This is a genomic window from Allobosea sp. GW821-FHT12C12 (assembly GCF_058807355.1).
Genome location: NZ_JBXAQP010000005.1, coordinates 162,507 through 216,967, shown reverse-complemented (window position 1 = coordinate 216,967; position 54,461 = coordinate 162,507). Strand labels below are relative to the sequence as shown.

Annotated in this window: 57 protein-coding genes (2 of these 57 cut by a window edge); 23 read left to right on the top strand and 34 right to left on the bottom strand. The window is 68.0% G+C overall.

Going from position 1 to position 54,461, the window contains the following annotated elements; genetic code table 11:
* From AC1RRW_RS09570 to AC1RRW_RS09555, 4 genes are all read right to left on the bottom strand, one after another.
* On the bottom strand, positions 1–292 hold the 5' end (the start) of the coding sequence (locus AC1RRW_RS09570) for a beta-ketoacyl-ACP synthase III (protein ID WP_492900486.1). It extends 686 nt beyond the left edge of the window; the window shows 292 of its 978 coding nt (coding positions 1–292); the start codon lies at positions 290–292; the stop codon falls past the left edge of the window.
* Between the two features lie 12 nt (positions 293–304).
* Positions 305–1,360, bottom strand: coding sequence for a phosphate acyltransferase PlsX (plsX, locus tag AC1RRW_RS09565; protein WP_492900484.1), 1,056 nt, complete (start codon positions 1,358–1,360; stop codon positions 305–307).
* Positions 1,361–1,468: 108 nt separating this feature from the next.
* On the bottom strand, positions 1,469–2,032 hold the full coding sequence (locus tag AC1RRW_RS09560; RefSeq protein WP_492900483.1) for a YceD family protein: 564 nt from the start codon (positions 2,030–2,032) through the stop codon (positions 1,469–1,471).
* Positions 2,022–2,567: a ubiquinol-cytochrome C chaperone family protein gene (locus AC1RRW_RS09555; RefSeq protein ID WP_492900633.1), complete on the bottom strand. Its 546-nt coding sequence runs from the start codon at positions 2,565–2,567 to the stop codon at positions 2,022–2,024. The genes AC1RRW_RS09560 and AC1RRW_RS09555 overlap by 11 nt, the downstream gene beginning before the upstream one ends.
* A 129-nt stretch (positions 2,568–2,696) precedes the next feature.
* Here AC1RRW_RS09555 and AC1RRW_RS09550 point away from each other — a divergent pair, with 129 nt between their 5' ends.
* Positions 2,697–3,191, top strand: coding sequence for an outer membrane protein assembly factor BamE (locus AC1RRW_RS09550; protein ID WP_492900482.1), 495 nt, complete (start codon positions 2,697–2,699; stop codon positions 3,189–3,191).
* Positions 3,192–3,546: 355 nt separating this feature from the next.
* Here AC1RRW_RS09550 and AC1RRW_RS09545 read toward each other — a convergent pair whose 3' ends face one another.
* The 17 genes from AC1RRW_RS09545 to AC1RRW_RS09465 form a co-directional block, all read right to left on the bottom strand.
* Entirely contained in the window at positions 3,547–5,703 is a 2,157-nt protein-coding gene (locus tag AC1RRW_RS09545; RefSeq protein ID WP_492900481.1) for a sodium-translocating pyrophosphatase, read from the bottom strand.
* A 190-nt stretch (positions 5,704–5,893) separates the two neighbouring features.
* Positions 5,894–6,202, bottom strand: a complete 309-nt coding sequence (locus AC1RRW_RS09540) for a hypothetical protein (RefSeq protein WP_492900480.1) — start codon at positions 6,200–6,202, stop codon at positions 5,894–5,896.
* Between the two features lie 24 nt (positions 6,203–6,226).
* The gene (allE, locus tag AC1RRW_RS09535) at positions 6,227–7,024 is read right to left on the bottom strand and encodes a (S)-ureidoglycine aminohydrolase (protein WP_492900478.1); all 798 of its coding nucleotides are present in this window, start codon (positions 7,022–7,024) and stop codon (positions 6,227–6,229) included.
* Positions 7,025–7,060: 36 nt separating this feature from the next.
* On the bottom strand, positions 7,061–8,164 hold the full coding sequence (locus AC1RRW_RS09530) for an MFS transporter (protein ID WP_492900477.1): 1,104 nt from the start codon (positions 8,162–8,164) through the stop codon (positions 7,061–7,063).
* Positions 8,165–8,281: 117 nt separating this feature from the next.
* Entirely contained in the window at positions 8,282–9,280 is a 999-nt protein-coding gene (gene thiL, locus AC1RRW_RS09525; protein WP_492900476.1) for a thiamine-phosphate kinase, read from the bottom strand.
* A 7-nt stretch (positions 9,281–9,287) separates the two neighbouring features.
* The gene (gene nusB, locus AC1RRW_RS09520; protein ID WP_492900632.1) at positions 9,288–9,740 is read right to left on the bottom strand and encodes a transcription antitermination factor NusB; all 453 of its coding nucleotides are present in this window, start codon (positions 9,738–9,740) and stop codon (positions 9,288–9,290) included.
* 26 nt (positions 9,741–9,766) lie between these two features.
* Positions 9,767–10,276, bottom strand: coding sequence for a 6,7-dimethyl-8-ribityllumazine synthase (ribH, locus tag AC1RRW_RS09515; protein ID WP_492900475.1), 510 nt, complete (start codon positions 10,274–10,276; stop codon positions 9,767–9,769).
* 33 nt (positions 10,277–10,309) lie between these two features.
* Positions 10,310–10,957 (bottom strand): riboflavin synthase, encoded by a 648-nt coding sequence (locus AC1RRW_RS09510; RefSeq protein WP_492900474.1) that lies wholly within the window; start codon positions 10,955–10,957, stop codon positions 10,310–10,312.
* The gene (ribD, locus tag AC1RRW_RS09505) at positions 10,957–12,090 is read right to left on the bottom strand and encodes a bifunctional diaminohydroxyphosphoribosylaminopyrimidine deaminase/5-amino-6-(5-phosphoribosylamino)uracil reductase RibD (RefSeq protein ID WP_492900473.1); all 1,134 of its coding nucleotides are present in this window, start codon (positions 12,088–12,090) and stop codon (positions 10,957–10,959) included. Before ribD ends, AC1RRW_RS09510 begins: the two co-directional genes overlap by 1 nt.
* Positions 12,083–12,577: a transcriptional regulator NrdR gene (gene nrdR, locus AC1RRW_RS09500; protein ID WP_492900472.1), complete on the bottom strand. Its 495-nt coding sequence runs from the start codon at positions 12,575–12,577 to the stop codon at positions 12,083–12,085. Before nrdR ends, ribD begins: the two co-directional genes overlap by 8 nt.
* 10 nt (positions 12,578–12,587) lie before the next feature.
* A complete protein-coding gene (locus AC1RRW_RS09495; protein WP_492900471.1) occupies positions 12,588–13,058 on the bottom strand; it encodes a PIN domain-containing protein in 471 nt (156 codons plus the stop codon).
* Positions 13,058–13,300: a hypothetical protein gene (locus AC1RRW_RS09490; RefSeq protein ID WP_492900470.1), complete on the bottom strand. Its 243-nt coding sequence runs from the start codon at positions 13,298–13,300 to the stop codon at positions 13,058–13,060. Before AC1RRW_RS09490 ends, AC1RRW_RS09495 begins: the two co-directional genes overlap by 1 nt.
* A 73-nt stretch (positions 13,301–13,373) precedes the next feature.
* Entirely contained in the window at positions 13,374–14,672 is a 1,299-nt protein-coding gene (gene glyA, locus AC1RRW_RS09485; protein ID WP_492900469.1) for a serine hydroxymethyltransferase, read from the bottom strand.
* A gap of 210 nt (positions 14,673–14,882) precedes the next feature.
* On the bottom strand, positions 14,883–16,124 hold the full coding sequence (locus AC1RRW_RS09480; protein WP_492900468.1) for a L,D-transpeptidase family protein: 1,242 nt from the start codon (positions 16,122–16,124) through the stop codon (positions 14,883–14,885).
* A gap of 315 nt (positions 16,125–16,439) precedes the next feature.
* Complete coding sequence (gene ldtR, locus AC1RRW_RS09475; protein ID WP_492900467.1) at positions 16,440–16,952, bottom strand: transcriptional regulator LdtR; 513 nt, start codon at positions 16,950–16,952, stop codon at positions 16,440–16,442.
* A 207-nt stretch (positions 16,953–17,159) separates the two neighbouring features.
* The gene (locus AC1RRW_RS09470) at positions 17,160–17,615 is read right to left on the bottom strand and encodes a DUF6163 family protein (protein ID WP_492900466.1); all 456 of its coding nucleotides are present in this window, start codon (positions 17,613–17,615) and stop codon (positions 17,160–17,162) included.
* A 3-nt stretch (positions 17,616–17,618) separates the two neighbouring features.
* Positions 17,619–18,776 (bottom strand): enoyl-CoA hydratase/isomerase family protein, encoded by a 1,158-nt coding sequence (locus AC1RRW_RS09465; protein ID WP_492900464.1) that lies wholly within the window; start codon positions 18,774–18,776, stop codon positions 17,619–17,621.
* Between the two features lie 155 nt (positions 18,777–18,931).
* Between AC1RRW_RS09465 and hemB the strand changes: the two genes are divergently transcribed.
* From hemB to AC1RRW_RS09440, 5 genes are all read left to right on the top strand, one after another.
* A complete protein-coding gene (hemB, locus tag AC1RRW_RS09460) occupies positions 18,932–20,005 on the top strand; it encodes a porphobilinogen synthase (RefSeq protein ID WP_492900463.1) in 1,074 nt (357 codons plus the stop codon).
* A 107-nt stretch (positions 20,006–20,112) separates the two neighbouring features.
* The gene (locus tag AC1RRW_RS09455; RefSeq protein WP_492900462.1) at positions 20,113–21,600 is read left to right on the top strand and encodes an N-acetylmuramidase domain-containing protein; all 1,488 of its coding nucleotides are present in this window, start codon (positions 20,113–20,115) and stop codon (positions 21,598–21,600) included.
* A gap of 113 nt (positions 21,601–21,713) precedes the next feature.
* Positions 21,714–23,045 carry a branched-chain amino acid ABC transporter permease gene (locus AC1RRW_RS09450; RefSeq protein WP_492900460.1) on the top strand — a complete coding sequence of 444 codons (1,332 nt, stop codon included), beginning with the start codon at positions 21,714–21,716 and terminating at the stop codon, positions 23,043–23,045.
* 36 nt (positions 23,046–23,081) lie between these two features.
* The gene (locus tag AC1RRW_RS09445) at positions 23,082–24,326 is read left to right on the top strand and encodes a threonine ammonia-lyase (RefSeq protein ID WP_492900458.1); all 1,245 of its coding nucleotides are present in this window, start codon (positions 23,082–23,084) and stop codon (positions 24,324–24,326) included.
* Between the two features lie 58 nt (positions 24,327–24,384).
* Positions 24,385–24,855, top strand: a complete 471-nt coding sequence (locus tag AC1RRW_RS09440) for an RDD family protein (RefSeq protein WP_492900456.1) — start codon at positions 24,385–24,387, stop codon at positions 24,853–24,855.
* Positions 24,856–24,865: 10 nt separating this feature from the next.
* Here the strand turns inward: AC1RRW_RS09440 and AC1RRW_RS09435 are convergent, their stop codons facing one another.
* The gene (locus AC1RRW_RS09435; protein WP_492900455.1) at positions 24,866–25,102 is read right to left on the bottom strand and encodes a ribbon-helix-helix protein, CopG family; all 237 of its coding nucleotides are present in this window, start codon (positions 25,100–25,102) and stop codon (positions 24,866–24,868) included.
* The gene (locus tag AC1RRW_RS09430) at positions 25,099–25,515 is read right to left on the bottom strand and encodes a PIN domain-containing protein (protein WP_492900454.1); all 417 of its coding nucleotides are present in this window, start codon (positions 25,513–25,515) and stop codon (positions 25,099–25,101) included. Before AC1RRW_RS09430 ends, AC1RRW_RS09435 begins: the two co-directional genes overlap by 4 nt.
* Positions 25,516–25,636: 121 nt before the next feature.
* Here AC1RRW_RS09430 and AC1RRW_RS09425 point away from each other — a divergent pair, with 121 nt between their 5' ends.
* From AC1RRW_RS09425 to AC1RRW_RS09400, 6 genes are all read left to right on the top strand, one after another.
* Positions 25,637–26,383 carry an arginyltransferase gene (locus AC1RRW_RS09425; protein WP_492900453.1) on the top strand — a complete coding sequence of 249 codons (747 nt, stop codon included), beginning with the start codon at positions 25,637–25,639 and terminating at the stop codon, positions 26,381–26,383.
* A gap of 135 nt (positions 26,384–26,518) precedes the next feature.
* On the top strand, positions 26,519–27,166 hold the full coding sequence (locus AC1RRW_RS09420; RefSeq protein WP_492900452.1) for an RraA family protein: 648 nt from the start codon (positions 26,519–26,521) through the stop codon (positions 27,164–27,166).
* Positions 27,166–27,480: a UxaA family hydrolase gene (locus AC1RRW_RS09415; protein ID WP_492900451.1), complete on the top strand. Its 315-nt coding sequence runs from the start codon at positions 27,166–27,168 to the stop codon at positions 27,478–27,480. Before AC1RRW_RS09420 ends, AC1RRW_RS09415 begins: the two co-directional genes overlap by 1 nt.
* A complete protein-coding gene (locus tag AC1RRW_RS09410; RefSeq protein WP_492900450.1) occupies positions 27,477–28,670 on the top strand; it encodes a UxaA family hydrolase in 1,194 nt (397 codons plus the stop codon). The genes AC1RRW_RS09415 and AC1RRW_RS09410 overlap by 4 nt, the downstream gene beginning before the upstream one ends.
* Positions 28,671–28,850: 180 nt before the next feature.
* Positions 28,851–29,864: a DUF2336 domain-containing protein gene (locus tag AC1RRW_RS09405; protein WP_492900449.1), complete on the top strand. Its 1,014-nt coding sequence runs from the start codon at positions 28,851–28,853 to the stop codon at positions 29,862–29,864.
* Positions 29,865–29,953: 89 nt separating this feature from the next.
* Complete coding sequence (locus AC1RRW_RS09400; RefSeq protein WP_492900448.1) at positions 29,954–30,559, top strand: outer membrane protein; 606 nt, start codon at positions 29,954–29,956, stop codon at positions 30,557–30,559.
* 216 nt (positions 30,560–30,775) lie between these two features.
* Here AC1RRW_RS09400 and parC read toward each other — a convergent pair whose 3' ends face one another.
* The 5 genes from parC to AC1RRW_RS09375 form a co-directional block, all read right to left on the bottom strand.
* Positions 30,776–33,022 (bottom strand): DNA topoisomerase IV subunit A, encoded by a 2,247-nt coding sequence (gene parC, locus AC1RRW_RS09395; RefSeq protein ID WP_492900447.1) that lies wholly within the window; start codon positions 33,020–33,022, stop codon positions 30,776–30,778.
* A 224-nt stretch (positions 33,023–33,246) separates the two neighbouring features.
* Positions 33,247–33,975, bottom strand: a complete 729-nt coding sequence (recO, locus tag AC1RRW_RS09390; protein ID WP_492900446.1) for a DNA repair protein RecO — start codon at positions 33,973–33,975, stop codon at positions 33,247–33,249.
* A 5-nt stretch (positions 33,976–33,980) separates the two neighbouring features.
* Positions 33,981–36,197, bottom strand: coding sequence for a RelA/SpoT family protein (locus AC1RRW_RS09385; protein ID WP_492900631.1), 2,217 nt, complete (start codon positions 36,195–36,197; stop codon positions 33,981–33,983).
* 185 nt (positions 36,198–36,382) lie between these two features.
* Complete coding sequence (gene rpoZ / locus AC1RRW_RS09380; protein WP_492900444.1) at positions 36,383–36,766, bottom strand: DNA-directed RNA polymerase subunit omega; 384 nt, start codon at positions 36,764–36,766, stop codon at positions 36,383–36,385.
* Between the two features lie 131 nt (positions 36,767–36,897).
* On the bottom strand, positions 36,898–38,598 hold the full coding sequence (locus tag AC1RRW_RS09375; RefSeq protein WP_492900443.1) for an ATP-binding protein: 1,701 nt from the start codon (positions 38,596–38,598) through the stop codon (positions 36,898–36,900).
* A gap of 254 nt (positions 38,599–38,852) precedes the next feature.
* On the opposite strand from AC1RRW_RS09375, the gene AC1RRW_RS09370 reads away from it, so the two are divergent.
* The 5 genes from AC1RRW_RS09370 to era all read left to right on the top strand — a co-directional run bounded on the left by AC1RRW_RS09370 (position 38,853) and on the right by era (position 42,544).
* Positions 38,853–39,599, top strand: a complete 747-nt coding sequence (locus tag AC1RRW_RS09370) for a pyridoxine 5'-phosphate synthase (protein ID WP_492900442.1) — start codon at positions 38,853–38,855, stop codon at positions 39,597–39,599.
* 9 nt (positions 39,600–39,608) lie between these two features.
* Positions 39,609–40,013: a holo-ACP synthase gene (acpS, locus tag AC1RRW_RS09365; RefSeq protein WP_492900441.1), complete on the top strand. Its 405-nt coding sequence runs from the start codon at positions 39,609–39,611 to the stop codon at positions 40,011–40,013.
* 131 nt (positions 40,014–40,144) lie between these two features.
* On the top strand, positions 40,145–40,912 hold the full coding sequence (gene lepB / locus AC1RRW_RS09360; RefSeq protein WP_492900440.1) for a signal peptidase I: 768 nt from the start codon (positions 40,145–40,147) through the stop codon (positions 40,910–40,912).
* The gene (rnc, locus tag AC1RRW_RS09355; protein WP_492900439.1) at positions 40,909–41,640 is read left to right on the top strand and encodes a ribonuclease III; all 732 of its coding nucleotides are present in this window, start codon (positions 40,909–40,911) and stop codon (positions 41,638–41,640) included. Before lepB ends, rnc begins: the two co-directional genes overlap by 4 nt.
* Positions 41,633–42,544 (top strand): GTPase Era, encoded by a 912-nt coding sequence (gene era / locus AC1RRW_RS09350; protein ID WP_492900438.1) that lies wholly within the window; start codon positions 41,633–41,635, stop codon positions 42,542–42,544. The genes rnc and era overlap by 8 nt, the downstream gene beginning before the upstream one ends.
* Before the next feature lie 6 nt (positions 42,545–42,550).
* On the opposite strand, the gene AC1RRW_RS09345 is transcribed toward era, so the two are convergent.
* On the bottom strand, positions 42,551–42,847 hold the full coding sequence (locus tag AC1RRW_RS09345) for a type 2 periplasmic-binding domain-containing protein (protein ID WP_492900437.1): 297 nt from the start codon (positions 42,845–42,847) through the stop codon (positions 42,551–42,553).
* A gap of 205 nt (positions 42,848–43,052) precedes the next feature.
* On the opposite strand from AC1RRW_RS09345, the gene AC1RRW_RS09340 reads away from it, so the two are divergent.
* The 4 genes from AC1RRW_RS09340 to AC1RRW_RS09325 all read left to right on the top strand — a co-directional run bounded on the left by AC1RRW_RS09340 (position 43,053) and on the right by AC1RRW_RS09325 (position 46,881).
* Entirely contained in the window at positions 43,053–44,603 is a 1,551-nt protein-coding gene (locus AC1RRW_RS09340) for an acyltransferase family protein (protein WP_492900436.1), read from the top strand.
* 101 nt (positions 44,604–44,704) lie between these two features.
* Positions 44,705–45,289 carry an orotate phosphoribosyltransferase gene (pyrE, locus tag AC1RRW_RS09335; RefSeq protein WP_492900435.1) on the top strand — a complete coding sequence of 195 codons (585 nt, stop codon included), beginning with the start codon at positions 44,705–44,707 and terminating at the stop codon, positions 45,287–45,289.
* Positions 45,290–45,439: 150 nt separating this feature from the next.
* The gene (locus AC1RRW_RS09330) at positions 45,440–46,072 is read left to right on the top strand and encodes a LabA-like NYN domain-containing protein (protein ID WP_492900433.1); all 633 of its coding nucleotides are present in this window, start codon (positions 45,440–45,442) and stop codon (positions 46,070–46,072) included.
* Positions 46,073–46,155: 83 nt separating this feature from the next.
* Positions 46,156–46,881 (top strand): superoxide dismutase, encoded by a 726-nt coding sequence (locus AC1RRW_RS09325; protein WP_492900432.1) that lies wholly within the window; start codon positions 46,156–46,158, stop codon positions 46,879–46,881.
* A gap of 41 nt (positions 46,882–46,922) precedes the next feature.
* Here AC1RRW_RS09325 and smpB read toward each other — a convergent pair whose 3' ends face one another.
* From smpB to dapA, 3 genes are read right to left on the bottom strand one after another with little or no spacing between them, the layout of a single operon-like run.
* Positions 46,923–47,396 carry an SsrA-binding protein SmpB gene (smpB, locus tag AC1RRW_RS09320; RefSeq protein WP_492900431.1) on the bottom strand — a complete coding sequence of 158 codons (474 nt, stop codon included), beginning with the start codon at positions 47,394–47,396 and terminating at the stop codon, positions 46,923–46,925.
* On the bottom strand, positions 47,393–48,040 hold the full coding sequence (locus AC1RRW_RS09315; RefSeq protein WP_492900430.1) for an FMN-binding negative transcriptional regulator: 648 nt from the start codon (positions 48,038–48,040) through the stop codon (positions 47,393–47,395). The genes smpB and AC1RRW_RS09315 overlap by 4 nt, the downstream gene beginning before the upstream one ends.
* A gap of 50 nt (positions 48,041–48,090) precedes the next feature.
* Positions 48,091–48,984: a 4-hydroxy-tetrahydrodipicolinate synthase gene (gene dapA / locus AC1RRW_RS09310; protein ID WP_492900429.1), complete on the bottom strand. Its 894-nt coding sequence runs from the start codon at positions 48,982–48,984 to the stop codon at positions 48,091–48,093.
* Between the two features lie 163 nt (positions 48,985–49,147).
* On the opposite strand from dapA, the gene AC1RRW_RS09305 reads away from it, so the two are divergent.
* Positions 49,148–51,214 carry a lytic transglycosylase domain-containing protein gene (locus tag AC1RRW_RS09305; protein ID WP_492900428.1) on the top strand — a complete coding sequence of 689 codons (2,067 nt, stop codon included), beginning with the start codon at positions 49,148–49,150 and terminating at the stop codon, positions 51,212–51,214.
* A gap of 28 nt (positions 51,215–51,242) precedes the next feature.
* Positions 51,243–52,136, top strand: a complete 894-nt coding sequence (locus AC1RRW_RS09300; protein ID WP_492900427.1) for an alpha/beta fold hydrolase — start codon at positions 51,243–51,245, stop codon at positions 52,134–52,136.
* 24 nt (positions 52,137–52,160) lie between these two features.
* Here AC1RRW_RS09300 and AC1RRW_RS09295 read toward each other — a convergent pair whose 3' ends face one another.
* Together AC1RRW_RS09295 and AC1RRW_RS09290 are read right to left on the bottom strand one after the other, a co-directional pair.
* Positions 52,161–53,330 (bottom strand): helix-hairpin-helix domain-containing protein, encoded by a 1,170-nt coding sequence (locus AC1RRW_RS09295; protein WP_492900426.1) that lies wholly within the window; start codon positions 53,328–53,330, stop codon positions 52,161–52,163.
* A 10-nt stretch (positions 53,331–53,340) separates the two neighbouring features.
* Positions 53,341–54,461: the 3' portion of an OmpA family protein gene (locus AC1RRW_RS09290; RefSeq protein ID WP_492900425.1), read on the bottom strand. 1,234 nt of this gene lie beyond the right edge of the window; 1,121 of the gene's 2,355 nt are visible here — the last part of the coding sequence; the start codon falls outside the window, past its right edge — the gene reads right to left on this strand; its stop codon occupies positions 53,341–53,343.

Here is a 54,461-nt window from a genome sequence, read left to right as displayed (position 1 = left end):
GGATCTGCGTCGCGGTGGCGGGAAAGGTGTGGTCGGGCGTCGCGGTCGCGACGATGATCAGGTCGATCCCGGAGGCGTCGAGGCCGGCATCGGCCAGGGCCGCCTGCGCCGCTTTCAGCCCGAGCACCGAAGTCGGCTCGTCGGCGGCCGCGACATGGCGCTGGCGGATGCCGGTGCGCTGGACGATCCACTCGTCGGTCGTGTCGACGCGCTGCGCCAGTTCGGCGTTGGTGACGATCCGCTGCGGCAGATAGGATCCGCAGCCGCGGACAACGGAGCGCAATGTCGACACGTCGGGCCTTCCTTACTGCGCGGCGGACGCAGGCTTCGCCTGCGCCTCCGGATGCGCAATGGTCGCCATCTCGCGCAACTTCGCCATCAGATCGTCGCGGGCCATCTCGTAGCCGAGCTCGGTCGCGCTGGCGAAGCCGGTCGCGTCGGCGCCGCCATGGCTCTTGATGACGATGCCCTCGAGGCCGAGGAAGACGCCGCCATTGACCTTGCGCGGGTCCATCTTGTCCTTCAGCGCCGCGAAGGCGCCGCGCGCGAAGACGTAGCCGATCCTGGCCATCAGCGAACGGTCCATCGCCGCCTTGAGATAGGAACTGATCTGGCGAGCGGTACCCTCGGCCGTCTTGAGCGCGATGTTGCCGGTGAAGCCCTCTGTCACGACGACGTCCACCGTGCCCTTGCCGAGATCGTCGCCCTCGACGAAGCCGCGATACTCCATGTGCGGCAGGTCGCTCTCGCGCAGAATGCGGCCGGCTTCCTTGACCGCCTCGACGCCCTTGATCTCCTCGACGCCGACATTGAGCAGCCCGACCGTCGGCCGGTCGAGATCGAAGACGACGCGGGCCATGGCCGCGCCCATGATGGCGAGATCGACGAGATGACGGGCGTCCGCGCCGATCGTCGCGCCGACATCGAGCACGACGCTCTCGCCGCGCACCGTCGGCCAGAGCGCCGCGATCGCCGGGCGGTCGACCTGCGGCATCGACTTCAGGCAGAACTTCGACATCGCCATCAGCGCGCCGGTGTTGCCGGCCGAGACCGTGACGTCGGCCTCGCCGGTCTTGGTCGCGTCGATGGCGCGCCACATCGAGGACTTGTAGCGGCCATAGCGCAAGGCCTGGCTCGGCTTGTCGTCCATCTTCACCGAGACCTCGGTGTGGTGGAACGTCGACGCGGCGTTGAGCTTGGGATGCGCGTCGAGCAGCGGCAGGCACTGCGCCTCGTCGCCGAAGATCACGAAGCGGGCGTCCGGCCGCCGTTCGAGCGTCAGCGCGGCGCCGGGGATCACCACGGACGGGCCGTGGTCTCCGCCCATCGCATCGAGCGCGATTGTAACCGGTCGTGTCATGAGGTGCTGGTCAGTCCCGGTGGCGGCCGGCAGAAGCGGGCGCGATGCGGCCGGGACAATAGCGACTTGCACCGCAGCCGCAAGCGCCGGAGAGCGCGATCGCGCCTCTCATTCGTCCCGCTTCAACCTGGCGAGCGCGGCGAAGGGCGATTGCAGCAGCACGTCCGGCTCCGGAGCCTCGAAGGCGGCGCCGGGCTTGCGCGGATAGGGATCGAGCGACAAAGCGAGGAATTCGAGCATCACGACGCCGAGATCGATGACGCCGTCGACGATCGGCTCGGGCGGATCGTCCTCGTTGAGATCGACCTCGATATCGATCTTGCCGTCGTCGCCCCTGGAATCGACCGGCGCGGCCAAGGCCGTCAGTTCCGCCTCGGGCAGGAAATCGAGCCTGACCGGAACCGACAGCTTCACGGCGAAAGGTTCGAGCGTGACGATGCAGGTCTGGCGCAGCGCCGCCTCGAGGGCGCCTTCGAGGCGCACGCGCTCGCCGTCGCGGGTCAGGGTGAAGCGGCCCTCCAACGCCTCCAGCGAGGCGATATCGAGCGCGGCGGCGACCCGCGCCAGAGCGGCCGCCCCGACCGGGACGGCGATCGTCGCGCCGCGCCGACGGATGGTCTCGACGCGGACCGGATGGCTGAAGGGCAGCGCGCCGGAAGGATCAGCGCTCATCGGCAGCCGCTCCGGCGGAGACGGACGGGAACGGCGCGGGCTCGGCCAGCAGCGCATCGAGATCGAGCCCGGCCAGAGCCGCCGCGCTGCGCCTGACATAGGCGGCGAGCAGCACGGCGCCCTCGCCCGCGCCGAGATTGCGGGCCAAAGCCGCGATCAGGGCATCGCGATCGCCGGCCGCCATCGCCGTCTCATAGGCCTTGACGCGGCCATAGAAGCTCTGGGCGATCTTCTTCATGCGCTTGGGGACGGCGACATCGCTGACGCCGCCGTTGCGAAGACCGAGTTCGAGATAGGCGAAGCAGGCGTCGACGAAGTCCTGCGCCAGGTCGGCGGCCGGCGGCGGCAACCCGCGCAGGCGGCGCAGGATCAGGAAGGCGTGCAGCGACAGCGAATCGAAGCGGCCCTCGAACGTGTCCGGCACGCCGCCCTCGAGATAGAGCGCGGGCCGGCGCGACGCCTCGGCCACGCGCGCGAACAGCCCGTTGACCGGCGCGAGCCGTTCTTCCCGCTTGCGGAACAGGCCGAACATCAGCTGTCCGCCCCCGTGCCGCGCCGTCGCCTTGCCAAAGCCATTCTCGGGCGTTACGCCAAGCCTCACCTGTTTGACAAGCGGCATGGGGTCACGCCCCAGGGCCGCGCCGGCTTTTCGGATCGCGTGCGCATGATCGTCCTCACCCGCCGTGCCGCCCTGCTGGGCCTGCTCGCGACCTCCTCGATGACACTTGCGGGCTGTGGCCCGGACGCCAGCGGTTTCAGGCTGCCGACCTCGGCTGGCATGAACGAGGAATATACCCGCGGTTTCGTCATGGACGATGCGCTGATCGCGCAAATCCGGCCCGGCATGGACGTGCAGGCCGTGCTGTCGACGCTGGGCACGCCGTCGACGACCTCGACCGTCGGCAACCGGACCTTCTATTATATCAGCCAGACGGTCAGCCGGCGCTTCCAGTTCCAGGAGCTCAGCGTCGTCGACCAGAAGGTGCTGGTCGTCTATTTCAACAAGGCCTTCAAGGTCGAGCGCATCGCCAATTACGGCCTTCAGGACGGCGTGATCTTCGACTTCATCAGCCGCACCACGGCGACCGGCGGCGAGGAGCAGAGCTTCCTGCGCAACCTGTTCAGGGGCGTGACGAAGTTCAACCCGTTCGGAGGATGAGCCGCGTCTCCTGGCGGGGCTGACGATCCGGCCGGCTCGTCAGCGCTCGTTCGCGGCCCTGTGGACCGCTCCGCGACGAGCACGAGCAGGCGTGCGTCCCAAACCTCGTGGACGAGCCGATAGCCGACGCTGCGCAGCTTGATCCCGCAGCGATCCCGGTGCCCCGAAATCTTGGCCGAGGGGACGCGGGGATGCAGGAACCGCTCGGCGAGCTTTTCCACGGTCCCGGCCGTAGCCTCGCAGATCGATTCAACCGCATCCGATCCCGATTCCGCATCCCGCGACAAGCCGTTGCCCTGGAACGGAAAACCCCGCGGATCGCTCCGCGGGGCCGTGTCGTTTCGAGCCGACCGGCTCAGCTATGGGCCAGGATCGCCAGCAGCAGCAACGCGATGATGTTGGTGATCTTGATCGCCGGGTTCACGGCGGGACCCGCCGTGTCCTTGTAGGGGTCGCCGACGGTGTCGCCGGTGACCGAGGCCTTGTGCGCCTCGGAGCCCTTCAGGTGGCGCACCCCGTCCTTGTCGACGAAGCCGTCCTCGAAGGACTTCTTGGCGTTGTCCCAGGCGCCGCCGCCCGAGGTCATCGAGATCGCGACGAAGATGCCGGTGACGATGACGCCCATCAGCATGGCGCCGACGGCGGCGAAGGCCTGGTTCTTGCCGGCGATGGCGTTGATCGCGAAATAGGTCACGATCGGCGCGAGCACGGGCAGGAGCGAGGGCACGATCATCTCCTTGATCGCGGCCCTGGTCAGCAGGTCGACGGCGCGGGCGTAATCGGGCCGCTCGGTGCCGTCCATGATGCCGGGCTTCTGCTTGAACTGGCGACGCACTTCCTCGACGACCGAACCGGCGGCGCGGCCGACCGCGGTCATGCCCATGCCGGCGAAGAGGAAGGGGATCAGGCCGCCCAGCAGCAGGCCGACGACGACATAGGGGTTGGACAGCGAGAAATCGACCGTCACGCCCTTGAAGTACTGGAAGGTGGTCGAGCCCGCCTTGTTGGCCTCGGCGACGAAGAAGTTGAGGTCCGAGGTGTAGGCCGCGAAGAGCACCAGCGCGCCGAGACCGGCCGAGCCGATCGCATAGCCCTTGGTGATCGCCTTGGTGGTGTTCCCGACCGCGTCGAGCGCGTCGGTCGAGTGACGCACCTCCTTGGGCAGTCCGGCCATCTCGGCGATGCCGCCGGCGTTGTCGGTGACCGGGCCGAAGGCGTCGAGCGCCACGACGACGCCGGCCAGCGCCAGCATGGCGGTGGTGGCGATGGCGATGCCGAACAGGCCGGCGAGGCCGTAGGAGACAATGATGCCGGCGATGATCACGATCGTCGGCAGCGCGGTCGATTCCAGCGAGACCGCGAGGCCCTGGATGACGTTGGTGCCGTGGCCGGTGACCGAGGCCTGGGCGATCGAGACGACCGGGCGCTTGCCCGTGCCCGTGTAGTATTCGGTGATGACGACGATCAGCAGCGTCACCGCGAGGCCGACGAGCGCGCAGGCGAAGAGCCCGCCCGAGGTGAAGGTCACGCCCTGCGTCGTGGTGAAGGAGGCCGAGAAGCCGCCGAACATCACCCAGTTCACCGCCGCGATCGCGCCGATCGAGAGCACGCCGGCGGCGATGAAGCCCTTGTAGAGCGCGCCCATGATCGACTGGTTGGCGCCGAGCTTGACGAAGAAGGTGCCGATGATCGAGGTGACGATGCAGGCCGCGCCGATCGCCATCGGATAGAGCATCATCGCGCCGAGGCTGGCCTGGCCGGCGAAGAAGATCGCGGCCAGAACCATGGTCGCGACCAGCGTCACCGCATAGGTCTCGAACAGGTCGGCGGCCATGCCGGCGCAGTCGCCGACATTGTCGCCGACATTGTCGGCGATGGTGGCGGGGTTGCGCGGGTCGTCCTCGGGGATGCCGGCCTCGACCTTGCCGACGAGGTCGGCGCCGACGTCGGCGCCCTTGGTGAAGATGCCGCCGCCGAGACGGGCGAAGATCGAGATCAGCGAGGCGCCGAAGCCCAGCGCGACGAGCGAATCGATCACGACGCGGCTCGACGGGGTGAAGCCGAGCATCGAGGTCAGGATGCCGTAGTAGACGGCGACGCCGAGCAGCGCGAGACCGGCGACCAGCATGCCGGTGACCGCACCCGCCTTGAAGGCGACGTCGAGGCCCTCGCCGAGCGACTGCATCGCGGCCTGGGCGGTGCGGACATTGGCGCGCACCGAGACGTTCATGCCGATGAAGCCGGCGACGCCCGAGAGCACCGCGCCGATGAGGAAGCCGATCGCGACCCATTTGCCGAGCAGCCAGAAGAGCGCGACGAAAAGGACGACGCCAACCATGGCGATGGTGATGTACTGGCGCTTCAGATAGGCCTGCGCGCCCTCGGCGACGGCGCCGGAGATTTCCTGCATGCGCTGGTTGCCGGCGTCGCGCTTCATGACGTCGGCATAGGCCCAGACGCCGTAGGCGATCGACAGCGCGCTCAGGAGGATGATGATGAGCAAAGCGGACATTCGGTTTCCTGACCTCGAGATTTCGTCCCGGCCGGCCAGGCGGCCGCGCCTTATCGGTTCTTGAACGCCAAAGATGCAGAAACGGGGCTGAGGGGCTCAGCTCCGGATTTCGGATCGCCAGTGTCGGCGGGCTTTCTGCCAAGTTTCGGACGAAATCGCAAACGGCGCGACTGACAATTCGGATGAGATGTCATGCGAAGCCGGACAGGCTTATCATCATGTCGTGCGAACGAGCACGATGACGAGCACGACGATAGCGATAAGGCTGCCGACCGAGGTCAAGAAGCGGCTTGAGCGACTCGCCACCGCGACCCGGCGCAGCCGGTCGTTCCATGTCGCCGAGGCGGTGTCGGACTATCTCGATCGTGAGGTCGCGGCTATCGAGGCAGGTCTTGACGATATGCGCGCGGGACGCGTCGCAGGTCATGACGAGGCCATGGCCCGGATCGAGCAACGATCGCAGCAGCGAAGCCTCGCGAGGCTTAAAGCGGGTCTTCACGCTGGAAAGAACCTGAAAACGACCTTACAGCGCCACGTCGCGATTGACGTTCTTGTAGAGCAGGTAGGCGGCGTCCGAGAATCCGGTCGGGTAGAACTGCTGCGGGCAGAAGCCGCCCATCCAGATGAAGTCTTGGGCCCAGATCTCGTGCCACTCGTCGCCGAGGAGATAGAGCCCCTGCCCTTCCAGCATGTAGAGCCCGTGCTCCATAACATGGGTCTCGACATCGGGGAAACAGGCGCCCGGCTTGAACCACATCAGGTTCATCTCGAAGTCGAAGCGCATGTCGCCATGGGGCAGCAGGAACTGGAAGCCGCGTCCCTCCAGCCCGGTATGATTGGTCACCGGCACCTGGTCGCGATGCGAGACGATCGGCTCGGGCACGTCCAGATCGATCGCCTCGTGGCGCTTGCGCAGGCCGAGGACGCGAAGTTTTCCGGGAACCTCGTTGAGAAGCGTGAACGGGATGCCGGGCGGAACATAGACGAAGCCGCCCTCCGCCAACTCGGTCGGCGACGCGCCGGCCACGGAGATCGTCGCCGATCCCGACAGCACGTAGAAGAAGTGCTGGATGCCATCCTCGGAGAACTCACCGCGCGAACCGCCGCCCGGTTCGATCTCGAGCACGAACTGCGAGAAACGCGCGCCCAGAACCGGGGCGGCGAGGATGCGCGCGATGGTCCTGTCGTATTGCGGCAGCCGGCTGACCAGAACGCCCTCTGGCGGCATGAAGGCGTAATTCGGCCGGACGACGCCGCGGTTATGGCCGATGGCGCCCGGCGGCAAACGCCCGGCGGGAACCGTGAACTGGTGCGGCCGCATCTGTCTCTCCTATCGATTCCGGCGGATCCGCGAGGATCAGACCGCCGCCGCCCGCTTCCGCAGCGCCTGCCAGCCGACCAGCGTCAAAGCGACGGCGACAGGCGGAAAAACCAGCCAGTTGACGCTGGTCCAGCCGCCGGCATTGAGCAGTCCGCCGGCCGAGAACGAGGCGATCGCGACCGAGCCGAAGACGAGGAAGTCGTTCGCCGCCTGGACCTTGACGCGTTCCTCCGGCCGGTAGCAGTCGGTCACCAGCGCGGTCGCGCCGATGAAGCCGAAATTCCAGCCGAGACCGAGCAGCACGAGCGCGATCCAGAAATGACCGACGCTGATGCCGCTCAGGCCGACGACGGCGGCAAGCGCGGTCAGGCCGAGACCGACGGCCGTGATCGTCTCCTTGCCGTAGCGGGCGATCAGCTTGCCGGTGAAGAAGCTCGGCCCGAACATCGCCAGCACATGCCACTGGATGCCGAGCGCGGCATCGCCGACCGAATGACCGCAGCCGACCATCGCGAGCGGGGCCGCCGTCATGACGAAGCTCATCAGCCCGTAGGCGACGAGCGCCGCCGCGACCGAGGCGATGAATTTCGGCTGGCGCATGATCTCCGGCAGCGGCCGGCCGCCACCGGACTTGACCGCCGCGACAGGCGGCGCGCGCAACAGCAGCACGACGCCGATGGCGAGGAAGGCGAATGCGCCCTGGGCGAGAAAGCTCGCCGCGAAAGGGGCGTCCGGCGTCAGGTCGCGCGTCCAGTAGACCGATTGCGGGCCGATGACCGCCGCCGCCAGTCCGCCGATCATCACCCAGGAGATGGCCTTGGCCTTGAAGGCGTCGCTCGCGGTGTCGGCGGCCGCGAAGCGGTAGCTCTGCACGAAGGCGCCATAGACGCCGCACAGGAAGGTCCCGATGCAGAACAGCCAGAAGACGCGCAGACCCGCGCCGGCGGCGGCGATGCTGGCGGCGACGACGCCCGTCGTGGCGCCGATGAGATAGCCGCCGCGCCGCCCGAGCCGGCGCATCAGCATGGCGGCCGGAATGACGCCCGCGGCGATGCCGAGTTGCATCAGGCTCACCGGCACGGTCGCGAAGGTCTTGTCCTCGACGAGGCCCGCGCCCACGATGCCGCCGAGCGAGATCACGATCGCCGGGCTCGCGCCGCCGAGCGCCTGGCGAGGACATCGCCCTCGGTCGCTGTTACCGATTGAATCATTCGCATCGCCGCCGGTCAGGGAGCGCGGCCGGTTGCGAAGCCGCGTTCAGAAATGGGTGAAGGACCGGAGCGCGAACTCGCGCGGCCGGCCCTGCTGGATGAAGCGCGTCACGCCGGCATCCGCCGTGACGCGGCCGATCGCGGTCAAGGTGACGCCGACCGCTTCGGCTGCCCCGATCAGAGAAAGATAGTCTCTTTCGGACGCCGCGCAGAGAATTTCGTAATCGTCGCCGCCGGTCCAGGCCAGTTCCAGCAATGCGGGATCGGCCATGATCGCGGCGCGGGCCGCGGGCGAGAGCGGGACGGCGTCGAGATCGACCTCCGCTCCGACGCCGGAGGCGGCCAGCAGCTTGCCGAGGTCACCGACAAGTCCATCGGAGAGGTCCATCGCGGCGGAGGCGCGGGCCTGCAAGGCCTCGGCGAGCGCAAGGCGCGGACGCGGATGCAGATAGCGGTCGGCCAGGCCGGCGCGGTCCTCATCGCTCAGCGCCGCGACCCAGCCGGGCCGGTCGGGCCCATGCACCCTCAGGCCGAGCGCGCCATCGCCGATCGTGCCCGAGACGAGCAGGACATCGCCTGGTTTCGCGCCGGAGCGCGGCACCATCCGCCCGGCCGGCACGCTGCCGAAGGCGGTGATCGAGAGCGTCAGCGGGCCGGGCGTCGAGACGGTGTCGCCCCCGATCAGGGGGCAGCCACCCTCCTCCGCGATCCGCTTCAGGCCCTGGGCGAAACCGTCGAGCCAATCTTCCGTCCAGCCGCGCGGCAGCACGAGCGACAGCACGAAGCCTTCCGGTTTCGCACCCTTGGCGGCGAGGTCGGAGAGGTTCACCGCCAGCGCCTTGCGGGCGATCGAGGCCGGCGGGTCGTCGGGAAAGAAATGCACCCCGGCGACGAGCGCATCCGCCGTGACCACGATCTCGTAGCCGCGCGCCGGCCGGATCAGGCCGGCATCGTCGAGAAGGCCGAGGCCGCCCGACCCCGCGATCGGGGCGAAATACCGGGCGATCAGCTCGAACTCGCCGGGGCGCTGCGCGTCGTCGGCCATGACGGCGTCACGCCGCCGGCTGGTCGAATTCTTCGATGCGGAAATCGCGGGCCATCTTGTCGAGCACGGCGTTGACCATGCCGATCTCCTCGCCCTCGTAGAAGGCGCGCGTCACCGCGACATATTCGGAGATCACGGCGCGGCCGGGCACGTCCTTGCGGAAGACAAGCTCGTAGGCTCCGGCCCGCAGCACGGCGCGGACCACGGCCTCGACGCGCTTCAGCGGCCAGCCGGAGGCGAGCGTCCCGTCCACGGAGCGGTCGATCAGGCGCTGCTCGCGCACGACGCCGCCGAGCAGGTCGCGGAAAAAGGCGATCTCGGCCTTGGGCAATTCGATGTCCTCGACTTGCCTGCCGATCCAGAAGGCCTCGAACTCGGCCATCGCCTCGACGACGCCGCGCCCGCCGATCTCCATCTCGTAGAGCGCCTGCACGACCGAAAGCCGCGCCCCGCGGCGCATCTCGGCCCGGTTCGATTCCGGCCGGCTCACTTGGACTGTTCCCCGAGCGAGCGCTTGTAGCGCAGAACGCCGAGCGCCGCTTCCGCGGCGCCGCCGCCCTTGTCCATCCCGGAGCGGTTGGCGCGGGCCCAGGCCTGCGCCTCGGTCTCGACGGTGAGGATGCCGTTGCCGAGCGGCAGCGCGTAGGCGACCGAGATATCCATCAGCGCGCGCGAGCTTTCGCCGGCGACGATGTCGTAATGGCCGGTCTCGCCGCGGATGACGGCCCCGAGCGCCACGACCGCCTCGTAAGGATCGACCGCCTCGTCGGCGGCGCGCAGGCCGATGATGATGGCGGACGGGATTTCGAGCGCGCCCGGCACGGTGACGACATCGACGCGGCATTCGGCCTTGTCGAGCACGGCGAGCGCGCCCTCGAGCAGTTCGTCGGCGAGACTGTCGTAGAAGCGCGCCTCGACGACGAGCACGCGCGCCCCGTCGAGCGGAGCCAGAGGTTTGGTGGCGTCTTTCGCCGAAGTTTGCCGGGGTCCGGCCATGGGTTCTTGTCCTTGCAGGGTTGAGGGCGCTGGTTACCCCTGCGCGCGCGCCTCCGCAAGCCGCGCGGCGTAGCGCGCCATCAGATCGACCTCGAGATGGATGGGATCGCCGGCCTTGCGCGCGCTCCAGGTGGTGACGCCGAAGGAGTGCGGGATGAGCAGCACGGTGAGGACGTCGTCCGCGACGCTGTTGACGGTGAGCGAGACGCCGTCGAGGCAGATCGAGCCCTTCGCCGCGATGAAGCGCGCGAGAGGCGCCGGCGCGCGGATATGGAAGCGGGCGGTCGCGCCCCAGGGCTGATCGGGATCCGCCGCGATCGGCTCGATCGCCTCGATGGTCGCGACGCCGTCGACATGGCCGGTGACGAGGTGGCCGCCGAGTTCGTCGCCGACCTTGAGCGCGCGTTCCAGATTGACCGCCGTGCCGGGCGCCCAGTCGCCGACAAGCGTCTTGGACAGCGTCTCGGCCGCCGCCTCGACCTGGAAGACGCAGCCCGCCTCGCCACCCGCACGCGGACGCAGAGCCGTGACCGTCAGGCAAACGCCGGCGCAGGCGATCGAGGCGCCGATCTCGATTCCGGCCGCGTCCCAGGGGCAGGCGATGGCGAGCCGCCTCAGGCTCGGCCCTTTGCTTTCGGCCTCCACGACCGTGCCGATGGCGGTGACGATGCCGGTGAACATCAGGCGATCCTCGAAAAATGCTCGAAACGGTCATGGCCGATCAGGCCGGTGTCGATGCGCCGGTAGAGATCGGGGTTCGCCAGCAGCGCCGCAAGGTCTTTACGCACGGCGACGACGCCTTGGCGGCCCAGCGGGTTCGGTGAGGTCGAGACGATGACCTCGTCGACAAGGCCAGCCTGCGCCAGCTTCTCGCCGATCGTCGGGCCGCCCTCCGAAAAGATGCGTGTGATGCCGCGGGCTCCGAGCAGGCGCAGCGCCTCGCCAAGATCGAGATGGCCGTCGGGACCGGGGCCGACGCGCATGACCTCGACACCGGCTGCGACCAGCGCCATCTCATTGGCGACCGGCGCGGTTTCCGCCGCGATCGCCCAGACAGGAACCTCTTTCGCAGTGTGGACGAGCCGCCCGCCGAGCGGCAGGCGCAGATGCGAATCCAGGATGACGCGGATCGGCGAGCGGCCCGCCATGCCGGGCAGGCGCACCGTCAGCAGCGGATCGTCGGCCAGCACCGAGCCGATGCCGAGCATGATCGCGTCGTGATGCGCGCGCTGGAGATGCACCCAGGCCGAGGCCGCCGGGCACGAGACGGCGAGCCGCGAGCCCCCTGCCCCGCCGGCAAAGCCGTCGGCCGTGCGCGCGACCTTGAAGGTCACCATCGGCCGGCCTTGCGTGACCCGCAGGACATGGCCGCGATGGGCGGCCTGCGCCTCCGCCTCCAGCACGCCGGTCGTCACGTTGAGCCCGGCGCTGCGCAGCAGCGCGAAGCCGAGCCCGCGGAAGAGCGGGTTTGGATCGGCCATCGCCGCGACGACGCGCGTCACGCCGGCGAGGATGGTGCGCTCGACGCAAGGCGTCGCCGCGCGGATCGTGCGGTGCGAGCAGGGTTCAAGGGTGACGTAGAGCGTGCCGCCGGCGACGGCGATCGGATCGGCTCGGTCGAAGGCGTTGGCCTCGCCATGGGGCCGTCCGCCCGGTTGCGTGTGGCCGCGCGCGACCACGACCGGGCCATCCGGCGTCGCCTGCGTCACGATCGCGCCGACGCAGGGATTCGGCCAGGTCGCGCCCTGTCCGCGCGCGCCGAAATCCAGCGCCTGGCGCATGAAGACGCGGTCGAGCGCGTCCTGATCAGTCATCGTCGCGGACAGGCGGCGGCGCTTCCGCGCTCTCCTCGTCGGCGCTGAGCTGGCCCAGGATCGCCTCGAAATCGCGCGCCTCTCGGAAATTCTTGTAGACCGAGGCAAAGCGGACATAGGCGACGTCGTCGAGCGCCTTCAGCCCTTCCATCACCAGTTCGCCTATGGCGGAGCTCGCGATCTCGCCCTCGCCCGCGCTTTCGAGCTGGCGCACGATGCCGTTGACCATGCGCTCGATCCGCTCGGGCGCGACCGGGCGCTTGCGCAGCGCGTGCTCGATGGACGTTTGCAGCTTGTCGCGGTCGAAGGCGGCGCGCCGGCCCGAGCGCTTGACCACGACGAGCTCGCGCAACTGCACCCGCTCGAAGGTGGTGAAGCGGCCGCCGCAATCGGGGCAGACCCGCCGGCGCCGGATCGAGGCGTGGTCGTCGGTGGGGCGGGAATCCTTCACCTGCGTATCGAGGGAGCCGCAATAGGGACAGCGCATGGGGCGGCTTTCAGGACGTTTGCGCGGCGGAGGCGAACGCCTCCTCGCTCAGAGCGGCGGCGAGGTTGGCGCTGGACCAGGACGGCCAGCCGGTCCCGGCGAAATCGCGGTCATGCGACCAGATGTCGGCATCGTAGGTCCAGGCGAGCGCGAGGATATGGGCATCCTTGATGCTGCCGTTTCGGGAGGCCGGCGCATGCTGGAGGCTCCGCTCGGCCGAGCGCAGGCTATCGTCATAGCGGATTGTCTCCACCACCTCGATTGCTTCCAGAAGCTCGTCCGCGATCTCGATCAGGACCGGAACGTCAGGATCGAGCCGGGACAGGACATGCCTCACTTCCAGGGACGCATCCACGGAGATGATCAGCGCGCGCCTGGCGCTGATCATCTCCAGCAAAGGTCGCGACCGGAAGCCGAGCACCGCGCTCAGAATGATGTTCGCATCGACGATGATCGTTTCCGAGGGTCCACGCGGTCGCATCAATCGTCGCGTTCGCCGAGAAAGCGTTCCAGCCTCAGCTTTGTCTCAGGAGAAAGCGCGGCGTGATAGTCGTCGCTGCGCTTCAACGCGGCCGATATCCGTCCGGCATCCGGTCTTTTGACCGGCACAAGCAGCCCGACGGTTGCCGAACCGCTCTTGATCGGAACGGAATGCGGCAGGGCCTGAATCGCCCCCGCCGACATCTTCTGCAGCTCTCGCATCGTCACGCTATGACGGCTCATATCGGCCTCCTTCGCCGACATGTATGTAACCCCGTAGTGCGGCATGATCAAGCCGCTCGCGAGGCCGAGCGCCTCAATAGATCGGGAACCGCCCGGTCAGCTCCTTGACCTTGCCCGTGACCGCCGCCTCGACCGCGCCGTTGCCCTCCTCGCCGTTCGCCGCCAGCGCGTCCAGCACCTCGGCGATCAGCTCGCCGACGCGCTTGAACTCGGCGACGCCGAAGCCGCGCGAGGTCGCCGCCGGGGTGCCGAGCCTGATGCCGGAGGTGACCATCGGCTTTTCGGGATCGAAGGGGATGCCGTTCTTGTTGCAGGTGATGTGGGCGCGGCCGAGCGCGGCCTCGGCCGCCTTGCCGGTCACCTTCTTGGAGCGCAGATCGACCAGCATCAGGTGGTTGTCGGTGCCGCCGGTGACGAGGTCGAAGCCCTTGGTCTTCAGGGTCTCGGCCAGCGCCCTGGCGTTCTCGACCACGGCGCGCGCATAGATCTTGAACTCGGGCGCCAGCGCCTCCTGGAACGACACCGCCTTGGCGGCGATGACGTGCATCAGCGGGCCGCCCTGGATGCCGGGGAAGATCGCCGAATTGAACTTCTTCGCCAGCGCCTCGTCATTGGTCAGGATCATGCCGCCGCGCGGGCCGCGCAGGGTCTTGTGCGTCGTGGTGGTGACGACATGGGCGTGCGGGAACGGCGAGGGATGCGCGCCGCCGGCGACGAGCCCTGCGAAATGGGCGATGTCGACCATGAAATACGCGCCGACCTTGTCGGCGACCTCGCGGAAGCGGGCGAAATCCCAGTGCCGGGCATAGGCCGAGCCGCCCGCGACGATGACCTTGGGCTTGTGCTCGAGCGCGAGCCGCTCCAGCGCGTCGTAGTCGATCGTCTGGTCGACGACACAGACGCCGTAAGACACGACGTTGAACCATTTGCCCGACTGGTTGACCGGCGCGCCATGGGTCAGATGCCCGCCGGCGGCGAGATCGAGCCCCATGAAGGTGTCGCCGGGCTGCATCAGCGCCATGAACACGCCCTGATTGGCCTGGCTGCCCGAGTTCGGCTGGACATTGGCGAATTTGCAGTCGAACAGCCGGCAGGCGCGCTCGATCGCGAGTTTCTCGGCGATGTCGACGAATTGGCAGCCGCCGTAATAGCGCCGGCCGGGATAGCCTTCGGCGTATTTGTTGGTCATCACCGAGCCTTGCGCCTCCAGGACGGCGCGCGAGACGATGTTCTCCGACGCGATCAGCTCGATCTCGTCGCGCTGGCGGCCGAGTTCGAGCTCGATGGCGCGAGCGATCTCGGGGTCCGCGTCGGCGAGCGAGGCGGCGAAGAAAGAGTTCGAGAGGTGCTTGGCGGCAGCGGCTTGCGTCATATCCGGCTCCTGACGATTCGGCGGCCGATCACGGCCGGGCGCGGTCGGGGCGGTGCGTATCATGGGTGGGGGGGATGGTGAAGGGGCTGGGTGATCGGCCGCCTTGGGCATCCAGCCCAATCGGTCCGCCATTCGTCGCGCCCTCAGCCGAACGGAAAACCCGCCGGTCGCCCGGCGGGTTCATCGGAGAGCGGCGGAAAAGCCCGGCCCTCAGATATCCTGCTCGCGCTCCAGCGCCGCCACCGGCGCCGGTCCGAGCCCGTCCTTGTTGTAGATGTCGTCGCGGAACTGGACGCCGCCGTCGGGCGTCGCCCAGGCGGTGACGTAGACCCAGTAGCACGGCACCGGATTGACGATGCGGGCGTTGACGCGCTCTCCGGACTGGATCGTCGCATCGATCTTGGCGCGGTCCCAGCCCGGCGTCTCCTTGAGCAGCCAGGCGATGTAGTCGCGCACGTTCTGGACGCGGATGCAGCCGGACGAGACGAAACGGAAATCGTCGCCGAAGATGCCCTTGGCCGGGGTGTCGTGCATGTACACGCCGTCCTTGCTCGGCGTGTTGATGCGCACGAAGCCGAGCGAATTGAACTCGCCGCCAGGGTCCTGCCGGAAGGTGTAGCGCGTCGCCTCGTCGGAATTCCAGTTGACGCGTCCAGGCGGGATCTCTCCGTTCGGGCCGATGATCCGGATCCGGTTCTCGGTGAGATAGTTCGGCTCCTTGCGCATCTTCGGGATCAGATCCTTGCGGATGATCGAGGCGGGCACTGTCCAATTGGGATTGAAATTGATTTCCGGGATACGGGTCGAGAGCAGCGGGGACGGGCGGTCGGCCCGGCCGACGCCGGCGGCGTGGCGGGTCACGACAACGCCGTTCTCGACGGTCTCGATCATGGCGGCGGGAATGTTGGCGACGACGTAGCGAGCGCCGAGATTGCCCGACCAGGTGCGCAGGCGCACGACATTGGTCTCGAGCTGGCGGATGCGCCGGTCGATGGGCACGTTCATCGCCGCGAGCGTGGCGCGGTTGATCGCGCCCGTGGTGGACAGGCCCATGCGCGCCTGGAAGCGGCGCACGCCGGCCTCGACATAGGAATCATAGACGTTGCTGCCGCCGGCGTTGGCGTCGAGATCGCCCGTGATGATCAGGCGCTGGCGCAGGGCGACGACGCCCGGGCCGCGCGAGCCGACGGAGAGCTTGTCGCCGAGCTGGACGGCCGGCCAGCCGCCGCGCGCGGCGAGATCGCGATAGGCGACGATCGCGGCTTCGGTCGCGGCGAGCGACTCCGGCGAGAGCATCGGGGTGGAGGACCGGGCGACCGCGTTGCGCGCGCCGGCGTCGTAGTTCTGGCGCCATTCCGCCTGCTGGGCGAAGGCAGGCGCGGCCGCGGCGGCGGCCGCCCCCGAAAGCAGACCCAGCATGGTCTCGCGGCGGGTCAAGCTCGGATTGGACATCTCTTTCCTCATCATCGACATCATGGTGCGAAGACTTGCCGTGGGCGTCAGCCACCCATGCAAGCGCGCACCGAATTGGCGTCCGCTCCCGACGCCCGATGGGCAAGGAGCGAACAGCGATCGATGCGACGATCCCCTAACACGATTAACGTCGCGTGATGAGCGCGGCGATTTTAGGGCGGATTCGACGGCGGACGGGCCCGGCCCGCATCTCGATGCTGCAAGACGGACGGTGTCACCGCAACGCCACGTCCGGCCGGGCAGAGCCCGGCCGGACGTGGGAGACAGCGCCGCAGCCGCGAAAAGCGGCGGTTTTCAGAGCTTGTAGCGGATCTGGTCGGTCCAGAAGCGCTCCAGCCGCAGCAGGGCGTTGTTCATCCGCTCGAAGTCGTCCGAGGCGATGCCGCCGATCTGCTCGACCGTGCGGACATGCTTGTCGTAGACGCCCTTCACGAGATTGTGCACGTCCTTGCCCTTGTCGGTCAGGCTGATGCGCACCGAGCGCCGGTCGATCCGCGAACGGGCATGGTGGAGATAGCCGAGCTCGACCAGCTTCTTGACGTTGTAGGAGACGTTGGAGCCGAGATAGTAGCCCCGCGTCCGCAGTTCGCTGGCGCTGAGCTCGGCATCGCCGATATTGTAAAGCAACAGCGCCTGCACGCTGTTGACGTCGTCGCGGCTGCGGCGCTCGAACTCGTCCTTGATGACGTCGAGCAGGCGGCGATGCAGCCGCTCGACCAGGGTCAGGGATTCGAGATAGAGGGGCTTGACCTTAAGATCAGCATCATCCGCGACGGCCGTAGCCGAAGTCTTCACGCTCGCTTTCATGGTATATCCCGCCTGTTGAATATCGGCCAGGATTTGTCTCCCGGTCCGCTTCTGAGAAACACCATAGCCAGCGCGGATGAAAACGAGTTTAAATATCAGGATGAATCGGAGATTTAGCCGTTTCGGTAAATCCAAGATGAAGCCGGAATCGCTTAAGCTAAAGTCTTTGTTACCGCGACCCGGCGGATTGCAGGCGCCTGGCGCTTCTTACGACGCCTCGTTCTCGGCCGCCCATGTGGCGACGAAGTAGGCCACGATCAGCACGGCATAGCCCGCCACCAGCAGCGTCGTCATCGGCAGCAGGCGCGGGAAGAAGAAGCCGAGCAGGAGATGGCTGATCGTCGCGAGCAGCCAGAGCACGCCGCCCCAGGTCGAGACCAGCCAGAGGCCCACCGCGGCGACGAGATCGATCACGGCGAAATAGATCGTGATCGCCTGGAAGCTCAGGAGCCGCGCCTCGAAGAGCGGCTGGTTCGGTTCGCTCAGCCCGAAGATCACCGCCCAGGCCATCAGGCCCTTGGCGAGCCAGACGACCGAGAGCAGGCGCAGGAGCCAGACCAGGAAGCGGCGGAAGCGCATCGACCGCGCCGCCCCGCCGGACGCGATCGACATCTCCATGCCGGTCGAGACCGGCGCCGCCTCGCCATCGCCTCCCTGTCCCACCTGTCAGCGCTCCAGCACGAGGTCGTCTTCGCCGAGCGGGGCGAAATAGGCGGCGACCGCGGCTGCATCGAGCGCCTCGATCGTCGACGGCTTCCAGAGCGGCGCATGATCCTTGTCGACGACGACGGCGCGGACGCCCTCGTAGAATTCGTGCCCCTTGACGATGCGCGAGACGATGCGGAACTCGGTCGTCATGGCCTCGCTGAAACTCATCTTCCGGCCCTGCCGCATCTGCGCGAAAGCAATGGCGACGCTGGTCGGCGACTTGGTCCTGATCGTCCGCAGCGCCCTGGCCGCGAAGGCGCTGCCGGCCTCGGCCTCCCGCGCGAGGCTCGCCAGCACGGCGTCCAGCGTCGGCTGGCCGAAGCAGCGCGCGATGACGGCGCGCTCGGGGCTCAGCTTCGGCGGGCCGGGATCGTGGCTGAAACGGCCCAGGATGTCATCGAGCGCGGCGCGGCCGGTCAGCGCGTCCGCGAGTTCAGCCATGCGGCCGCTCGGCACGGCATGAGTCGCAAGCCCCAGATCGAGCGCGTCGGCCGCGTCGACCCGGTCTCCCGTCAGCGCCAGGAAGACGCCTGCCGCATCCGGGAGACGCGGCAGGGCGTAGGTCGCCCCGACATCGGGAAAGAAGCCGATGCCGACCTCCGGCATGGCGAAGAGATAGCGCTCGCCGGCGATGCGGTGGCTGCCATGCAGCGAGATGCCGACGCCGCCGCCCATGACGATGCCGTCGATCAGGGAGACGTAGGGCTTCGGATAGCGCTGGATGCGGGCGTTGAGGATATATTCCTCGCGCCAGAAGGCGAGCATCTCGGCATGGCGGCCGGCGCGGCCGAGATCGTGCAGCGCGCGGATGTCGCCGCCGGCCGAGAACGCCTTCTCGCTGGCGCTGACGACGACGACGCGGGCCACCCGCGGGTCATGCTCCCAGGCGTCGAGCGCGCGCGCCAGTTCGCGCACCATTCCGAAGGAGAGCGCGTTCAGCGCCTTGGCCCGATCGAGCACGACGACGCCGGCGGCGCCGCGGCGCTCGCAGACGATCCCGGCCTCGCCGGCTTCGGCGAGGCCGATCCTGGAGTCCTGGATGTTGGAGTCTTGGATGTTGGAGTCTTGCGACATCGCGGCCAGCGCCCTTCCGGTCGGGCGGTTCTGGTCCGGCATGGCCGGCCTTGTCAACGCACCGGCCCGCGAGGCGGCGCGGCGCGCAGACGGTCCTTGCGACGATCGACCCTGTTTTGGAACGGTTCCGATGTGCTAGCATCGACCGAACGCGAGATCATCGCGGCGCGAACGACAGGCGCGGGGCGGAGGCAGTCATGGCATCTCGGGTTGTGCAGCCCTTTCCGCATTCCGTGCCCACGCCGCAGGCGCGGCAGGACGATGCGGCACAGAAGGCCGTCGACTCGCTGGGGCTGACGCGGCGCATGCGGCGCAACCGCAAGGCCGAGTGGTCGCGCCGGCTGGTGCGCGAGACGGTGCTGACGACGGCCGACCTGATCTGGCCGCTCTTCCTGGTCGATTCGGGCGAGGCGCGCAGCGCGATCGCCTGGATGCCGGGCGTCGACCGGCTCAACATCGAGGAGGCGGTGCGCCAGGCGGCCCATGCCGCCGAACTCGGCATTCCCGCGATCGCGCCCTTCCCCTTCGTCGAGAAGAGCCTGCGCGACGCCACCGGCTCCGAGGCCCTGAACGCGCGCAACCTGATGTGCCGCGCGGTCAGGGCGATCAAGGCCGAGGTGCCGCAGATCGGCATCATCTGCGACGCGGCGCTCGACCCCTACACCTCGCATGGCCATGACGGCGTCATGCTCGGCGAGCGCATCCTCAACGACGCCAGCGTGCGCATCCTGACCCGGCAGGCCCTCGCCCTGGCCGATGCCGGCGCCGACGTGATCGCACCTTCGGACATGATGGACGGGAGGGTCGGGGCGATCCGCGCGGCGCTCGACGCCTCGGGCCATGAGGACGTGCAGATCATGGCCTATGCGGCCAAGTATGCGTCGGCCTTCTACGGCCCGTTCCGCGATGCGATCGGCACCAATGCGACCCTCGTCGGCGACAAGCGCACCTACCAGATGGATCCGGGCAATTCCGACGAGGCGATCGCCGAGGTCGCGCTCGACATCGAGGAAGGCGCGGACATGGTGATGATCAAGCCCGGCCTGCCCTATCTCGACATCGTGGCCCGGGTGAAGGACCATTTCCGGGTGCCGACCTTCGCCTACCAGGTCTCGGGCGAGTACGCGATGATCGTGGCCGCGGCCCGGAACGGCTGGCTCGACGGCGACAAGGCGATGGTCGAGAGCCTGACGGCCTTCAAGCGCGCCGGCGCCGACGGGGTGCTGAGCTATTTCGCGCCGATGGTGGCGGAGAGGCTGAAGGCGGGCTGAAGGAACCTCGTCCAAACGCGACAATAAAAGAGCCTCAGAGATGGTTGACGTATAGTTACTTCGCGCTAGAGTTGAAAATCGTTCCTCTCAGCGATGGTGGTGCTTATATGTCGGCCTCTGAACTTTCGGGATTTGGACTGGCTGAGGAATTCGCAGCCAAGCTCTTGGTGGTACTCGATCAATGTCGAGCTGAAGGATACCAGTTCAAAATCTCGCAAGGCTTGCGACCACCACAAAAGCAGGCCGAGTATTACTGCAAGTGGAAGAAGCGGTCGGTTGCCGATATCGAGGCGGCCGCGAAAAAAATGAACGATGACGGAGCGGTATGGCTTGCCGCTTTGCTGCTGTCTTACAAGAATATCAAACGTCAGCCGAAATGGCTGACGAGCGCATTGCCCGGTGCGGGCTGGCACCAGTGGGGAGAGGCGGCCGATTGCTATTGTTTCCGCAATGGCGCCATCGTCGATGACGGCAGCGATCCGTCTTACGAATTCTATGCAAAGGCGGCGATGAAGCAGGGGCTCACGGCAGGATATTATTTCAAAGAGCAGGATTCAGGCCACGTTCAGCTTCGAGCGTCGCCTACCGCTGCATCTATTTATACCTGGACGCATATCGACGGGGTGATGCGCGAGCGGTTTGCAGACAAGACTATGGTCGCGCTGTCTGCCGACGCGGATCAGACAATGTTCACGATACAGCCGATGGGCGATCTTGGGCCGGCAATTGCGTATGCCTCCCTGTCTATGGCGACAAGCGGCCGCTTCAAGGACGATCCTGAACTGTCGATGGTGCCGATCAAGCCGAAGCGTCGCGTCGACGGCGCCGGCACGGCCGGCGTGCTGCGCGCGCTCGTCGAAGTCTATAATCGCGTCGGCGGCCTGATCGATGAACTAGCAGTCAAGACTGCCATCGATCCGGTCACGGTCCTCGCCGTCTGGTACGTCGAAAGCAGCGGTCGCAATTTCACGCCCGGCTCGCCGATCCTTCGCATCGAGAACCACGTGCTCTTCCGCAGATGGGGAAAGGATCATGCCCAGGTCTTCGACAAGCATTTTCGCTTTGGAGGCCGTGGCGGAGTCGCGGGCAAGCCATACAAGAACCACGCTTTCCGAATCGACGAGACGTCGCCCTGGCGGAAATCGCATGTCGACGACCAAGCCGTCGAATACGAGGCCTTCCGGCTGGCCGAGACGCTAGCTTCGCGCGAGGCGGCGTGCCTGTCGTCCAGCTGGGGCGGCCCCCAGATCATGGGCTTCAACCATGACGAGTGCGGTTATGGCTCGGCGACCGCGCTGGCAGACGCTTTTGCCGATAACGAGCGCTGGCATGTCCTGGGTTTCGCCGATTTCTGCCAATCGAATTCGCTGATCAAATTGATCCGCGACAAGGATTGGACTGCGTTCGGCCAGCGATACAATGGCGACGGCCAAGTATACGGCCTCAAGATCAAGGAGACCTACGAGCTAAAATCGAAGTTCTTAAAGCTGCCTCGCATCGACGCTGCCGAACCGGGCAGTTCCGGTCTGCTGACCGCTAATCTGCCGAGCCCCTCGATCGTCCAGCTGCCCGTTTCGGCTGCCGCCGTGGCGTGAGCGAACACATGGTGCCGGCACGGGACCTATCGGCAGGAGACGCGACCGTCTTTTGCGACGCAGGTCGTGCAGATGGATGACACCCTTGTTCGACGCGCGCTAGCGTATCGCCGATGCGCTTCGTCCCGCCGATTCTGCTGGCTCTCGCCCTCGCCTCCTGCGGCGAGCGCTTCGACACCGACCAGCAGCGGCTGTGCCGGCAGGCGATCCCGCCGCTCAACCCGCCCGAGGCCTATATCGTGGTCGAGCCGCCCGAAGCCGGGCCGTTGCCGAACTCGCTGCGCATCCCCTACAGGATCGAGAGATGGGGCGACACGCCGCGGCGGCGGGTGATCGACTGCCTGTTCGCCGGCGAAGGCCAGAGCCTGCGCCGCGGCGAACTGATCGGCATCGCCTCGGACGGGCGGCCGATGGCGGATGCCAGCTTCTACTTGATGCGGCGCTTCTATCTGGAGAACCGCGAGGAGCCGCCGCCCGACCCCGGCGCGGCGCGGGCCGAGAGCCTGCCCGAACTGTCGCCCGGCCTCGCCTATGGCCTGCAGCAGGGCCTGGCCGCCCTGCCCTCGGCGGCGATCTATGCCCTGCTCGCCTGCGCCTACGCCCTGATCTACGGGCTGACCGGGCGGATCATCCTCGGCTTCGGCGAGTTCGCGGCGCTGGGCGCGCTGTCCAGCGTCGTCGGCGTCGCGCTCCTGCTGTCGCTGGCGCTCTCGACGCCGGCCTCGGGGCTCGTCGTCGCCTTCGTCGTCGCCGTCCTCGTCTGCGCGCTGCACGGCTTCGCGACGAGCCGCTTCGTGCTGCGCCCGCTCGGCAAGGCCAACGGCCAGCAGGTGCTGATCGCCACGATCGGGCTCGCCATCGCATTGTCGGAGTATCTGCGGCTGGCGCAGGGGCCCGACCTGCGCTGGCTGCCGCCGGTGTTCAACCAGCCCTGGGCGCTGGCGAAGGCCGGCAGCTTCGTCGTCACCGCGACGCCGCTCGGGCTCGCGCTCGCGGCGGTCGGGCTTGGCGTCGCGCTCGGCATCGTGCTGCTGATCAGACTCTCGGCCTATGGCCGGGCCTGGCGGGCAGTGTCCGACGATGCCCGCACCGCCGCCCTGTTCGGCGTCGACGCGCGCGCCGTGCTCGACAGGGCGGTGATCCTGGCCTGCGCCGCCTGCGGGGTGGCCGGCGTCATCGTCACCGCGATCTATGGCGGCATGGGTTTCGCCGGCGGCTTCACGCTCGGCCTGAAGGCCTTGGTCGCGGCGGTGCTCGGCGGCATCGGCTCGGTTTCGGGGGCGGCGCTGGGCGGGCTTTGCATCGCGCTGTTCGAAGTGGTCTGGTCCTCGACCATGCCGCTCGAACAGCGCGACATCGCGGTCTATGCCTTGCTGGCGATGGTGCTGGCGCTGCGGCCGGGCGGCTTCTTCGGCGACGGCGCGCTTTCGCCGAGGGATGTCTGAGACGGGACAAGCGGGGCAGGCGATGGGACACGGGCGATGAGGGAACCCTTCGCGATCGGCTTTTCCGATGTCGAGGCGGCTGCGCGACGCATCGAGGGGCATGTGCTGCGCACGCCGCTCGTCCCGTCGCCACGCCTGTCCGAGCTGACCGGCGCGACGGTGCTGGTCAAACACGAGAACATGCAGGCGACCGCCTCCTTCAAGGAGCGCGGCGCGGTCAACAAGCTCCTGAGTCTCGACGAGGACGAGAGGGCGCGCGGCGTCATCGCGATGTCGGCCGGCAACCATGCCCAGGCGGTGGCCTATCACGCCCGCCGCTTCGGCATCCCGGCGACGATCGTGATGCCCGAGACGACGCCGCTGGTGAAGGTCGAGAACACGCGGGCTCACGGCGCGCGCGTCGTGCTGCATGGCGAGACGCTCTACGAATCGGCCCAGAAGGCGCGCGAACTCGCCGATGCCGAGGGCCTCGGCCTCGTCCATCCCTATGACGACCCGGCGATCATGGCCGGCCAGGGCACGGTGGCGTGCGAGATGCTCGACGACGAGCCCGATCTCGACATGCTGATCGTCCCGCTCGGCGGCGGCGGGCTGATGGCCGGCAACGCGGTCGCGGCCAAGGCGCTGAAGCCCGAGATCGAGCTGATCGGGGTCGAGGCCGCGCTCTATCCGTCCTTCTACAACGCCGTGAACGCCGAGGATCTCGAGATCGGCGGCGCGACGCTGGCCGAGGGCATCGCGGTCAAGACCGTCGGCGTGCAGACGCTGCCGATCGTCTCCAGCCTCGTCGCCGACATCGTGCTGGTCGGCGAGGACCTGATCGAGCGCGCCGTCAACGCCTATGCCTGCCTGCAGCACACGCTGGCCGAAGGCGCGGGCGCGGCGGGACTGGCGGCCATGCTGAAGGAGCCCGGCCGCTATGCCGGCCGCAAGGTCGGGCTCGTGCTCTGCGGCGGCAATATCGACACCCGCCTGCTGGCGGCGATCATGGTGCGCGAGCTTGAGCGCGAGCAGCGCATCGTCGCCTTCCGCCTGACCAGCAGCGACCGGCCCGGCCTGCTCGGCAAGGTCGCGAGCCTGCTCGGCGCGGAGGGCGCCAACATTCTGGAGGTCAGCCACGGCCGGCTCTTCCTCGACGTTCCCGCCAAGGGGGTTTCGCTCGACGTCACGATCGAGACGCGCGGCGACGACCACAGCCGCATGATCGAGCATGCGCTGCGCGAGAACGGCTACGCGCCGCGCCGGATTCTGCCGCGCGGCCTTGCGGAACCGGGACGCTGATCAGACATTGTGTGGTGCGGGCGATCTCGCCCGTTCCGGCCAAGGATCACGACCTCCGATGAGCGACACCCGTTACGGCAACTCCCCGATCGCGCCGATCGAGCGGCGGCCCCCGCAGGATGTCAGCGGCGTGATGGGCTCGCGCGTCTTCGCCTGGATCGGCGACATCGTCGTCGTGTTCGTGCTGAGCTCGCTGCTCGTGCTCGCGATCACCGTGCTCGGCGTGCTGACGCTGGGCCTCGGCTGGCTGCTGTTCCCGGCCGTCGCCGCGACAGCGTTCGTCTATGCGGCGATCACGATCGGCGGGCGCAGGCAGGCGACCTGGGGCATGCGTATGGCCGGCCTGCGCGTCGAGACGGCGAATGGCGGCCGGCCTGACGCGCTCGCGGCGGCCGTGCATGCGCTGCTGTTCTACGTCGCGGCCGGCACGGTCGGCCTGTGGCTGCTCGACGTGCTGATCGGCTTCGTCCGCGACGACAAACGGCTGGGCCACGATCTCCTGACCGGCCTCGTGGTCGTGCGGGCCTGAGCCAACCGGATCAGGCGGCGCTTGACGAGCCGCGGTCGGCGGCATCGAGCCTGTCCAGGATACGGAGCGCAGCCTGGACATCGCCGGTCGCCGCCATAGCCCGAAAATGGTTTTCCGTGTCCCAAGCCGAGATCGCCTGCGCGCTCATTTCCTCAACGAGCTTGTTGACGCTCAAACCACGGCTTTGAGCAAGAGACTTGAGGCGATGCGCGGTATCGTCGGGCAGCCTGATCGTCAGGACGGTCATCGGATTTCCTCCAAAAACTGAGCTGGGGTCATTGCCCGGACACCGAGTTGCAGTTCGCCCCTTCGAAAGTCGCGGAGGTTGTGGGTTATGATCGCCGCGCCGCCGCCCGCCATGGCGAGTTCGATCAGGTGGTTGTCGCTTTCATCCGGAAGGTTTGGACGCCACCCAAAATAGATCGTAATCCACCGACCGTTCTTCGCCAAAGCGCTCAGGACCTGATTCCGCTCCGCCGCCGACATCTCGACGCCCCAGACCGGGCGCCGCATCAAGTCTCGATACTCCCACCAAAGTGCACTTCCAAACAATGGCTGTATCGAGCCCGTTAGTGCGGCGCGAATAACGGCTCTCGAAGCTCCACCTCGTGATCCAAGGCTAGCCACAAAGACGTTAGCGTCGATGACTGCCAGAACCATATGACAGCATATATGCTGTCACGCACTGGCTTGGCAAGCTGGATGTCTGAGCCCGAGCCTTGTTGCCGCCGCCATCGCGGCTGCTACACTGCGGGCGCAAGCGGTCCGGAGCCAGCCGAACGTGACGAAGCCATTGCGGGACGCCCCGCAATTCTACCTGACGTCGCCGACCACGTGCCCCTATCTGCCGGGTCGCGAGGAGCGAAAGGTCTTTACCCATCTCGTGGGCGGCCGCGCGCGCGACCTCAACGACGTGCTGAGCCAGGGCGGCTTCCGGCGCTCGCAGAGCATCGCCTACCGGCCGGCCTGCGAGACCTGCCGGGCCTGCGTCTCCGTGCGGGTCCGGGTCGCCGATTTCCGGCCCTCGCGCGGCTTCCGGAAGGTGATGTCGCATAACGGCGACCTGATCGGCGAGGTGCTGCCGCCGCAGCCGCGCTCCGAGCATTATTCCCTGTTTCGCGGCTATCTCGACGAGCGCCATCCCGAAGGCGGCATGGCGACGATGTCGGCGCTCGACTTCGCCATGATGATCGAGGACACCCATGTCGAGACGGCTCTGATCGAGTATCGCCGGCGCGGCCCCGATTCCGGCTTCACCGGCCGAGGCCAGGGCGACCTCTTCGCCATGGCGCTGACCGACACGCTGAACGACGGCCTCTCCATGGTCTATTCGGTGTTCGACCCCTCGCTGGAGGCGCGCTCGCTCGGCACCTTCATGGTGCTCGACCATATCGAGCGGGCGCGAAAGCTCGGCCTGCCCTATGTCTATCTCGGCTACTGGGTCGAGGGATCGCCCAAGATGGCCTACAAGGCGCGCTTCCTGCCGCAGGAGCGACTGAGCCCGCAGGGCTGGGAACGCGTCGGCTAAAACCCACGGCCTCTCCGTCATTGCTTCGTCGCCGCGCTCCTCGCAATGACGGCCGGCGTCGAACGCTCTTGTTCGTCGCTGCGCCCGCGCCCATGCTCTGGGGAACGGCCGAAGACAGGCCTGCACGGAGGATCCATGAGCGACGAACTGACCCGGCGCCTTTCGCGCTGCTACACCGGCATCGTCCACGACGTGATGCGGGCGATGGGCCTCTCGGATTTCACCCTGCCGCCCGAGCTGCGACCGCTGCTGCCGGGCGAGAAGCTCGCGGGGCCGGCCTTCACCGTCGAGGGCAAGACCGGCGCGTTCGACGCGCACGAGACGCTGCTCGGCTGGACCGGCCTGCTGTCCGCCGCCAGGCCCGGCCATGTCTGGGTCTGCCAGCCCAACACCGAGGAGGTCGCGCTGATGGGCGAGCTCTCGGCCGAGACGCTGAAGAACAAGGGCGTGCGCGGCTGCGTCATCGACGGGCTGTCGCGCGATACCGAGTTCATGATCGAGATGGGCTTTCAGGCCTTCTTCAAGGCCTATACGCCGCGCGACATCGTCGGATTCTGGCTGCCGAAGGCCGTCGACGAGCCGGTCAAGATCGGCGAGGTCTGGATCCGGCCGGGCGACTACATTCTGGGCGACCGCGACGGCATCGTGCGCATTCCCGTCGAGGTGATCGAGGAGGTTCTGGAGAAGGCCGAGGTCGCGATCGGCGCCGAGAACAAGGTGCGCGGCGCGATCCTGTCGGGCATGGACCCCAAGGAAGCCTATCTGCAGTACGGCAAGTTCTGATGGCCGCGCCCGATGCCCGGCTGATCCTGCTCGATCCGCGCGACACCGTCTTCGTCGCGCGCGCGCGGCTGAAGGCGGGCGAGTCGATCGAGACCGGGAGCGGCGCCGCCGTGATCGACAGCGACATCCCGCTCGCCCACAAGGTCGCGCGCCGCGCCATCGCTCCGGGCGAAAAAATCCTGAAATACGGCGCGTCGATCGGCGTCGCGACGCAGGCCATCGCGGCCGGCAGCCATGTCCATGTCCACAACATCAGGAGCGACTACACGCCGACCTATCATCTCGAGGACGAGCGGCAGGGAGCCTCGCCATGACGATGCGCGGCTATCTCAGGTCCGACGGGCGCAAGGGCATCCGCAACGTCGTCGCGGTCGTCTATCTCGTCGAATGCGCCCATCACGTCGCCCGCGAGATCGCCCTGCCCTGGCGCGAGGACGGCGTCCACGTCATCGGTTTTCCCGGCTGTTATCCCAACGACTACGCCGAGACGATGATGGAGCGGCTCTGCACCCATCCCAATGTAGGGGCGGTGCTGCTGGTCTCGCTCGGCTGCGAGAGCTTCAACAAATACGCGCTGGAGCGGACCGTCGCGGCCTCCGGCCGGCCGGTGAGGACGCTCATCATCCAGGGCGCAGGCGGCACGCGCGCCTCGATCGCCGAAGGCCGGCGCTGGATCGAGGAACAGCGCATCGACCTCGACACGCAGGAGCCCGTCCCGATGGCGGTGTCGGATCTGATCGTCGGCACGGTCTGCGGCGGTTCGGACGGGACCTCGGGCATCACCGGAAACCCGGCGGCGGGGCGCGCCTTCGACCGGCTGATCGCGGAAGGGGCGGCCTGCATCTTCGAGGAGACCGGCGAGCTGATCGGCTGCGAGCACATCATGGCGGCGCGAGCGGTCACGCCGGAGCTCGGCGTGATCCTGGAGCAGGCGGTGGCCAAGGCCGCGCGCTACTACGCGACGCTGGGTTACGGCTCCTTCGCCGCCGGCAATGCCGAGGGCGGCCTGTCGACCATCGAGGAGAAGTCGATGGGCGCCTACGCCAAGTCGGGCGCCTCGCCGATCTCGGGCCTGCTCAAGCCGGGCGACGCGCCGCCACGCCGGGGCCTGTATCTCCTCGACGTGGTGCCGGACGGCGAGGTCCGCTTCGGCTTTCCCAACATCAACGACAATGCCGAGATCGCCGAGCTGATCGCCTGCGGGGCGCATTGCGTTCTGTTCGTCACGGGCCGCGGCTCGGTCGTCGGCTCGGCGATCTCGCCGGTCGTCAAGATCTGCGCCAATCCGGAAACCTACCGCCGCATGGCCGACGACATGGACGTCGATGCCGGGCGCATACTGGAAGGCCGTGCCGGCCTCGACGAGGTCGGGATCGAAATCCGCGATCTCGTCGTCTCGCTGGCGCAGGGCGGGAAGACGAAATCGGAAGAGCTCGGCCATCAGGAGTTCATCCTGACCTACAAGAGCTTCGAGCCGCTCGGGCCCGCCTGCCTCCCGACATGAGTTGTGCAATTTTTAGTTGTAAATATTCATCGTAACAACTGACGATAACGTTGGTCGCGATAGAAAAGATCGCGCCAGCAGAATTCCGCGTTGTCCGCGTCGAATTCTTTCGATGACTTAAGACTGCGGCAATCGATTCGGGGACATGGTTGGCGGGTTGCGCCTGACCGGGGAATAGCCATGCTGCGGACGTTGACACGGATGCCGGCCGACATGTCGTCGGAGTCGCGCCGCGAGTTGCTGAACGCCGTCACCAACCTGTTCCTGCTCGACGACGAACCGAGCGATCTGGCCAAGGCGCATTACGGCGAGATCGCGACGCAGTCGCTGCCCCATCTCGCCGGTGAAGACCGCCGGGACTATGCCGGTCGCGTCGCGGCCACGGCCACGCTGCCCCACGCCGTCGCGACGACGCTGGCCGGCGACGCCGACGCCGATGTCGCCCGTCTCGTCCTGAAGCTGTCGCCGGTGCTGAGCGACACAGACCTCGCCGCGATCGCGGTCACGCAGTCGCAGCGCCATCTCGTCGCCATCGCCGAGCGCGCCAGGCTGTCCGAGGGCCTGACCGACATCCTTGTCGAGCGCGGCGACCGCGACGTGCTCCATACGGTCAGCGCCAATGAGGGCGCCGTCTTCTCGGACAACGGCTTCGACCGGCTGCTCCAGCGCGGCGGCGACGACGCCGGGATCACCGGCGCGCTGCAGCGGCGCTCCGATCTGTCGCCGCATCGGGCCCAGCGCGTCCTGCGCATCGTCGAGCAGTTGTCCGGCTCCGAGGCCGATACCGACCAGTCGCAGTCGCTGGCCCGCCAGGCCCGCCAGCAGCGTCTCGAAGTCAAGCTGCTGCTCGCCGATCTCACGGCGAAGACGCGCCAGCTCGACGATGTGCTGATCATGCTGGCCGACGAGGACCGCGCCTATCATGTCGCGCAGGTGCTGGCGCAAGTCGGCGCCATCGGCACCGAACAGGCATTGCGCGTGCTGATGCAGCGCGACGTCAGCGGCATCGCCGTGATCTGCCGCTCGCTCGACGTCGACGCCACCGCGTTCCGCGCGCTGCTCGACCTGCGCGGCCGGCGGCTGTTCTTCTCCTCGCAGGACCTCGACGACGCGCTGCGCGACTACAAGAAGCTCGACGCCGCCACCGCCGACCGGACGCTGCGCTTCCTCAAGCTCAAGACGAAGCTGAGCTGAAGCCTTAAGCCGCGCCACAAATCCGCGACAATCGAACGAGCTTCTGCTAGCCTGAGCGTGGCGACGGCGACGGCGAGGACGGATACGACGTGAGAGTTTCGGTTTCCCTCGGCGCGTTGTGCGCCCTGCTGCTCGGCGGCACGGCCGCCGAGGCGCAGGCCTTCCTGCCGATGACCGGGTTCGCCACCGTGCCATCCTTCGCCTGGTCGGAGCCGACGCTCGCGCCCGGCGGCGTGAAGTGGGACGGGTCATACGCCCGCATCTCGACGGGATTCCAGGTCAGCACCTCGAAGCGCATGGGAACCTATGCCGGGCCGACGATCGGGCTGGAGGCCGGCAAGATGTGGCGTGACGGCAATTTCATCTACGGCATCGCCGGCGCGGTCGACTACATGCCGGCGATCGGCGGCTACGGCACGCCGGGCTTCAACAGCATCGCCTATACGCGCGACTTCGCCGGTGCGTTCCAGATCAAGACCGGCGTGCTCGTGACCCCTGAGGTCCTGCTCTATACGAAGGTCGGCGCCAGCGCCGTCAACGAGAGCCTGCGTTTCGGCGCGACCTCGTTCTCCGGTCCCTTCTCGCGCAGCGAGATCGCCGTCAGGCCCGAGGCGCGGGCCGGCGTCGAATGGGCCGTCACCGACAAGCTGACGCTGGGGCTGGAAGTCGGTGTGGTCGGCGCGCCGATCAGGTAAAAGATCGATTCAAGGCGTTTCGGGATTGATTCCACGACTGGCTTTAACCGACTGAAAACCCCGAATTTTCGCCGGCCGCCCCGCGGCTCGTCCGCTCGGTCCCATTGCAAGCCGGCTACGCGACCGTCGTTGCCAAGGCGCTGGCCGCGCCGCATCATGCCTGGCGGGACCCAGCCCGGCGTACAGAAATATGGCCGTGACGCCGGCGGCCGGCGCCTACCCTCCGAACTTGTTGTTCTTCGGAAAGCCCTTCGGCGGCAGGCGTCCGGCCTCGCCGCGATGGCCGAGCCAGTCGATCAGCTCGCCCCGCGCCACCGTCCAGGTCCGGCCGGAGGTGTCGCGCCAGGTCAGGCCCTCGCTCAGCGTGAAGACCTTCGCGTCGGACAACCCGCCGTCCTTGTAGCGCTGCAGCCGCACGCCCTTGCCGCGCGCCATCTCCTGAACCTCCGATAGCGGGAAGCAGACGAGCTTGCGGTTCTCGCCGATGACCGCGACGTGGTCGCCCTCGGCCGGCACGGCCAGCAGCGCCTCGACCGGCATCTCGACATTGAGCACCTGCCGGCCCTTGCGGGTGTTGGCGACGATGTCGTCGGTCGGGGCGACGAAGCCGCGCCCGTCCGTCGTCACCATCAGCAGCTTGAGACCCGGGCGGTAGGGGAAGGCCGAGACGACGCCGGCATGCTCCTCCAGCTCGATCATCAGCCGGATCGGATCGCCGAAGCCGCGCCCGCCCGGCAGCTTGGCGGCATCGAGCGTGAAGACCTTGCCGTTCGAGGCCAGCACCAGGATCTTGGCAGTCGTCTCGGTGAAGAAGGAGATCCTCAGCCCGTCATCGCCCTTGAAGGCCAGCGTCGAGAGATCCTGGACATGGCCCTTCAGGGCCCTGATCCAGCCTTTCTTCGTGATCATCACCGTCACCGGCTCGCGCTCGACCATGGCCTGGGTCAGGTCGATGTCGGCGGTGTCGGGCATGTCGGCGAAGGTGGTTCTGCGCTTGCCGATCGCGGTCTCGGGACCGAAGAGCTTCTTCACCTCGCGGATGTCGTGGGCGATCAGCTTCCACTGCGTCGAGTCGGAGCCAAGCAGGGTCTCGATCTGGCCCTTCTCGAGCGTGAGCTCGTCGAACTCGGTCTTGAGCGCCATCTCCTCCAGCTTGCGCAGCGCGCGCAGGCGGGTGTCGAGGATCGCGTTGGCCTGCACCTCCGACAGCTCGAAATAGCGCATCAGCTCGACCTTGGGCTCGTCCTCCTCGCGGATGATCCTGATCACCCGGTCGAGGTCGAGATAGACGATCAGCAGGCCGCGCAGAATTTCGAGCCGCTTCTCGATCTGGCCCAGGCGATAGCGCGAGCGGCGCAGCAGCACCTCGCGGCGGTGGTCGAGCCAGGCGCGGAGCGCCTCGTTCAGGCCGAGCACGCGCGGCACGAGCCCGCCGGTCAGCACGTTCATGTTCATCGAGATGCGGGCTTCCAGCTCCGTCAGCCGGAAGAGCTGCTCCATCATCAGACCGGCGTCGACCGTGCGGGCGCGCGGCTCGATGACGATGCGGATGTCCTCGGCGGATTCGTCGCGGATGTCGGCGACCAGCGGCAGCTTCTTGTCGTTGAAGAGCTCGGCCAGCTTCTCGATCATCCGACCCTTCTGGACCATGTAGGGAATCTCGGTGACGACCGCGAGCCAGGCGCCGCGGCCCTGGTCCTCGACGCTCCAGCGCGCCCGGGTGCGGAAGGCGCCGCGGCCGGTGCGATAGGTCTCGACCATCGAGGCGCGGCTCTCGACGATGACGCCGCCGGTCGGAAAATCCGGGCCGGGCACGAAGGTCATCAGCTGTTCGGAGGTCGCCTGCGGGTGCTGGATCAGGTAGAGCGCCGCGTCGCAGAGCTCGGCGGCGTTGTGCGGCGGGATCGAGGTCGCCATGCCGACCGCGATGCCCTGCGAGCCGTTGGCGAGCAGGTTCGGGAAGGCTGCCGGGAGCACGAGCGGCTCCTCGTCCTCGCCATTGTAGGTCTCGCGGAAATCGACCGCATCCTCCTCGATGCCGTCGAGCAGGAGGCGCGCGACCTCGGTCATGCGCGCTTCGGTGTAGCGGTAGGCGGCGGCGTTGTCGCCGTCGATGTTGCCGAAATTGCCCTGCCCGTCGACGAGCGGGTAGCGCTGGGCGAAATCCTGCGCGAGGCGCACCAGCGCGTCGTAGACCGACTGGTCGCCATGGGGATGGAACTTGCCGATCACGTCGCCGACGATGCGGGCGCATTTCTTGTGGACCTGGCCGGGATCGAGCCGGAGCAGCCGCATCGCATGCAGGATGCGGCGATGGACGGGTTTCAGGCCGTCTCGCGCGTCCGGCAGGGCGCGGTGCATGATGGTGGAGAGCGCATAGGCGAGATAGCGCTCCTCCAGCGCGGTCTTCAGATCGATGCGCTCGGATTCGTCCTCCGGCGGCGGCTCGACGGGCTTGCCCATGTCCTGGTCCTACAATTTCCGGCATCCCATCGTCCTCATCCTGAGGAGCGGACGCAGTCCGCGTCTCGAAGGATGCTCCAGAGCGCGCTGGATGATCCTTCGAGACGAAGCCTGCGGCTTCTCCCAAGGATGAGGGCTGAGATGTTGCGTCCGAATCACTTGGCACGACCATGCCGAGCCGACGCAAGCACAGCCAAGCCGACGGCGCTTGAAACCACCAAAAATCAGTGGATTTTGGCCGCCAGCTCGATCAGCCGCCCCCGCTCCGCCGGCTCCCGCAATCCGCGCGGCTCCCAGAGATGCCGACGCAGGAAATGACCGGTGAGTCCGAAGCCCGCCGCGATGTCGGCGCAGGAGGGCGCGCGCCCGCCCTGCCCTTCGGCGAGGAAGGCCGGCAGCGCCAGCAGGCGGTCGAGATAGGGCGTCGCCGCCGCGCGGCTGACGGCCTTGCCGGATTTCGGCGAGACATGGCTGAGATCGTCCATGCTTCCGGTGACGGCGCAGCGCGCGAGATCGAGCCCGAAGCCGAGCTCGGTCAGCATCGCGATCTCGAAACGCACGACCAGCGCCGGCGCGAGAGCGGGCTCGTGCAGATGCTCGACGAGGACGACGAGCGCCTCGTGCAGGCCGGGATGCGGGTCGCGCTCCGGCAGCAGCCGCAGCAGCGCCGAGACCGTCGCCAGCCCGTAGAGCGCGACCGGGACCTCGATCAGCCGGGCGGCATGCGAGGTCAGGAGCTCGACCCTGTACTCGCCGAGATGCTCGTCGAGCCGCGCGCGCCAGGTCAGGGAGACCGCGTTGCCGGGCTGCAGCGTCGGCTGCCGCTTCGACGAGCGCCCGCCGCGGACGAGGCCGAGATGGCGGCCGTGATGGCGCGTCATCACCTCCAGGATCACCGACGCCTCGCCATGCTGGCGCTGCCCGATGATCGTGCCCTCGTCGGTCCATTCCATGATGGTTAACCGACCACCCGCTCCACCCGGCTGATCACCCGCTTCTGGCGCAGTTCGCTGATGATCGCGCTGAGATGCTTCAGGTCCCAGACCGTCAGGTCGATCGTGACGTCGGTGAAGTCCGGGGTGGGGCGCACCATCGCGACCGCGTCGATGTTGCCGTCATGCTCGGCGATGGTGGTGGTGATCTGGGCGAGCGAGCCCGGCTCGTTGATCGATTTGAGCGCGACCCGGGCCGGGAAGCGCTGCGGAACCTTGTCGTCGAGATCCCAGCGCACGTCGAGCCAGCGATCGGGCTCGTTGTCGAAGGCGGCGAGCGCGGTCGACTGGATCGGGTAGATGGTGACGCCCTCGCCCGGGGTCATGATGCCGACGATGCGGTCGCCCGGCACCGCGCCGCCCTCGGGGGCGAAGCGCACCGGCAGGTCGCCGCCGAGGCCCCTGATGGGAATGGCCTCGGTTTCCGGCGCCTCGCCGGGCAGCTTGAACTTGAGGTTGTCGCCCTTGCGCAGCTCGAACCAGCCCTTGCCGTTGCCGGCGGTCACGCCGGCCTTGGGCTCCGCGGAAGCGCGCTTCTCCGGCTCCAGATCGGGATAGACCGCCTTGACCACGTCGCCGGAATACATCTCGCCGCGGCCGACAGCGGCCAGCACGTCGTCGACCGCCGTGCGGGCGAGCCGTTTCAGCGCTCCCTTGAGCTTGTCGTCGGAGAAGACGCGCTCGGCGCGGCTGAAGGCCCGCTCCAGGATCTGGCGGCCGAGACCCGCATACTGGCGGCGCACGGCGGCGCGCGTGGCGCGGCGGATGGCGGCGCGGGCCTTGCCGGTGACGACGAGCGATTCCCAGGCGGCCGGCGGAGCCTGACCATCGGCGCGCGTGATCTCGACCTCGTCGCCGTTCTGGAGTTCGGTCAGGAGCGGCGCGATCCGGCCGTTGATCTTGGCGCCGACGGCGCTGTTGCCGACATTGGTGTGGATCGCATAGGCGAAGTCGATCGGCGTCGCGCCGCGCGGCAGGGCGATGAGCCGGCCCTTCGGCGTGAAGCAGAAGACCTGGTCGTGGAAGAGTTCGAGCTTGGTATGCTCGAGGAACTCTTCCGGACTGTCGCCCTCGGCCAACAGGTCGACCGTGCGCCTGAGCCATTGGTAGGCCCGGCTTTCGTCGGCGTATTGGGCGAGGTCGGTGGTGCGGCCGTCCTTGTAATGGGCATGCGCCGCGATGCCGTATTCGGCGATGCGGTCCATCGTGTCGGTGCGGATCTGCAGTTCGACGCGGCTGTGGCCGGGCCCGACCACGGTGGTATGGATCGAGCGGTAGTCGTTCTGCTTGGGCGTCGAGATGTAGTCCTTGTAGCGGCCGGGCACCATCGGCCAGGTCATGTGCACGATGCCGAGCACGCGATAGCAATCCTCCGGCGCGTCGACGAGCACGCGGAAGCCGAAGATGTCGGAGAGCTGCTCGAAGGAGACCGATTTGCGCTCCATCTTCTTCCAGATCGAATAGGGCCGCTTGCGCCTGCCCGAGACCTCGGCCTGGATGCCGCGCGCGGCGAGCTTGTCCTTCAGGTCGCGCTCGATCTCGCCGATGACCTTGCCCTCGCGCTCGGTCACCTCCTCCAGCCGCTTCGTCACGGTGGCGTGGGCCTCGGGCTTGATGTGGCGGAAGGCCAGCTCCTCCAGCTCCTCGCGCAATTCCTGCATGCCCATCCGGCCTGCGAGCGGGGCGTAGATCTCGGCCGTCTCCTCGGCGACGCGCAGGCGCTTCTCGGGCGCGACGAAGTGCAGCGTGCGCATGTTGTGCAGCCGGTCGGCGAGCTTGACCAGCAGCACGCGGACATCGTCGACGATGGCGAGCAGGAGCTTGCGGAAATTCTCGCCCTGCGCCGCCTTCTTGGAGACGAGATCGAGCTTCTTGATCTTGGTCAGCCCGTCCACCAGCCGGCGGATGTCGGGGCCGAACATGCTCTCGATCTCCTCGAGCGTCGCCTCCGTATCCTCGACGGTGTCGTGCAGGACCGCGGCGACGATCGTCGCGTCGTCGAGCTTGAGATCGGTCAGCAACGCCGCGACCTCGAGCGGATGCGCGAAGAACGGGTCGCCGGAGGCGCGCTTCTGCGTGCCATGCGCCCGCATGGCGTAGACATAGGCCCGGTTGAGCAGGTCTTCGTCGGTATTGGGGTTATAGCTCCTGACCCTGTCAACGAGCTCGTATTGCCGCATCATGCGCATGCGGACCTTCTCACCTGCCTTGCCGATTCCACGCCGCTTTTCCTCCGACGGACCAATATCGGCGCGGGGGGCGAAAGCGGCAAGGCGAATTCCCGGATGGCAGGCATGAAAAAGCCCGGCAGGGCCGGGCTTTAGCAAATGCCGTGAACGATCCGATCCGATCGCGACGCCCGGCCCGATCAATCCTCGTCGTCGGCGCTCTCGGTCGGCGGCACGAGGCCGTCGAGGCCGCGCAGCAGGTCGTCCTCGCTCATGCGGTCGAACTGGATCTCGGAATCGGGCGTGGCGCTCGGAGCCGTGAGCAGCGGCACGGTCTCGGCCTCCGGCTCGTCGACCTCGACATGCTTCTGCAGCGAGTGGATCAGGTCTTCCTTCAGATCATCGGGCTTCAGCTTCTCGTCGGCGATCTCGCGCAGGGCGACGACAGGGTTCTTGTCGTTGTCGCGGGCGACCAGGATCGGCGAGCCCGACTGGATCATGCGGGCGCGATGGCTCGCGAGCAGCACGAGCTCGAAGCGGTTGTCGATCTTGTCGATGCAGTCTTCAACGGTGACGCGAGCCATGGGGCGGCTCCTTCCGGTCTCGGCGATGCAGGGGAAAATGAGTTGGTCCGGGCCTTACAGGCAAAGCCCCCGCGATGCAAGATTTCGCTCGCGCGGGATTTCCCCGACGGCCGGCCAGCCGCCGTCTCCGCTCAGCCGACGCCGCGCATGCGCCGGATCATCTCCTCCAGCGGCGGCTCGCCCCTTGCCGGCAACCCGCCATTGGCAAGCGCCATGGCCGGCAGCTCATGCGGCTGGAGATCGCAGAAGCGCATCCGCATCGTCGTCGCAACGCCCTCCCCGAAGGCGATCGCCTCGCGATTGCCGATCGAGGACAGGAAAGCGATCGTGCTCGCCGAGGCGTCGGCGATGGCCGAGCGGATGATCTGCTGGTCGCGCTCATTGGCGAGGCGCATCGCGAAAATGGTTGAGCATTGCGACAGGATGGTCGCATCGAGCTCGCCCGGCCGCTGCGTCACCACGCCGAGATAGCAGCCGTATTTGCGGCCTTCCTTGGCGATGCGCGCGATCGCCTGGCGGGTCGGGGCGAAGCCGAGCGCGGGGTCGGAGGGGACGTAGCGATGCGCCTCCTCGCAGAGCAGCAGGATCTCGTAGCCGCCCTGGCTCGCCAGGGCGAGGTCGAAGGCGATGCGCGCGAGCACCGAGGCCACAGCGTTGACGACCTCGGAGGGCAGGCCCGCGAGCTGGAACACGCTGATCGGCCGGCCGTGATGCGGCAGGCGGAAGATCTGCCCGACGACCGAGGCCATGCTTTCGATCATGTTCGCGCGGGCGAACATGAAATGGTAGCGCGGGTCGCCATAGAGCGTCTCGAGCCGCACCTTGAGCGAACGCAGCACCGCGCGCGGATAGCGGATCTCGTGAAGGCCGATCAGTTCGTCGAGAACCGCGAGCGCGTCCTTCATCCGGTAGGGCGTCGGCGCGTCGGCGGAGCCGGCGACAAGATCGCTTCCCGGACGCGGCGCGCTCGTATCGAGCGGACGCTTCAGCAACGAAGAGCCGAGATCGCGCGAGAGGTCAGGACTCGCGACAGCGCGATACCGCTCGCGCGCCGCGGCGACGACCTCGCGCAGGATATCCGCCTCGTTGTCCAGCGGCGGGCGTCCGCGAAAGACCGCGTCGGCGAACTCGTCGATCCGGAACATCCAGAACGGCAGATCGAGGCTGTCCGCCTCGATCGTCACCGACTTGTCGGGGAAGGCATGCGCATACTCGTTGTGCGGATCGAGGATCAGCACGCGCAGCCTCGGCTTGCTCGCGATGGCGCGGCGCAGCAGCAGCGCGACCGCGCTCGATTTACCGACGCCGGTCGTACCCAGGATGGCGAAATGCCGCGCCAGCATGTCCTCGATGCAGACTGTGGCGGCAATGCCTGAATCCTGGGTCAGGCTGCCGATCGCGACGCCAGCACGGCCGCCGAGATCATGCACCAGAGAGAGGTCGCCGGCGCGGATGCGATGGGCGATCGCGCCGATCGGCGGATAGGTCGAGATGCCTGACTGGAAGCGCCTCGCAACGCCTTCGGTTTCGATCACCTCGCCGAGCAATTCGACATCGATATGGATGGTATTGTCGGCGGTTTCGTCCCAGGCGCTCCTGGCGGCGCGGATCTGGTAGACGAGGCAGACGATGCGGCTGGAGCCGAGATTGATCGAGATCATCTTGCCGATCGTCCAGGAATCGGGACCGAGCCGGCTCGCGCCCGAGATCGACGAGGCGATGGTCGCACGCGAACCGTCGCAGGAAATCACGCGCCCGAGCGCGCGCTCCGGAACCTGGCTCGCATCGCGGCGGTCCTGTGCGATGTTGTGCTCGAAAATGTCCGATTTCACTGCAAGCTGCACGTTTCCGACCCGCTTTCGCCGTCTGTCCCCGACATGACGCTAGCTTCGGGGCGTTTACGATTGCCTTCCGTGGCATGGCGCAGCGAGCGCTGCTTGGCGGCGCGGTTACCAAAGTGCGAATAAAACCTTGCGACGATCATCGAAACCATCACGAAACGTGGCGGCGTCGATCACACACCATGCCTTGAGCGGGCTTGTGCCAGGGTCTATGCACGAGACCGACGACGGGGGCACGGACGGCGATGGATCGGTTGCGGCTGGGAGTGAACATCGACCATGTCGCGACGGTGCGGAACGCGCGCGGCGGCGCCCTGCCCGATCCGGTGCGGGCGGCGCATCTGGCCATCGCGGCCGGCGCCGACGGCATCACCGCGCATCTGCGCGAGGACCGGCGCCATATCCGCGACGCGGACATGGAGCGGCTGGCGGCCGAACTGGCGAAACCGCTCAATTTCGAGATGGCCGCGACCGACGAGATGGTTGCGCTGGCGGAACGTCTCAGGCCTCACGCCGCCTGCCTCGTGCCGGAGAAGCGCGAGGAGCGCACGACCGAAGGCGGGCTCGACGTCGTCGGTCAGCAGGCGGCGCTGACGCCGCGGATCGCGCGGCTGAAGGCGTCGGGCTGCCGCGTCTCGCTCTTCATCGAGGCCGACGAGGCGCCGATCGCGATGGCGGCCAGGCTCGGCGCGCCGGTGGTCGAACTCCATACCGGAACGTGGTGCCATGCCGTGGCCGACGGGCGCCGCGACGAGGCGGCGGCCGAGTTCGCGCGGCTGGCGCGGGGCGCGGCTTTCGGGGCCTCGCTCGGGCTCGAGGTCCATGCCGGGCACGGGCTCGACTACGACACGGGCCGCGCGCTCGCGGCAGTGCCTGAGTTCGTCGAGTTCAATATCGGGCATTTCCTCGTCGGCGAGGCGATCTTCGTCGGGTTCGAGGCGGCGATCGCGCGGATGCGCGCCGCGATGGACGACGGGCGTGCGACCGCTTAAGTCAGCGGCATGATCCTCGGCATCGGCTCCGACCTCTGCGACATCCGACGCATCGAAAAGTCGCTGGCGCGTTTCGGCGAGCGCTTCACGGAGCGCATCTTCACCGCCGGCGAGCGCGCGAAATCCGACCGGCGCGCGACCCGGGCGGAATCCTATGCGCGGCGCTTCGCCGCCAAGGAGGCCTGCTCCAAGGCGCTCGGCACCGGCCTGCGCGCCGGCGTGTTCTGGCGCGACATGGAGGTCGTCAACCTGCCGGGCGGGCGGCCGACCTTGCGTCTCACCGGGGGCGCGGCCGAGCGCCTCAAGGCCATGACGCCGGAGGGCTTCGAGTCGATCGTCCACGTCACAATGACCGACGAGCCGCCGATGGCGCAGGCGTTCGTGGTGATCGAGGCGCGGGCAAAACTCCGCTGATTTCAGGAACGGATGGCGGCGACAGCCGCTCTCGCCTCGCGCCACCGCCCGGATCGGGCGCCGCCGCGCCGTTGTCGCCCGCGCAATAGTCGGCTAGACCGCCCGCTGACAGCCTGGACAGGAGCGCCCGCGTGGCCAACGACGCCGAGATCAAGAGCAAGACGGCAAAGGACGAAGGCGGCGTTCTCGAGACGATCAAGGTCGTCGTCCAGGCCCTGCTGATCGCGCTCGTCATCCGGACGTTGCTGTTCCAGCCCTTCAACATCCCGTCCGGCTCGCTGATCCCGACGCTGCTGATCGGCGACTACCTGTTCGTCTCGAAATATACCTACGGCTATTCCAAGCATTCCGTCCCGTTCAGCCCGCCGCTGTTCTCCGGCCGGATCTGGGCGGCGGAGCCCAAGCGCGGCGACATCGCCGTCTTCAAGCTGCCGACCGACAACAGCACCGACTACATCAAGCGCGTCATCGGCCTGCCCGGCGACCGCATCCAGATGATCGACGGCATCCTTCACATCAACAATACGCCCGTGAAGCGCGAGCGCATCGCGGATTACGTCGCCCAGGACAGCTGGGGCCGCAGCCGCCCGGTGGCGCGCTATCGCGAGACGCTGCCGAACGGCGTCAGCCACGAAATCATCGAAAACGAGGGCGACACCGGCACCTTCGACAACACCGCCGTCTTCACCGTGCCCGCCGGCCATTTCTTCATGATGGGCGACAACCGCGACAACTCGCTCGATTCGCGCGATCGCAGCGTCGGCTACGTGCCGTTCGAGAACTTCGTCGGCCGGGCCGAGATCATCTTCTTCTCGATCGAGGACGGGGCCTCGGCCTGGCGCATCTGGGAATGGCCCTGGACCGTGCGCTGGGACCGCCTTTTCAGCGGAATCAAGTGAGCAAGACCGGCGACGGCGCGCGCAAGGCGCCCGATCTCGCGCGGCTGGAAGCGACGCTCGGCCATATCTTCGCCGATCGCGGCCTGCTCGTCACCGCGCTGACCCATATGAGCGCCGACAGCCCGCGCATCGAGAGCTATCAGCGGCTCGAATTCCTGGGCGACAGGGTGCTGGGGCTCAGCGTCGCCGACATGCTGTTTGCGCGCTATCCCCAGGCCGAGGAAGGCGACATGTCGCGCCGGCTCGCCGACCTCGTGCGCAAGGAGACCTGCGCCGAGGTCGCGCAAGGCTGGGATCTCGGCCAGTTCATGCGGCTCGGCGAGGGCGAGATCCTCGGCGGCGCGCGCAAGAACAAGGCGATCCTGGCCGACGCCTGCGAGGCGATCATCGGCGCGGTCTTCATCGACGGCGGCTATGGCGCGGCGCGCGCTCTGGTCGAGCGTGCCCTGGGCGAGCGGCTGCTCAAGCCGATGCGTCCTCTGCGCGACGCCAAGACGGCGCTGCAGGAATGGGCTCAAGGGCGGGGCTATCCGACCCCGACCTATAGCGAGCGCGGCCGTTCGGGCCCCGACCATGCGCCGGTCTTCCGGGTCGCGGCGCGGATCGCCGGACTGACCGACGCGGAGGCGCAGGGGCCCTCGAAACGGCTGGCCGAACAGGCGGCGGCGGAAGCCTTCCTGCGTCGCGAGGGCCTCTGGGCCGAGCAAGGGGAGAGCGATCATGGCTGAGCCCAAGGGTCAGACCCGCTGCGGCTTCGTGGCGCTGATCGGCGCGCCCAATGCCGGCAAGTCGACGCTGCTGAACCAGTTCGTCGGGGCGAAAGTCTCGATCGTGTCGCGCAAGGTGCAGACGACGCGCACGCAGGTGCGCGGCATCGCGCTGTCAGGCCCCGCGCAGGTGATCTTCGTCGACACGCCCGGCATCTTCGCGCCAAAGCGCCGGCTAGACCGCGCCATGGTGACGAGCGCCTGGGGCGGGGCGACGGACGCCGACCTGATCGGCGTTCTGGTCGATGTCGAGCGCTTCGCCCACGAGGAGAATATGCGCCTGCTGGAGAAGCTCGCCGAGCTGAAGCAGCCGAAATTCCTGATCCTCAACAAGATCGACACGGTGGCGAAGGAGAAGCTGCTCGAGATCGCCACCAGGGTGAACGAGCAGGGCCAGTTCGAGGCGACCTTCATGATCGCGGCGCTGACCGGCTATGGCTGCAAGGACATCATGAGCTGGCTGGAGACGCGTCTGCCGCTCGGCCCCTGGCTCTATCCGGAGGACCAGATCTCCGACGCGCCGCTGCGCTTCCTCGCCGCCGAGATCACGCGCGAGAAGATCTTCGAGCGGCTGCATGACGAACTGCCCTATCGCTCGACGGTCGAGACCGAGCAGTGGCAGCAGCGGCCGGACGGCTCGGTCCGGATCGAGCAGACGATCTATGTCGAGCGCGAGGGCCAGCGGAAGATCGTGCTCGGCGAAGGCGGCCAGACGATCAAGGCGATCGGCCAGAAGGCGCGCATCGAGATCTCCGACGCGGCCGAGGCCAAGGTGCATCTCTTCCTGTTCGTGAAGGTGCGCGAGAACTGGAGCGACGATCCCGAGCGCTACCGCGAGATGGGGCTGGAGTTTCCCAAAGGCTGAGCGGGCTCACCACCCCGCCCTGAACGCCGCCGCCAGCTCCCGCACGAGAGCGTTGCCGCGCGGCGTCGAGACGTTGCCGCGCAGAACGACGTCCGACTGCCCCAACGACGGCAGACCCCATTCGGAGGCGACATCGACCGCGCCCGGAGGCGCGATCCGCGTCGCCAGCGGCGAGACGCCGAGTCCGCCCTGCACGGCCGCCAGAACCGCCGCCATGCCGCCGCCGATGAAGGCCTCGCGCCAGGCGACGCCGGCCTCGCGCAATATGCCCAGACCGGACTGCCGGCGGCTCGAACCGCTCACGACTTGTCAGCGTGGCCCCTCTCCGGGTAGCTGTCACGGACAGAAACAATCCGACACCGAACAGAAGCATGCGGCGTCGGACGCTTCGCACGAGAGCCTGAGCGATGACCGGCCAGTCCGCCTCCCGCCGAACCGGGCGCGCCGTCCCGGCGGGCTGGCGGTCCGCCACGAAGACGACCGGCGCGCGCGCCGGGAGCGATCGGGGATGAGCCAGGTCGCGGGCAAAGGCGGTCTCGATCTGGCGCTTGCGGGTGAAGACCTCGCCACGGCGGTCGCGCCCGCGGCGGCCGGCCAGCGCAATGTCCGCCTGCAATATCTGCGGGCGTTCGCGGCGATCTCGGTCGTGCTCTACCACGGCTCGCATTATCTCAAGGCGCTGCGCGGCGACGGTCGCTTCCTCGAGGTCTTCGGCGGCTTCTTCGGCGGCTATGGCGTCGCGGTGTTTTTCGCGCTGTCGGGCTATCTGATGGCCGACCTGATCGCGCGCGACGAACCGGGACGCTTCCTGATGAGCCGGCTGGCGCGGATCTATCCGCCGCTCCTGCTTCTGACCGGGCTGTTCGCGCTCGTCTTCCTGCTCGCGGGCCAGCCGCGGGCGCTGAACGCGCTGTCGCTTTCGCTGGTGCCGGCGGGACCGCGCGGATACTTCCTCGCCGTCGAATGGACCCTGCTCTACGAGATGAGCTACTACGTCGCCCTGGCGGCGCTCGCCTTCATGGGTCTGGCGCGGCATGCGACGCTCTTCGTCCTCGGCTGGCTCGCACTGCTCGTCGTCTCATGGTTCTGGGGACCGGGCCGCGTCGACAATCTCCTGCCGGTGCTGAGCGAACTGCCGCTCAGCATGATCAACCTGCCCTTCCTGCTCGGCTTTCTCAGCGCCGGCGCGCATCGCCGGGGCTGGCTGCCGCCCGGTCTGGCCATCGCGGCCGGGCTCGTCGCGCTGCCGATCGCGCTGCTGCCGGACGCCTATCTGCGCCTGTTCGCCGGCCTCTCGGCGAGCCTGCTCGTCGCCGCCGCGATCCGCGCGCCGTCGCGGCCGGCATCGCATTGGCCGGGGCGGCTCGGCGCACGTTTCGGCGATGCGAGCTACGTGCTCTATCTCTGCCATGTCCCGGTGTTCCTGCTGGTCGAGATGGCGCTGCCGGACCGGCTGCCCCCGCCGCTGGTCTGGGTCGCGATGGTCGGGGCGGCGCTCGGCCTCTCGCTTCTCCTCGGCCCGGTCGACCTCGGCCTGCACCGTTGGCTGAAGCGCGCCATCGACATGGCGCCCCGCCGGCGCATCCGGGCCAGCGCTCTCGGCTTCATCGCGGCCTTCGTCGCGACCGGCGTATACGCTGAATGGGAGGTTCGCTCGGACCGTGCCGAGGAGGCGCGGGCGCGGCGCATCCTCGCCTCGCCCGCAACCGCGACCGCCGCCGCCGGCGTGCGGGCCGGGATCGATTCGGTCTCGCGTCTCGACGACAAGCGCTGGAACGTGCGCGGTTATGGCGTCGACCTCGACAAGCCGGAGCTGGCGACGCATATCGCGGTCCGGCAGAATGGCGAGCTCGTCGCCATCGACCGGATGCGGCGGATGCGCGTGGCCACCGCCAGGGAACTCGGCCGACCCGATCTCGAGTCGCGGCGCTTCGGCTTCGCGATCATCCTGCCCGCCGAATTCGACTGCGCGAAGGGCGCGCCAGACGCGGTCCTCGTCATCGAGGACGGCCGCACTGTCCCGCTCGCGCCCGGCCCCCTCGCCACGATCTGCCGCTAGTCCATCGACCTCCGCCCACAGCAGCCTCGCAAGGCGCGCTTGAAAAGCGGGCCCGAGAGTCGCAAAGACGCGGCGGGTTTCACTCAGCGATGGTTTCGACGATGACCGACGACGAGGTTCTGGCCGAGTTCCGCGACGCCGGCGCGCTGCTCGAAGGGCACTTCATCCTGTCCTCGGGCCGGCGCAGCCCGGTTTTTCTCCAGAAGATGTTCATCTTCCAGGATCCGGTCAGGACCGAGCGCGTCTGCAAGGCGCTGGCCGCCAAGATCGAGGCGGCCTTCGGCCCGATCGACTACGTCGTCTCGCCGGCGGTCGGCGGCATCGTGCCGGGCTACGAGACAGCGCGCCATCTGAAGGCCAAGGCGATCTTCGTCGAGCGCGAGGACGGCCGGTTCCGTCTGCGCCGCGGCTTCACGATCCCCAAGGGCGCCCGCGTCGTCATGGTCGAGGACATCGTCACCACCGGCCTGTCCTCGCGCGAGTGCCTGGCCTCGATCGCCGACGAGCCAGGCACGCTGCTCGGCGCGGCCTGCCTCGTCGACCGCTCGGCCGGCCGCGTCGACATCGGCGTCAGGTTGGTGTCGCTGATGAGCCTCGACGTGCCGGACTACGCGCCCGACGCCCTGCCGCCGGAGCTGGCGGCGATCCCGGCGATCAAGCCGGGAAGCCGTGGGCTTTCGGCCTGATCAAATCCGCGCGACCATGCCGGTCTTGCGGCGCAATGCCACGGGCAAACCTTGAGTTGGTGGCAAAAGCGCCGTCATTCGACATTGTTAAAACCGTCATCTTTTTCGATTCTGCGATTTCAACAGCCTATTTGAAGACGGAGTATTGCCATGGCGGCCGAACCGCGCATCGCGCTTTTCATCGACGGGGCCAATCTTTACGCCACCTCGAAGCAGCTCGGCTTCGACATGGATTATCGCCGGCTGCTGAAGGAGTTCCAGGGTCGCGGCAACCTTATTCGGGCGTTCTATTTCACCACGCTGATCGAGAGCGAGGAGTATTCCTCGATCCGGCCGCTGGTCGACTGGCTCGACTACAACGGCTACCGCGTCATCACCAAGGCGGCCAAGGAGTTCACCGACGCCACCGGACGGCGGCGGGTGAAGGGCAACATGGACATCGAGCTGGCGATCGAGATGCTCGAACTCGCCCCGCATCTCGACCAGATCTACCTGTTCTCGGGCGATGGCGACTTCCGCCCGCTGGTCGAGGCGGTGCAGCGCAAGGGCGTCAAGGTCTCGGTGGTCTCGACCATCACCACCAACCCGCCGATGGTCGCCGACGACCTGCGCCGGCAATGCGACGATTTCCTCGACCTCGCCCATCTGATGCAGAAGATCGGCCGCGACCCGGCCGAGCGCCATGCCCGAGCCGGCGCGGCCGGCGCTCCCGTGACGCCGGCCAATCCGGGGCTGGAGCGGCGCTACGGCATCCGCCAGGGCGACGAGCCCGTCGAGGGCTGACCGGCGCGACCAAAGCCCGGCTTGACCGAAAGGCCAGTCCGACCACTCTCTTCCTCCAGACTCGACTCGGGGGGGGAATCATCTTGCATCGCCGTCATGTGATCAGCGGACTCGCGCTCGGAGCCGCCGCGCTCGCCCGTCCTTCACTGGTATTCGGCCAGGCCGCGCCGGCGCCCGCCGCGCCGCCGCCCCCGCCGACCTTCACGCTGCCTTCGCTCGGCTATGCCTATGAGGCGCTGGAGCCTAACATCGACACCGCGACGATGCGGATCCACCATTCGGCGCATCACAACGCCTTCATCGGCAACCTCAACACGCTCGCCGGGCAATGGGACGGGCTGAAGACGACACCGATCGAGACGGTCCTGGCCGATCTCAACGCCGTTCCGGAGGCGCAGCGCGCCGCCGTGCGCAACAATCTCGGCGGCCACTGGAACCACTCGTTCTTCTGGGACCTGATGACGCCGGGCGGCGCGGTCCAGCCTTCGTCGGAGCTGAGGAGCGCGATCGAGGGCTCGCTCGGCTCGACCGTCGATCTCGTCACCAAGCTGAACGCGGCGGCGATGACCCGCTTCGGCTCGGGCTGGGCCTGGCTCGTCGTCGACAAGGACAAGAAGCTCGCCATCGTCGCGACGCCCTATCAGGACACGCCGCTCGAACTCGGCGCGCAGGCGGTGATCGGCGTCGATGTCTGGGAGCACGCCTACTACCTGAAGCACCAGAACCGCCGGGCTGACTATCTGGCCTCCTGGTGGAAGGTCGTGAACTGGGACAAGGCGAACGCGAACTTCAGGAAGGCGGTGGGTTAGCCGCCGCGCCCCTTCTTCCCTCGGGGAAGAAGAAAAAACCGTCACCCGCCCGTCTTCATGATCCTGGCCTTGTCGCGGTTCCAGTCGCGGGTCTTCTCGGTCTCGCGCTTGTCGTGCAGCTTCTTGCCGCGGCCGAGGCCGAGCTCGACCTTGGCGCGGCCCTTCTCGTTGAAATAGACCTTGAGCGGGATCACCGTATAGCCGTCGCGCTGGATCGCGCCCATCAGCTTGTTGATCTGGCGACGGTGCAGCAGCAGCTTTCGCGGTCGCTTGACGTCGTGGTTGAAGCGGTTGGCCTCGAGATATTCCGGGATATGGGCGTTGAACAGGAAGAGCTCGGCCCCCATCGGCCCGGCATAGCTCTCGCCGATCGTCGCCTTGCCGCCGCGCAGCGACTTGATCTCGGTGCCCTGCAGGGCGATGCCGGCTTCGAGCGTCTCGGTGATCTCGTAATTGTAGCGGGCCTTCCGGTTGTCGGCGGCGAGCCTGTAGCGCTCGGGATCGGGCTTGCTCATGGCCTCTCGCCCAGCGCATGCGCCTTGACCAGCGAGGCCATCGCCTGCGATTCCGATTCAGGATCGGCGCTCAAGCCGTTGAGAAGGCTGTTCTTGTCGGCGTCCGGCCGGTTCTGGCCGAGCTTGAACTTGCCGGCGAGCGAGGCGATCGCGATCTCGATGCCGACGATGCCGCGCGACAGCGCGTCGATGAAGCTCTCGGGCGCGTCGGTGACGGCCCAGGGCTCTTCGCGCGGGCGCTCCTGCTGCGCGGTCAGCGCCTCGAGATGGGCATGCAGCCAGGCGCCGTCGTGGATCGCGCTCGCCCGCCCGCGCGCCTGGACGGTGACGTAGTTCCAGGTCGGAACGACCTTGCCGTGCTCCCGCTTGGAGGCGTACCAGGCCGGCGTGACATAGCGCTCGACGCCCTGGAAGATCACCAGCGTCTCGGCCCCGGCGGCGATCGCCCTCCATTGCGGGTTCGGGCGGGCGAGATGGGCGCGCAGGATGCCCTGCTCGCCTTCCTCGGCATGCAGCACGAAGGGCACGGGGTTGGCGATCAGGCCGCCCTCGCCCACCGTCACCAGCGTCGCGAGCGGATGGGCGCGCATCACCTCATGCAGGGCGGCGCGATCCTCGACCTTGAAATGGCTCGGCTCGTACATCGATGTCTCCCCGACGCCCGCCGGGGGACCGGACGAGCGACTGACCTCACTTAAGCATTCAAGAGCCCGGCGAACACCATCGCGTCGCGAATGACCTTGCCCGTCGGCGCGGTCACAGGCAGCAGCGGCAGGCGGATCTCCTCCTCGCAGCGGCCGAGCAGCGTCAGCCCGTGCTTGGCGCCGCAAAGCCCCGGCTCCTTGAAGATCGCGTCATGCAGCGGCGTCAGCCGGTCCTGCACCTTGAGCGCGCCGGCATAGTCGCCTTTGGCGACATGGCTCATGAGGTCGGCGCAAAGCCGGGGCGCGACATTGGCGACGACCGAGATGCAGCCATGGCCTCCGGCCGCCATATAGGCCAGCGCCGTCATGTCCTCGCCGGAGAGCTGGATGAAATCGGCGCCGAGCGCGTGGCGCTGCTGCGAGACGCGGGCGAGATTGGCGGTCGCGTCCTTCACGCCCGCGATGTTCTTGAGCTCGTAGAGCCTCGCCATGGTCTCGACCGACATGTCGACGACCGAGCGCGGCGGGATGTTGTAGATGATGATCGGGATATCGATCGCGTCGTTCACCGCCTTGAAGTGCCGGTACATGCCTTCTTGCGTCGGCTTGTTGTAGTAGGGCGTCACCACCAGCACCGCATCGGCGCCGGCCTTCTCGGCATGCTGGGCGAACTCGACCGCATGCGTCGTGTCGTTCGAGCCCGCGCCCGCGATCACCGGCACGCGGCCCCTGTTCTGGTCGATCACGATCTCGGTGACGCGCTTGTGCTCGTCATGGGAGAGCGTCGGGCTTTCGCCGGTGGTGCCGACCGGCACGAGGCCCCGGCTGCCGCTTTCGATCTGCCAGTCGACCAAGGCGCGCAGGGCGGGCTCGTCGATCTTGCCGCCCTTGAAAGGCGTCACCAGCGCGGGCATCGAGCCGGTGAAGGCGGTGAGCTTGGTCATGAGCGGCGGCCCCGGGCGCGGAATCTTGAAACGGGCGACAGACATAAACCTTTGGCCGTCCAAGGCAAAGCCGGCAATCCATCAAAATCCGCGGCCGCATGGTTAAGGATTCGTCAACGCGCATGCCGGACCATCGGGCTTTGCACCCTCCGTGGAGCCCGCCATGGTCCTGCCCGCCGCCAGGCTTATGGCCTGCATAGCCTTCGCGATGCCGCTCGCGGCAGGCGTCGCCATGGCCGGCGACGACGGCGAGCACCGCGCCCAGCAGCCCCGCCCCGACCTGATCGACGTCGAGACGACCGCCGCCCTTCCGGGCGACGGCCTGCGCATCGCCGACACGGTCGATCCCGAGCGCGTCAGGACCGCCGTCGCCGCCTATCGGCGCGGCGCGCTCAGCGAAGGCGACGTGATCGCGGCGACGGTGGAGGACCGCGCCATCCGCGCCCTTCTCGAATGGGTCGCCATCCGCGCCGGCGCGACCACGATCCCCTTCGCAAGGCTGAACGCCTTCCTGCAGAGCTACCCGAACTATCCGGCCACGGCGCTGTTTCGCCGCCGCGCCGAGGAGGCGCTGATCGCAGAGAAGAAGGGCACGGCGGCGATCCGCGCCTTCTTCCATGGCCAGCGCCCGGTCAGCCCGGCCGGCCGCGTCGCGCTGGCGCGCGCGCTGAAGGCGGATGGCGAGAGCGCGGAAGCGAATGCGCTGGTCCAGCAGGTCTGGCGGCAGGATCATCTCGGCGAGGCGCTGGAAAAACTCGTGCTGGCCGAATTCGGCGACGCGCTGACGAGCGCCGACCATCGTCTGCGGGCCGAGCGCTACATCTTCAAGGGCAATTCCGGTCCGGCCTTGCGCAACGCGGCCCGCGTCTCGGCCGATTATCTCGTGCTCGCAAAGGCGCGGATCGCCAGCGGCCTGGCCAAGCGCCCGATCGCGCCGTCCCTGATCGCGGCCGTGCCGGCCTCGATGAAGAGCGATATCTCCTATGCCTTCCTGCTGGCGCAGCAGGCGCGGCGGCAGGACAAGCCGGTCGAGGCCGCGAAGGCGATGGCGACCGTGCCGCGCGATCCGGCCCTGCTCGGCGATGGCGACGAGTGGTGGACCGAACGGCGCCTGATCGCGCGCAAGCTGCTCGACATCGGCGAAACCGCACAGGCCTATCAGGTCGTGGCCGGTCACGGCGCGGAGGGATCGGCCGCGAAGATCGACGCCGAGTGGCATGCCGGCTTCATCGCGCTGCGTTTCCGGCAGGACGCGGCTGCCGCGCTGACGCATTTCAACGAGGCGGCGCGCCATGCCGAGACGCCGGTTTCGGTCTCGCGGGCCGCCTATTGGCAGGGCCGCGCGCATGATGCGCTCGGGCAGGCCGACGAGGCCGAAGCGGCCTATGCCCGCGCCGCCGAGTATCCGATCGCCTATTACGGACAGCTCGCCCGCGCCCGGCTCGGCCTGCCGGACCTGCCCCTGCGGCGCGCGGCCTCGGCCTCGCTGGAGGCCCTGCCCGGATATCAGGGCGTGCGCATGCTCTACCGGATCGGCGCGCGCGACCTTGCCGCGACACTGCTCGGGGATCTGGCCCAACGGCTCCACACAACGCCGGCGCTGGAGGCGGTGGCGGCCATCGCGGCCAAGGAAGGCGACGCGCGCGGCCAGCTCGCGCTCGGCAAGCAGGCGCTGCAGCGGGGCTTTCCGCTCGACATGGCCGCGTTTCCGACCAATGGCGTGCCGGATTTTCCGGTGCTGGGCGACCCGATGGAGCGCGCCGTCGTGCATGCCGTCGCCCGGCAGGAAAGCGCCTTCGACCCGACCGCGATCTCCCCTGCCGGCGCGCGCGGGCTGATGCAGATGATGCCGGAGACGGCGCGCGAGACGGCGCGGCGCGCGAACCTTCCCTTCGACTGGCCCCGCCTGGGACAGGACGCCCGCTATTCGGCGCAGATGGGCGCGGCCCATCTCAACGACCTGCTCAAGGACTGGCGCGGGTCCTATGTCCTCACCTTCGCGGCCTACAACGCCGGCTCCGGCAATGTGAAGAAATGGATCGAGGCCTATGGCGATCCGCGCCGGCCGGAGATCGACGCGATCGACTGGATCGAGCGGATTCCGTTCTACGAGACCCGCAACTATGTGCAGCGGGTGATGGAGAACCTGCAGGTCTACCGCCAGCGGCTGAACCAGCGCACCGCCTTCCTGATCGACCACGACTTGAAGCGCGGCGGCAAGCGGGAGTAACTGTGCCGGCCCTCGCTCTGGAGAGCCCATGACACCCGAAACCGGCTTCACCTCGCTCTTCGTCACGGCCCGCGACGGGCTGAAGCTGCATGCGCGCGACTATGGCCCCCTCGCCTCGCACGCGATCCCGGTCGTCTGCCTGCCGGGGTTCGCCCGCACGGCCGCCGATTTCCATGAGCTGGCGCTGGCGTTGTCCACCGACGAGGCGAAGCCGCGCCGGGTGCTGGCGCTGGACTATCGCGGGCGGGGCCGCTCCGGCTTCGACAGGGACTGGCGCAATTACGACATCCGCGTCGAGCTCGACGATCTGATGCAGGTCCTGACGGCCGCCGGCGTCGAGGAGGCGATCTTCGTCGGCACCTCGCGCGGCGGGCTTTTGACCATGGCGCTCGGCGCGGCGCGTCCCGCCATGATCAGGGGCGCGGTGCTCAACGACGTCGGCCCGGTGATCGATGCGCGCGGCCTGCTGCGGATCCGCGGCTATGTCGGCAAGCTGCCCATGCCGCGCAGCTATACCGAAGCCTCGGAAATCCTGAAGCGTCTCTCGGACCGGCAGTTCCCGCTCTTCGGCGAGGCGGAGTGGGAGATGATGGCGCGCCGGACCTGGATCGAGCGTGACGGCAAACTCGTGCCCGACTACGACCCGAAGCTGATGCGGGTGCTGGAGGAACTCGACCTGGAGGCGCCGCTGCCGGTGCTCTGGACCTATTTCGCCGGGCTCAACGCCGTACCCGTGCTGGCGATCCGGGGCGCGAACTCCGATCTTCTTTCGGAGAAGACGCTGATCGAGATGGGCGAACGTCACCCGGCCTGCGAGACCTACGTCGCGCCGGGCCAGGGCCATGCGCCGCTGCTCGGCGCGAAGGACATGGTCAGGCGCATCGGCAAGCTGATCGCGCGCGCCGAGAAGAAAGCGGCCTGAGTCCGCTCAGGCTTCTAATCCAGTTCAGCCTTGCGACTTGCGCCCGGCCCTGACGCCGCGCGAATGGGCCGTGTCGCCGCCATGGCGCAGGATGTCGGCATCCTCGCGCCAGCTCCGCGATGACGTCACGGCCACATCGGCAAACGCGCAGAGATAGCGGATCTCGGCATCCTTCAACGTGGCGATCTGGTCGAAATGCCAGATGCCGAGACGGTTGAGATCGGCCGCCACGGCCGGTCCGACGCCGTTGAGCAGCGCCAGGTCGTCGGGCTTGCCGTCGCGCGCGGCGGCGATGAGGTTCGTGGGCTTGTCGCCGTCGAGCCCGCCGCCCTTCGGCGCGGCGACATTGCCCTGCCCGTGCGCGCCATCGTCCCGCGAGGTCGCGACCTCGCCGGCCTCGGCGCGCCTGGCGTGCCCGGTCTCCTCGCCCCCGGCCAGCACCCCGGCCTGGCCGACCCAGTCCTCGCGCTCGATCCGGCCCGGAAAGGCGAGGTAGCCGCCGACCCATTCGCTGTTCTTCGGCGTCCAGGCGGCGATCTGGTCGAAATGCCAGATTCCGAGCTCATGCAGGCGGCCTTCGTTCTGGCGGCCGATGCCCTTGATCAGCTTGAGATCGTCGGGCGTCTCAGCGCGGGCCGCGGCAAGGCCGGTCGGCCGCTCTCCCGCAATGACCTCTTCGCCCTCGACCTCGAGCAGGCCCTTGATGGTTTCGCCGGCGGGTTTGACCTCGGCGACGACCGCCTTGCCGTGGTCAATCGTCTCCCTGGCCTGCTTGACCTGAGCCGAAGCGTCGCGCGCAGTGGCGACCATGACGGCGGCGCGCTCCGCCGCATCCGGCCGCGGTCCGGCAAACGCAGGAGCCGCGCCGTCCAGCGTCGGCATGCCGTCGAGACCGGGCGCGGCCTGCGCCAGCGCCCTGGGCCGCAGCGTGGCGCGCATGGCGCCCGCCAGCGCGCAGCCGACGAAATAGACGGCCGCGAAGAGCAAGGCGCTCTCCAGCCAGAGCGCCGGCAGGCCGTTGACGGCCTGCGTCCAACTGACCGCGCCGGCGAGAAGCCAGACGCAGGCGGCATAGGCCAGCTTGCGCGACCAGAGCTCGAGTTTCGCGCCGTCCTGGCTGATCCAGCCCATGACGAAGCCGAGCGCGAAGGCCGCGAGCAGGAACCAGACGAACTGGGAAGCGAGGTAGAGCATGGCTTCGCCCCTATTTCGCGACGGTGAACTGGACGCGGCGGTTGAGCATCCGGGCCTCGGGCGCGTCATGGGGCTTCAGCGGCCGCTGGCTGCCGAAACCCTGCACCGTGAGTTGCGCCGGATCGAGCCCGCGACGGACCAGTTCGTCGCGCACGCGCAGCGCCCGGCGCCGCGACAGATCGAGATTGTCGAAGCGACCGTCGCCATCCTGATTGGCGTGGCCTTCGATGGTGATGCGCGAGCCGGGACACTGCTTCAGGATCGCGAAGGCCTCGCCGATCACCCGCTCGGTCGTCGCATCGAGATTGACCACCGTGGTGCCCTGCGCGAACAGCACGGTGTTGCGCCTGGTCAAAGCGTCGAGATCGTTCTGGCAGGTGTTGGGCGGGTCGATCACGCAGCCGGTCTGGCGCAGGCCGATCGCCGCGTCGACCTTGAGACCGGCCGGCAGGCCAGCCGCCGCCGCCGTCTCGACCTCGCTCTTGATCAGGTCGCGGCAGGTCAGGCCGCGCAGGGTGACGCCCGCCTCGCTGATCCCGGCGGAGCCCAGGTCGAGCCGGAGCAGGTTTGTCAGCGCCAGGCGCGCCGCCTCCGCGAAGCCGGCTGGCGCGCCGGGCGCCGTCATGGCTTCGTCGAGCACCTTGCCGCGCAAGGGCGAGGCCTCGACCATCGCCAGAAGCGCGGCTTTCGTCGCGGCATCCGGAACATAGCCGGACAGGCCGACGCCCGACCTGTCCGCCGAGATCGTCAGGCCATAGGGCCGGATCGCCAGCCCGGACGGATCGGCGCGGCTCGACACGCCGGCGGGAAGCCCATCTCGCAGCAGCGCCCTCAAGGCCGTCCACTCGTCGAGGTTTCCGGCCTGACCCGACAGCGCGAGATCTCCGCCATCCAGGGAAACCGAGCCGGTCCTGAGCCGCCGCAGCACGTCGAGGGCGAATCTCGTGGCCGCGCCGTAGTCCGGCGTATCCTTCAGGCGCGGCTCGAGCGCGAGGCGATCGTCGATCGGGCTGTCGGGAAAGAGCGTGCGCGCGACCGAAAGCAGCGCGTCCCGTGCCGCCTGATCGACGGCCAGACCTGAGATCGTCAGCCTGCCCTCGGCAAGCGCGGCGCTCCAGCGGAGGGCAACGT

What these genes read in the sequence shown, in the direction of transcription:
- plsX (WP_492900484.1), bottom strand. Translation starts at nt 1,360, where the DNA reads ATGACACGACCGGTTACAATCGCGCTCGATGCGATGGGCGGAGACCAC.
- AC1RRW_RS09560 (WP_492900483.1), bottom strand. Translation starts at nt 2,032, where the DNA reads ATGAGCGCTGATCCTTCCGGCGCGCTGCCCTTCAGCCATCCGGTCCGC.
- AC1RRW_RS09550 (WP_492900482.1), top strand. Translation starts at nt 2,697, where the DNA reads ATGATCGTCCTCACCCGCCGTGCCGCCCTGCTGGGCCTGCTCGCGACC.
- AC1RRW_RS09545 (WP_492900481.1), bottom strand. Translation starts at nt 5,703, where the DNA reads ATGTCCGCTTTGCTCATCATCATCCTCCTGAGCGCGCTGTCGATCGCC.
- allE (WP_492900478.1), bottom strand. Translation starts at nt 7,024, where the DNA reads ATGCGGCCGCACCAGTTCACGGTTCCCGCCGGGCGTTTGCCGCCGGGC.
- thiL (WP_492900476.1), bottom strand. Translation starts at nt 9,280, where the DNA reads ATGGCCGACGACGCGCAGCGCCCCGGCGAGTTCGAGCTGATCGCCCGG.
- nusB (WP_492900632.1), bottom strand. Translation starts at nt 9,740, where the DNA reads ATGCGCCGCGGGGCGCGGCTTTCGGTCGTGCAGGCGCTCTACGAGATG.
- ribH (WP_492900475.1), bottom strand. Translation starts at nt 10,276, where the DNA reads ATGGCCGGACCCCGGCAAACTTCGGCGAAAGACGCCACCAAACCTCTG.
- AC1RRW_RS09510 (WP_492900474.1), bottom strand. Translation starts at nt 10,957, where the DNA reads ATGTTCACCGGCATCGTCACCGCCATCGGCACGGTCGTGGAGGCCGAA.
- ribD (WP_492900473.1), bottom strand. Translation starts at nt 12,090, where the DNA reads ATGACTGATCAGGACGCGCTCGACCGCGTCTTCATGCGCCAGGCGCTG.
- nrdR (WP_492900472.1), bottom strand. Translation starts at nt 12,577, where the DNA reads ATGCGCTGTCCCTATTGCGGCTCCCTCGATACGCAGGTGAAGGATTCC.
- AC1RRW_RS09495 (WP_492900471.1), bottom strand. Translation starts at nt 13,058, where the DNA reads ATGCGACCGCGTGGACCCTCGGAAACGATCATCGTCGATGCGAACATC.
- AC1RRW_RS09490 (WP_492900470.1), bottom strand. Translation starts at nt 13,300, where the DNA reads ATGAGCCGTCATAGCGTGACGATGCGAGAGCTGCAGAAGATGTCGGCG.
- glyA (WP_492900469.1), bottom strand. Translation starts at nt 14,672, where the DNA reads ATGACGCAAGCCGCTGCCGCCAAGCACCTCTCGAACTCTTTCTTCGCC.
- AC1RRW_RS09480 (WP_492900468.1), bottom strand. Translation starts at nt 16,124, where the DNA reads ATGTCCAATCCGAGCTTGACCCGCCGCGAGACCATGCTGGGTCTGCTT.
- ldtR (WP_492900467.1), bottom strand. Translation starts at nt 16,952, where the DNA reads ATGAAAGCGAGCGTGAAGACTTCGGCTACGGCCGTCGCGGATGATGCT.
- AC1RRW_RS09465 (WP_492900464.1), bottom strand. Translation starts at nt 18,776, where the DNA reads ATGCCGGACCAGAACCGCCCGACCGGAAGGGCGCTGGCCGCGATGTCG.
- hemB (WP_492900463.1), top strand. Translation starts at nt 18,932, where the DNA reads ATGGCATCTCGGGTTGTGCAGCCCTTTCCGCATTCCGTGCCCACGCCG.
- AC1RRW_RS09455 (WP_492900462.1), top strand. Translation starts at nt 20,113, where the DNA reads ATGTCGGCCTCTGAACTTTCGGGATTTGGACTGGCTGAGGAATTCGCA.
- AC1RRW_RS09450 (WP_492900460.1), top strand. Translation starts at nt 21,714, where the DNA reads ATGCGCTTCGTCCCGCCGATTCTGCTGGCTCTCGCCCTCGCCTCCTGC.
- AC1RRW_RS09445 (WP_492900458.1), top strand. Translation starts at nt 23,082, where the DNA reads ATGAGGGAACCCTTCGCGATCGGCTTTTCCGATGTCGAGGCGGCTGCG.
- AC1RRW_RS09440 (WP_492900456.1), top strand. Translation starts at nt 24,385, where the DNA reads ATGAGCGACACCCGTTACGGCAACTCCCCGATCGCGCCGATCGAGCGG.
- AC1RRW_RS09435 (WP_492900455.1), bottom strand. Translation starts at nt 25,102, where the DNA reads ATGACCGTCCTGACGATCAGGCTGCCCGACGATACCGCGCATCGCCTC.
- AC1RRW_RS09430 (WP_492900454.1), bottom strand. Translation starts at nt 25,515, where the DNA reads ATGGTTCTGGCAGTCATCGACGCTAACGTCTTTGTGGCTAGCCTTGGA.
- AC1RRW_RS09420 (WP_492900452.1), top strand. Translation starts at nt 26,519, where the DNA reads ATGAGCGACGAACTGACCCGGCGCCTTTCGCGCTGCTACACCGGCATC.
- AC1RRW_RS09415 (WP_492900451.1), top strand. Translation starts at nt 27,166, where the DNA reads ATGGCCGCGCCCGATGCCCGGCTGATCCTGCTCGATCCGCGCGACACC.
- AC1RRW_RS09410 (WP_492900450.1), top strand. Translation starts at nt 27,477, where the DNA reads ATGACGATGCGCGGCTATCTCAGGTCCGACGGGCGCAAGGGCATCCGC.
- AC1RRW_RS09405 (WP_492900449.1), top strand. Translation starts at nt 28,851, where the DNA reads ATGCTGCGGACGTTGACACGGATGCCGGCCGACATGTCGTCGGAGTCG.
- parC (WP_492900447.1), bottom strand. Translation starts at nt 33,022, where the DNA reads ATGGGCAAGCCCGTCGAGCCGCCGCCGGAGGACGAATCCGAGCGCATC.
- recO (WP_492900446.1), bottom strand. Translation starts at nt 33,975, where the DNA reads ATGGAATGGACCGACGAGGGCACGATCATCGGGCAGCGCCAGCATGGC.
- AC1RRW_RS09385 (WP_492900631.1), bottom strand. Translation starts at nt 36,197, where the DNA reads ATGATGCGGCAATACGAGCTCGTTGACAGGGTCAGGAGCTATAACCCC.
- rpoZ (WP_492900444.1), bottom strand. Translation starts at nt 36,766, where the DNA reads ATGGCTCGCGTCACCGTTGAAGACTGCATCGACAAGATCGACAACCGC.
- AC1RRW_RS09370 (WP_492900442.1), top strand. Translation starts at nt 38,853, where the DNA reads ATGGATCGGTTGCGGCTGGGAGTGAACATCGACCATGTCGCGACGGTG.
- acpS (WP_492900441.1), top strand. Translation starts at nt 39,609, where the DNA reads ATGATCCTCGGCATCGGCTCCGACCTCTGCGACATCCGACGCATCGAA.
- era (WP_492900438.1), top strand. Translation starts at nt 41,633, where the DNA reads ATGGCTGAGCCCAAGGGTCAGACCCGCTGCGGCTTCGTGGCGCTGATC.
- AC1RRW_RS09340 (WP_492900436.1), top strand. Translation starts at nt 43,053, where the DNA reads ATGAGCCAGGTCGCGGGCAAAGGCGGTCTCGATCTGGCGCTTGCGGGT.
- pyrE (WP_492900435.1), top strand. Translation starts at nt 44,705, where the DNA reads ATGACCGACGACGAGGTTCTGGCCGAGTTCCGCGACGCCGGCGCGCTG.
- AC1RRW_RS09330 (WP_492900433.1), top strand. Translation starts at nt 45,440, where the DNA reads ATGGCGGCCGAACCGCGCATCGCGCTTTTCATCGACGGGGCCAATCTT.
- smpB (WP_492900431.1), bottom strand. Translation starts at nt 47,396, where the DNA reads ATGAGCAAGCCCGATCCCGAGCGCTACAGGCTCGCCGCCGACAACCGG.
- AC1RRW_RS09315 (WP_492900430.1), bottom strand. Translation starts at nt 48,040, where the DNA reads ATGTACGAGCCGAGCCATTTCAAGGTCGAGGATCGCGCCGCCCTGCAT.
- dapA (WP_492900429.1), bottom strand. Translation starts at nt 48,984, where the DNA reads ATGACCAAGCTCACCGCCTTCACCGGCTCGATGCCCGCGCTGGTGACG.
- AC1RRW_RS09305 (WP_492900428.1), top strand. Translation starts at nt 49,148, where the DNA reads ATGGTCCTGCCCGCCGCCAGGCTTATGGCCTGCATAGCCTTCGCGATG.
- AC1RRW_RS09300 (WP_492900427.1), top strand. Translation starts at nt 51,243, where the DNA reads ATGACACCCGAAACCGGCTTCACCTCGCTCTTCGTCACGGCCCGCGAC.
- AC1RRW_RS09295 (WP_492900426.1), bottom strand. Translation starts at nt 53,330, where the DNA reads ATGCTCTACCTCGCTTCCCAGTTCGTCTGGTTCCTGCTCGCGGCCTTC.